General features: G+C 66.7%; 51 protein-coding genes and 3 tRNA genes (2 of these 54 running past the window's edge). 39 read left to right on the top strand and 15 right to left on the bottom strand.

The window, feature by feature from the left end:
- The 5 genes from B843_RS06055 to B843_RS06075 all read left to right on the top strand — a co-directional run.
- Positions 1 to 293 carry the 3' end of an ABC transporter permease gene (locus tag B843_RS06055; protein ID WP_025252624.1) on the top strand. Its footprint begins 655 nt before the window's first position, so only the last 293 of its 948 coding nucleotides appear in the window; its start codon lies off the left edge, out of view; the stop codon is at positions 291 to 293.
- Positions 293 to 1123, top strand: coding sequence for an ABC transporter permease (locus tag B843_RS06060; RefSeq protein WP_034650313.1), 831 nt, complete (start codon positions 293 to 295; stop codon positions 1121 to 1123). Before B843_RS06055 ends, B843_RS06060 begins: the two co-directional genes overlap by 1 nt.
- Positions 1123 to 1953, top strand: coding sequence for an ATP-binding cassette domain-containing protein (locus B843_RS06065; protein WP_051483463.1), 831 nt, complete (start codon positions 1123 to 1125; stop codon positions 1951 to 1953). Before B843_RS06060 ends, B843_RS06065 begins: the two co-directional genes overlap by 1 nt.
- Entirely contained in the window at positions 1943 to 2707 is a 765-nt protein-coding gene (locus tag B843_RS06070; protein WP_025252627.1) for an ABC transporter ATP-binding protein, read from the top strand. Before B843_RS06065 ends, B843_RS06070 begins: the two co-directional genes overlap by 11 nt.
- A 125-nt stretch (positions 2708 to 2832) precedes the next feature.
- On the top strand, positions 2833 to 3936 hold the full coding sequence (locus B843_RS06075; RefSeq protein ID WP_025252628.1) for an aldo/keto reductase: 1104 nt from the start codon (positions 2833 to 2835) through the stop codon (positions 3934 to 3936).
- A 93-nt stretch (positions 3937 to 4029) separates the two neighbouring features.
- On the opposite strand, the gene B843_RS06080 is transcribed toward B843_RS06075, so the two are convergent.
- Complete coding sequence (locus tag B843_RS06080) at positions 4030 to 4707, bottom strand: LysE/ArgO family amino acid transporter (RefSeq protein WP_025252629.1); 678 nt, start codon at positions 4705 to 4707, stop codon at positions 4030 to 4032.
- A 69-nt stretch (positions 4708 to 4776) separates the two neighbouring features.
- Between B843_RS06080 and B843_RS06085 the strand changes: the two genes are divergently transcribed.
- Positions 4777 to 5646: a LysR family transcriptional regulator ArgP gene (locus B843_RS06085; RefSeq protein WP_025252630.1), complete on the top strand. Its 870-nt coding sequence runs from the start codon at positions 4777 to 4779 to the stop codon at positions 5644 to 5646.
- Positions 5647 to 5724: 78 nt separating this feature from the next.
- Entirely contained in the window at positions 5725 to 6396 is a 672-nt protein-coding gene (locus B843_RS06090) for a hypothetical protein (protein ID WP_025252631.1), read from the top strand.
- A gap of 61 nt (positions 6397 to 6457) precedes the next feature.
- Here the strand turns inward: B843_RS06090 and B843_RS06095 are convergent, their stop codons facing one another.
- A complete protein-coding gene (locus B843_RS06095) occupies positions 6458 to 7537 on the bottom strand; it encodes a glutathione S-transferase family protein (protein ID WP_025252632.1) in 1080 nt (359 codons plus the stop codon).
- Between the two features lie 116 nt (positions 7538 to 7653).
- Between B843_RS06095 and B843_RS06100 the strand changes: the two genes are divergently transcribed.
- Positions 7654 to 8367 (top strand): HNH endonuclease family protein, encoded by a 714-nt coding sequence (locus B843_RS06100; RefSeq protein ID WP_025252633.1) that lies wholly within the window; start codon positions 7654 to 7656, stop codon positions 8365 to 8367.
- Positions 8368 to 8462: 95 nt separating this feature from the next.
- Positions 8463 to 9551, top strand: coding sequence for a DoxX family protein (locus B843_RS14185; RefSeq protein WP_025252634.1), 1089 nt, complete (start codon positions 8463 to 8465; stop codon positions 9549 to 9551).
- A gap of 360 nt (positions 9552 to 9911) precedes the next feature.
- On the opposite strand, the gene ilvD is transcribed toward B843_RS14185, so the two are convergent.
- From ilvD to B843_RS06120, 3 genes are all read right to left on the bottom strand, one after another.
- Positions 9912 to 11750, bottom strand: a complete 1839-nt coding sequence (ilvD, locus tag B843_RS06110) for a dihydroxy-acid dehydratase (protein ID WP_025252635.1) — start codon at positions 11748 to 11750, stop codon at positions 9912 to 9914.
- 200 nt (positions 11751 to 11950) lie between these two features.
- Positions 11951 to 12526 carry a PH domain-containing protein gene (locus B843_RS06115; RefSeq protein ID WP_025252636.1) on the bottom strand — a complete coding sequence of 192 codons (576 nt, stop codon included), beginning with the start codon at positions 12524 to 12526 and terminating at the stop codon, positions 11951 to 11953.
- 56 nt (positions 12527 to 12582) lie between these two features.
- The gene (locus B843_RS06120) at positions 12583 to 14175 is read right to left on the bottom strand and encodes a mechanosensitive ion channel domain-containing protein (protein ID WP_034650295.1); all 1593 of its coding nucleotides are present in this window, start codon (positions 14173 to 14175) and stop codon (positions 12583 to 12585) included.
- Positions 14176 to 14624: 449 nt separating this feature from the next.
- Between B843_RS06120 and B843_RS06125 the strand changes: the two genes are divergently transcribed.
- From B843_RS06125 to serA, 7 genes are all read left to right on the top strand, one after another.
- The gene (locus B843_RS06125; RefSeq protein ID WP_025252638.1) at positions 14625 to 16517 is read left to right on the top strand and encodes an acetolactate synthase large subunit; all 1893 of its coding nucleotides are present in this window, start codon (positions 14625 to 14627) and stop codon (positions 16515 to 16517) included.
- A 16-nt stretch (positions 16518 to 16533) separates the two neighbouring features.
- Positions 16534 to 17052 carry an acetolactate synthase small subunit gene (ilvN, locus tag B843_RS06130; protein ID WP_025252639.1) on the top strand — a complete coding sequence of 173 codons (519 nt, stop codon included), beginning with the start codon at positions 16534 to 16536 and terminating at the stop codon, positions 17050 to 17052.
- Between the two features lie 91 nt (positions 17053 to 17143).
- On the top strand, positions 17144 to 18157 hold the full coding sequence (gene ilvC / locus B843_RS06135) for a ketol-acid reductoisomerase (RefSeq protein ID WP_025252640.1): 1014 nt from the start codon (positions 17144 to 17146) through the stop codon (positions 18155 to 18157).
- A 260-nt stretch (positions 18158 to 18417) separates the two neighbouring features.
- The gene (locus tag B843_RS06140; RefSeq protein WP_025252641.1) at positions 18418 to 19395 is read left to right on the top strand and encodes a cation diffusion facilitator family transporter; all 978 of its coding nucleotides are present in this window, start codon (positions 18418 to 18420) and stop codon (positions 19393 to 19395) included.
- Positions 19396 to 19422: 27 nt separating this feature from the next.
- Positions 19423 to 21240 carry a GmrSD restriction endonuclease domain-containing protein gene (locus B843_RS06145; protein WP_025252642.1) on the top strand — a complete coding sequence of 606 codons (1818 nt, stop codon included), beginning with the start codon at positions 19423 to 19425 and terminating at the stop codon, positions 21238 to 21240.
- A 38-nt stretch (positions 21241 to 21278) separates the two neighbouring features.
- Complete coding sequence (locus B843_RS13240; protein WP_025252643.1) at positions 21279 to 22946, top strand: hypothetical protein; 1668 nt, start codon at positions 21279 to 21281, stop codon at positions 22944 to 22946.
- Positions 22947 to 23116: 170 nt separating this feature from the next.
- Positions 23117 to 24709, top strand: coding sequence for a phosphoglycerate dehydrogenase (gene serA, locus B843_RS06155; RefSeq protein WP_025252644.1), 1593 nt, complete (start codon positions 23117 to 23119; stop codon positions 24707 to 24709).
- 67 nt (positions 24710 to 24776) lie between these two features.
- Here the strand turns inward: serA and B843_RS06160 are convergent, their stop codons facing one another.
- On the bottom strand, positions 24777 to 26690 hold the full coding sequence (locus tag B843_RS06160) for a 6-carboxyhexanoate--CoA ligase (RefSeq protein WP_038595347.1): 1914 nt from the start codon (positions 26688 to 26690) through the stop codon (positions 24777 to 24779).
- Positions 26691 to 26945: 255 nt separating this feature from the next.
- On the opposite strand from B843_RS06160, the gene B843_RS06165 reads away from it, so the two are divergent.
- From B843_RS06165 to B843_RS06190, 6 genes are all read left to right on the top strand, one after another.
- On the top strand, positions 26946 to 27965 hold the full coding sequence (locus B843_RS06165) for a 3-isopropylmalate dehydrogenase (protein WP_025252646.1): 1020 nt from the start codon (positions 26946 to 26948) through the stop codon (positions 27963 to 27965).
- A gap of 178 nt (positions 27966 to 28143) precedes the next feature.
- Entirely contained in the window at positions 28144 to 29358 is a 1215-nt protein-coding gene (locus tag B843_RS06170) for an MFS transporter (protein ID WP_210766200.1), read from the top strand.
- A gap of 56 nt (positions 29359 to 29414) precedes the next feature.
- A complete protein-coding gene (locus B843_RS06175) occupies positions 29415 to 31271 on the top strand; it encodes a putative nucleotidyltransferase substrate binding domain-containing protein (protein ID WP_025252648.1) in 1857 nt (618 codons plus the stop codon).
- Complete coding sequence (locus B843_RS06180) at positions 31271 to 31921, top strand: exonuclease domain-containing protein (protein ID WP_025252649.1); 651 nt, start codon at positions 31271 to 31273, stop codon at positions 31919 to 31921. Before B843_RS06175 ends, B843_RS06180 begins: the two co-directional genes overlap by 1 nt.
- A gap of 134 nt (positions 31922 to 32055) precedes the next feature.
- Entirely contained in the window at positions 32056 to 32853 is a 798-nt protein-coding gene (locus tag B843_RS06185; RefSeq protein WP_025252650.1) for a fumarylacetoacetate hydrolase family protein, read from the top strand.
- A gap of 212 nt (positions 32854 to 33065) precedes the next feature.
- Positions 33066 to 33659 (top strand): class I SAM-dependent methyltransferase, encoded by a 594-nt coding sequence (locus B843_RS06190; RefSeq protein ID WP_025252651.1) that lies wholly within the window; start codon positions 33066 to 33068, stop codon positions 33657 to 33659.
- 9 nt (positions 33660 to 33668) lie between these two features.
- On the opposite strand, the gene B843_RS06195 is transcribed toward B843_RS06190, so the two are convergent.
- Entirely contained in the window at positions 33669 to 34790 is a 1122-nt protein-coding gene (locus tag B843_RS06195; protein WP_025252652.1) for an isochorismate synthase, read from the bottom strand.
- A 120-nt stretch (positions 34791 to 34910) separates the two neighbouring features.
- On the opposite strand from B843_RS06195, the gene gltX reads away from it, so the two are divergent.
- From gltX to B843_RS06220, 5 genes are all read left to right on the top strand, one after another.
- On the top strand, positions 34911 to 36401 hold the full coding sequence (gene gltX, locus B843_RS06200) for a glutamate--tRNA ligase (RefSeq protein WP_038595350.1): 1491 nt from the start codon (positions 34911 to 34913) through the stop codon (positions 36399 to 36401).
- A 156-nt stretch (positions 36402 to 36557) separates the two neighbouring features.
- On the top strand, positions 36558 to 37643 hold the full coding sequence (locus B843_RS06205) for a GTP-binding protein (RefSeq protein WP_025252654.1): 1086 nt from the start codon (positions 36558 to 36560) through the stop codon (positions 37641 to 37643).
- Between the two features lie 162 nt (positions 37644 to 37805).
- A tRNA-Gln gene (locus B843_RS06210) sits at positions 37806 to 37877 on the top strand.
- Positions 37878 to 37907: 30 nt separating this feature from the next.
- Positions 37908 to 37980: transfer RNA gene (locus B843_RS06215), tRNA-Glu, on the top strand.
- 794 nt (positions 37981 to 38774) lie between these two features.
- Positions 38775 to 38847, top strand: a tRNA-Glu gene (locus B843_RS06220).
- A 174-nt stretch (positions 38848 to 39021) separates the two neighbouring features.
- On the opposite strand, the gene B843_RS06225 is transcribed toward B843_RS06220, so the two are convergent.
- Positions 39022 to 39567: a hypothetical protein gene (locus B843_RS06225; protein WP_025252655.1), complete on the bottom strand. Its 546-nt coding sequence runs from the start codon at positions 39565 to 39567 to the stop codon at positions 39022 to 39024.
- 124 nt (positions 39568 to 39691) lie between these two features.
- On the opposite strand from B843_RS06225, the gene B843_RS06230 reads away from it, so the two are divergent.
- Complete coding sequence (locus tag B843_RS06230) at positions 39692 to 40651, top strand: SGNH/GDSL hydrolase family protein (protein ID WP_025252656.1); 960 nt, start codon at positions 39692 to 39694, stop codon at positions 40649 to 40651.
- A gap of 53 nt (positions 40652 to 40704) precedes the next feature.
- Here the strand turns inward: B843_RS06230 and B843_RS06235 are convergent, their stop codons facing one another.
- The 4 genes from B843_RS06235 to sqr all read right to left on the bottom strand — a co-directional run bounded on the left by B843_RS06235 (position 40705) and on the right by sqr (position 44249).
- Entirely contained in the window at positions 40705 to 41730 is a 1026-nt protein-coding gene (locus B843_RS06235) for a PTS transporter subunit IIC (RefSeq protein WP_025252657.1), read from the bottom strand.
- Positions 41731 to 42064: 334 nt separating this feature from the next.
- Complete coding sequence (locus B843_RS06240; protein ID WP_025252658.1) at positions 42065 to 42679, bottom strand: DsrE/DsrF/DrsH-like family protein; 615 nt, start codon at positions 42677 to 42679, stop codon at positions 42065 to 42067.
- Positions 42680 to 42695: 16 nt separating this feature from the next.
- Positions 42696 to 43013: a TusE/DsrC/DsvC family sulfur relay protein gene (locus B843_RS14015; RefSeq protein ID WP_025252659.1), complete on the bottom strand. Its 318-nt coding sequence runs from the start codon at positions 43011 to 43013 to the stop codon at positions 42696 to 42698.
- A 3-nt stretch (positions 43014 to 43016) separates the two neighbouring features.
- Positions 43017 to 44249 carry a type III sulfide quinone reductase, selenoprotein subtype gene (sqr, locus tag B843_RS06250; RefSeq protein ID WP_025252660.1) on the bottom strand — a complete coding sequence of 411 codons (1233 nt, stop codon included), beginning with the start codon at positions 44247 to 44249 and terminating at the stop codon, positions 43017 to 43019.
- A gap of 342 nt (positions 44250 to 44591) precedes the next feature.
- Between sqr and B843_RS06255 the strand changes: the two genes are divergently transcribed.
- From B843_RS06255 to B843_RS13795, 7 genes are all read left to right on the top strand, one after another.
- Positions 44592 to 45371: an NUDIX hydrolase gene (locus B843_RS06255; RefSeq protein WP_038595352.1), complete on the top strand. Its 780-nt coding sequence runs from the start codon at positions 44592 to 44594 to the stop codon at positions 45369 to 45371.
- A gap of 57 nt (positions 45372 to 45428) precedes the next feature.
- On the top strand, positions 45429 to 46775 hold the full coding sequence (nadA, locus tag B843_RS06260; protein ID WP_025253945.1) for a quinolinate synthase NadA: 1347 nt from the start codon (positions 45429 to 45431) through the stop codon (positions 46773 to 46775).
- Between the two features lie 36 nt (positions 46776 to 46811).
- On the top strand, positions 46812 to 48416 hold the full coding sequence (locus B843_RS06265; protein WP_025252661.1) for an L-aspartate oxidase: 1605 nt from the start codon (positions 46812 to 46814) through the stop codon (positions 48414 to 48416).
- A gap of 4 nt (positions 48417 to 48420) precedes the next feature.
- Complete coding sequence (nadC, locus tag B843_RS06270; protein WP_025252662.1) at positions 48421 to 49293, top strand: carboxylating nicotinate-nucleotide diphosphorylase; 873 nt, start codon at positions 48421 to 48423, stop codon at positions 49291 to 49293.
- Positions 49294 to 49307: 14 nt separating this feature from the next.
- Positions 49308 to 50468, top strand: a complete 1161-nt coding sequence (locus B843_RS06275) for a cysteine desulfurase family protein (protein WP_038595354.1) — start codon at positions 49308 to 49310, stop codon at positions 50466 to 50468.
- A gap of 63 nt (positions 50469 to 50531) precedes the next feature.
- Positions 50532 to 51008, top strand: a complete 477-nt coding sequence (locus B843_RS06280) for a hypothetical protein (protein WP_034651397.1) — start codon at positions 50532 to 50534, stop codon at positions 51006 to 51008.
- Entirely contained in the window at positions 51005 to 51178 is a 174-nt protein-coding gene (locus B843_RS13795) for an RNA helicase (RefSeq protein ID WP_231494046.1), read from the top strand. The genes B843_RS06280 and B843_RS13795 overlap by 4 nt, the downstream gene beginning before the upstream one ends.
- Here B843_RS13795 and B843_RS06285 read toward each other — a convergent pair.
- Positions 51175 to 52482 carry a D-serine ammonia-lyase gene (locus tag B843_RS06285; RefSeq protein ID WP_025252665.1) on the bottom strand — a complete coding sequence of 436 codons (1308 nt, stop codon included), beginning with the start codon at positions 52480 to 52482 and terminating at the stop codon, positions 51175 to 51177. The genes B843_RS13795 and B843_RS06285 overlap by 4 nt on opposite strands.
- Positions 52483 to 52624: 142 nt before the next feature.
- Between B843_RS06285 and B843_RS06290 the strand changes: the two genes are divergently transcribed.
- Entirely contained in the window at positions 52625 to 53197 is a 573-nt protein-coding gene (locus B843_RS06290) for an HD domain-containing protein (RefSeq protein ID WP_025252666.1), read from the top strand.
- 144 nt (positions 53198 to 53341) lie between these two features.
- On the opposite strand, the gene B843_RS06295 is transcribed toward B843_RS06290, so the two are convergent.
- Positions 53342 to 54067 carry an IclR family transcriptional regulator gene (locus tag B843_RS06295; RefSeq protein ID WP_025252667.1) on the bottom strand — a complete coding sequence of 242 codons (726 nt, stop codon included), beginning with the start codon at positions 54065 to 54067 and terminating at the stop codon, positions 53342 to 53344.
- A 77-nt stretch (positions 54068 to 54144) separates the two neighbouring features.
- On the opposite strand from B843_RS06295, the gene leuC reads away from it, so the two are divergent.
- The 3 genes from leuC (at position 54145) to B843_RS06310 (ending at position 56607) form a co-directional block, all read left to right on the top strand.
- Positions 54145 to 55593 (top strand): 3-isopropylmalate dehydratase large subunit, encoded by a 1449-nt coding sequence (gene leuC / locus B843_RS06300; protein ID WP_025252668.1) that lies wholly within the window; start codon positions 54145 to 54147, stop codon positions 55591 to 55593.
- A 37-nt stretch (positions 55594 to 55630) separates the two neighbouring features.
- Positions 55631 to 56221 carry a 3-isopropylmalate dehydratase small subunit gene (gene leuD, locus B843_RS06305; protein WP_025252669.1) on the top strand — a complete coding sequence of 197 codons (591 nt, stop codon included), beginning with the start codon at positions 55631 to 55633 and terminating at the stop codon, positions 56219 to 56221.
- Between the two features lie 173 nt (positions 56222 to 56394).
- Positions 56395 to 56607 carry a hypothetical protein gene (locus B843_RS06310; protein ID WP_025252670.1) on the top strand — a complete coding sequence of 71 codons (213 nt, stop codon included), beginning with the start codon at positions 56395 to 56397 and terminating at the stop codon, positions 56605 to 56607.
- 21 nt (positions 56608 to 56628) lie between these two features.
- On the opposite strand, the gene B843_RS06315 is transcribed toward B843_RS06310, so the two are convergent.
- A protein-coding gene (locus tag B843_RS06315; protein ID WP_025252671.1) for an NUDIX hydrolase crosses the window boundary here: on the bottom strand, positions 56629 to 56990 show its 3' end. The gene runs 637 nt beyond the window's last position; 362 of the gene's 999 nt are visible here — the last part of the coding sequence; the start codon falls outside the window, past its right edge; it ends in the stop codon at positions 56629 to 56631.

Genomic DNA, 56990 nt, shown 5'->3' on the forward strand with positions numbered 1-56990 from the left:
TGAAGACCTCCACCATCGAGCGGCGCCACGTGCTGCGCGGCACGCTGGTCCCGATCGTGACCATGCTGGGCGTGAGCCTAACCAGCCTGCTGTCGGGTTCGGTCGTGGTCGAGGTCGTCTTCGGCCTGCCCGGCCTGGGAAGCATGGTGATGGAGGCGATCGGCCGCCGCGACTGGCCGGTCGTGCAGGGTTTCGTTTTCGTCATCGGCGTGGTCGTCATCGCAGTCATGCAGCTTGTCGACGTCGCCTGTCGGCTCATCGACCCCTCCCTGAAGGCGGGTGAAAGGGCGTGATGAAGCTTCTACAATCCTCTCGCTCGCTGGGATGGCAGGTGGCCCTCGTCCTCGCGCTGGTCGCCCTCGTCCTGCTCGGGCCGTGGATCGCGCCGTACGACCCGGTCGCCGTCGACCTGGGGAACGTGCTGGCCGCGCCGAGTGGGCAGCACTGGCTGGGCACCGATCAGCTCGGCCGCGACCTGTTCTCCCGGGTGTTGGCCGGTGGCCAGCGCACGGTGGGGATCTCGCTCGCCGCGATCGTCCTGTGCATCCTCGTCGGGGCAACCCTGGGCCTGCTCTCCGGAATTAAAGGAAAGTGGCTTGACTGGGGCGTCATGCGCGTCTCTGACGCCTTTCTTTCCTTCCCGGAATACGTGGTGGCCATCGTCATCACCGGCATCCTCGGCGCGGGCTACGTCAACCTGCTGCTGGCCATCGTGGCAGTGAAGTGGGTGGGCTACGCCAAGCTCGTCCGCGCCATCGTCCGCGAGCAGCGCGGGGCGACCTATCTCACCGCGGCGCGGATCTCCGGCGCGGGCACTGGGCGCATCGTCGTGGGACACCTGGTCCCGCACGCCTGGGGACCTGTGCTGTCGCTGGCCACGGTCGACCTGGGCAAGATCGTGCTGCTGGTGGCCTCGCTGTCCTTCCTCGGGCTCGGCGTGCCACAGCCCGTCCCGGAGTGGGGCTTCATGCTCAACGAGGGGCGCCTTTACTTCGGCCAGACCCAGCTGCTCATGCTGGCGCCTGGCCTCGCGATCTTCCTCTTCGTTCTCGCCACCAGCCTGGTGGGGGACCGGCTCGCCTTGCGGCTGGGCCGGACCACGTCTGGGGAGGAGGAGAAGTAGTGTCGCACAACGAAAAGACCCACAGCCTGCTCGAGGTCCGCGGATTGCGGATCGGCGCGGGGGATAGGGAGCTCGTCCACGGCGTGGACCTCTTCGTCGCGCCCGGCGAGTGGCTGTCGATCATCGGCGAGTCGGGCAGCGGCAAGACGCTGAGCACGCTCGCGATCGCCGACCTCCTCCCGCGGGGCCTGCGCCGCGAGTGCGGGCGCCTCGACTTCGCGGGGACGGATCTCCTGTCCGCCTCCGGCGAGGAGCTGCGCCGGATCCGGGGTGCCGACATCGCCTACGTCTTCCAGGACTACGCGAGCGCGCTCAGCCCGTTCTACCGGGTCGGGGCCCAGATGCGGGAGGCGATGGCCGCCCACTTTAGCGTCGACAAGCGACGTGCAAACGCGCAGATCGCCGACGCGCTGAGCAAGGTCAACCTCGACCCGACGCTGGCGGGGAGGTACCCGTTCGAGCTCTCCGGCGGGCAGCTGCAGCGCGTGGTGCTGGCGATGGCGCTGCTCGCGCGGCCGCGGCTTGTCATCGCCGACGAGCCGACGACGGCACTGGATTCGGTAACCCAAAACGCCATCCTCGAGCTGCTCGACTCCCTGCGCGGCGAGCTCGGGTGCGCGATCACCTTCGTCACTCACGACCTGCGGTGCGTGCGCAACCGCGCGGACACGGTGGTCGTGATGCGTGAGGGGGAGATCGTCGAGGCGGGGCCGGCCGCGCGCGTCATCTCCGCGCCCCAGCACCCGTATACCCGGCGCCTGTTCGCCGCCGTACCCAGCATCGCCGGCGGGCAGGCACGACTCCCCGAGGAGGTCAACAGTGAAGGCTAACGCGCTCGACGTCCGCGGCCTGTCCGTGAGCTATCGCGGGCACGAGGTCCTCCAGGAGGTCGGCCTCACGCTGCCGACGGGAAAGTGCCTCGGGCTGGTGGGCGAGTCCGGCAGCGGCAAGAGCACCCTGGCCCGCGCGGTACTTGGCCTGCAACCCGCGGACGCCGGCGAGGTCTCGCTCTTCGGCGAGCCCTTCTTCTCCCTGCGGCCCGCCGCGCGGGCCCGCGTGCTGCGCAGGGTGCAGATGGTGTTCCAGAGCCCCTCTAGCTCATTTAACCCCCGCCGCGACCTGCGCTGGAGCGTGTCCGAGCCGCTGCGCTGCAACCCGGAGGCCCGCCTGCGACTGTGCCCCGGCGGCCAGCTCGACGAGTACCTCGAGGAGCTCATGCGCACCGTCCGCCTCGACCCCGCGCTGCTCGACAGCTACCCGCGGGAGCTGTCCGGCGGGCAGCTGCAGCGCATGGCGATCGCCCGTGCGCTGTCCACACGTCCTGGGCTGATCATCCTCGACGAGCCCACCTCCAGCCTGGACGTCTCGGTGCAGGCGAGCGTGCTCAACCTGCTCAAGGACCTCCAGGAGGCGCACCAGATGAGCTACCTGTTCATCACCCACGACCTCGGCGTGGTCCGGTTCATGGCCGACGACATCGCGGTGCTGCGGGAGGGGCGGATCGTGGACGCCTTCCCCGCGGGCGAGCTGCTCTCCCCGGCGCGCGACGAGTACACGAAGAACCTCGTGGCGGCGTTCATGTAGCCGCGCGGGTGCGGGCAGGGCGCGGGTAGGGTGCGGGCAGGTGCCCGCGCGGCGGTGAGGTGCCGCGGAAGAGGGCCCGCCAAAAAGTGCTGGCAACTTCCGCGAATTCGGCGCACACTGGGAGTATGAGTTACTCACGCAGCGCCCAGCCTATCTACACGCCCAGCCCCGCCCGCTACGAGTCGATGCCGTACCGCAGCGTCGGGCACTCTGGCCTCTACCTGCCAGCCATCTCGCTCGGGTTCTGGCACAACTTCGGCGACGACAAGCCGATGCAGACCCAGCGGGAGATCGTCCGCTACGCCTTTGACCACGGCATCACCCACTTCGATCTGGCCAACAACTACGGCCCGCCCGAGGGCGCCGCGGAAAAGAACTTCGGCCGCATCTTCGCCGAGGACCTCTCCCGCCACCGCGACGAGATCGTCATCTCGTCCAAGGCGGGCTGGAACATGGGTGCCGGCCCCTACAGCTTCGGCGGCAGCCGCAAGTACCTCTTCGACTCCCTCGACGCCTCGCTAAAGCGCATGGGGCTCGATCACGTGGACATCTTCTACCACCACCGCCCGGACCCGGACACCCCGCTGCAGGAGACCATGCTGGCCTTGCGCGACATCGTCGCCTCCGGCCGCGCCCGCTACGTGGGCGTGTCCTCCTACGGCCCCGACCTCACCGCCGAGGCCGCCGACTTCATGGAGGAGGAGGGCTGCCCGCTGCTCATCCACCAGCCAAGCTACTCCATCCTCAACCGCTGGGTCGAGGAGCCGGGCGACGAGGGCGAGTCCCTGCTGCAGTCCTGCGCGAACAACGGCCTCGGCGTCATCGCGTTCTCGCCGCTGGCGCAGGGCCTGCTCACCGACCGCTACCTCGACGGCGTGCCGGAGGATTCCCGCGCCGCGGCGGGGAAGTCCTTCTCCCAGTCCATGCTGAGCGAGAAGAACCTCTCCATGGTCCGCGCGCTCAACGACGTGGCGGCCCGGCGCGGGCAGTCGCTCGCGCAGATGGCCATCGCCTGGGTCCTGCGCGAGCAGGGCGCCTACGGCGCGGAGACGGTCAGCTCGGCGCTCATCGGCGCCTCGTCGGTGGAGCAGCTGGCGCACAACCTCGGCGCGCTCGACAACCTGCAGTTCTCCACCGAGGAGCTCAACGAGATCGACCGCCTAGCCAGCGACGGCGGCATCAACCTCTGGGCCGGTGCCACCGAGTCGAAGAAGCACGACGAGGGCTAGCTTCCCTTAGGATGGGAAAACCCCGCGTACCGGCCGAAGTGCCTGTTCGCGGGGTATTTTTCGGGGCGTCACTAAGGATAAGTTTTTGGGTGGTTACTGGAAGATGAGCCGTAGGCACATGGAAACCATGATGCAGCCGATCGCGAAGTTGATCACCTTCCACACCTTCGGCCGCGAGAGCACGCCGGACAGCGCGGCCGCGCCGTAGCCGACCGACGGGAACCACATCATGGACGCCACGAGCGCCCCGCCCACGAAGTACCAGCGCCCGACCTCGCCGTGCTGGTTGGCCAGGCCACCGACCATAACGAGCGTGTCGATCCACGCCGCGGGGTTGAGCCACGTGAACGCCAGGGCCATCATGACCGGCTTCACCCAGGCCCTTTGCTGGACCGTGGTTGCTTTTCGCGTATCGACGGCCACGGCCGAGGTCCCGCCGGAAAGGGGTTGGCCCACGGGTTCTTGCTCGTCGATGACGAGCGCCTTGGTGTCCTTGGCGAAGGAATCGCGGAAGCACTGGAAGCCGAACCAGGCGAGGTAGGCGGCGCCGAGCCAGCGCATGATGACGAGCACCATCGGCGCCTGGCTGACGATCGCGCCGACACCCGCGGTGCCGCCGATCATGAGGACGATGTCGGAGAGCATGCACACCGTGATGATCGGGCCGATCCCTTGGCGCTTGATGCCTTGCTTAATGATCAGCGCGTTCTGCGGGCCGATCGCGAGGATGAGGGACAAGCCGAGGAGGAATCCGGAGAGTGCGATGTTCATACGAAAAGTGTGCACCCGCCGAATGATTAAGTAAAATGAAAGTTTTTCAAGGTGGTTTAGAATAGCTTCATGAACCCCGTTCACCTGCAGACTCTCCTCGCCATCGCCGACGAGGGAAGCTTCGAAATGGCCGCCTACGCCCTCGGCGTCTCGCCCTCCGCCGTGAGCCAGCGCATCAAGGCGCTGGAGAAATCCGCCGGGCGCGTGCTGCTTCGGCGCGAGACCCCGGTGACCGTCACCGAGGCTGGCGAGGTCCTCGTCCAGGCGGCCCGGCGCATGGCGCTCGTCGAGGCCGAGACCGAGAATCAGCTCCGCAAGGGGCTCGGCCACATCCCGCTGAGCGTCGGCGTCAACGCCGACTCCCTGTCCACCTGGTTCAAGGAGGTGCTGGCCACCGCGGCGGGCTGGGGTGACGCCACCCTGACGCTGCGAATCGAGGACGAGGCCCACACGCTCGATCTTTTGCGCAAGGGCGACGTCCTCGGCGCCGTCACCCGCGAGCAGGATCCCGTCAGCGGCTGCGAGGTCGTGCCGCTGGGATCCATGAACTACTATCCCGTGGCCGCCCCCTGGCTGCTCGACCGGTTTACCCGAAACGGCGAGGTCGACTGGGTTAACCTCCCCGTGCTCCGCTTCGGCCCTCGCGACGGCCTGCAGGACCAGGACCTCATCAGCCGCGTCGGGCACCAGATCCGGCAGCGACGGGTCTCCCAGGTCCCGTCCGCCGAGGCCTTCATGGAGGCCGCCCGCGTGGGGCTCGGCTGGGCGCTGTTGCCCGAGGCGCAGGCCAGCGCGCTGCTCGGGAGGGGAGAGGTCGTGCTTGTCGACGACCAGGTCCTCGAGGTACCGCTCTTCTGGCAGCGCTGGCGGCTGGAGTCCCCGGCGCTGGAGCGGCTCACCGAGGCCGTCGTGGGGGCGGCGCGGGTGCTACACCCGTAGATTGTTTGTTTGCGCTGGTCAGGTTGTACTATCAAGTCGTTTTGCTGCCCTTCCCTCACACGCAAGGATTCATCCCCCATGCCCGATCTTCGCCACGCCGCCAAAGTTGTCGGTGGCTCAGCCCAAAAGACTGCCAAGTCGGTGACAAAAACGTGGCGTTGGGTGATGCGTGTGACCATGGCATTGCTTCTCGGACTCGTGGTGGGAGCAGCGACCGTCATGTTTGGAGTAGTCCCCAAGGCGACGCTGTTCCAGACGGCTGAAACCACGAGCGACACGAAGGTTATTCAAGCAGTCGAACGCGAGGAGCAGGTTGTCCTCCTGAGCCTAGGTATTCAAGGTCTCAAGTCCGACCGAAAGCAATTGGAATCCCTGGGATTCTCCTTCCCATTTACAGATCGAACCGTGTACCTGCAGTATTCCTACCGGGCAAAGCTGGGGATCAATGGAAAAGACGTCAAGGTGGAGCAGGCAGGGGACAATAAGTACAAGGTAACCATCCCCAAGTTCATTTTTATCGGCCATTTGGACGAGCACTTCGAGCCAGCCATCGAAAACAACTCCGCTCTTAGCTGGCTCACGTCCAAAAAAGATCCCAGCGAAATGATCAACGAAATTCTCAACGAGGATGAAATCAATGCCCGGCTAGATGAAAACAACCAGGCGCTAAAAGACCAAGCGAATTCCTTCTACTCAGGCATTATTCATGGAGTGGAGCCTTCTGCAGAGATTGAGTTCGCCTACCGCTAGGCGTCGACAAGCAAAAGCAAACCCGCGCTTTTTCTGGCAGCTGCCAGGGCGCGGGTTTTCGCTATTGCTGCTGGGGGAGCGGGTTCTTCAAGCGCTCGGAGGCGGGCAGCGGCTCAGGGAGTGTGACTCCGTCGGCGAAGGGGGAGCCGCCGAGGCGCTCGCGGCCGTGCTCGGTGAATAGACCGGAGAGATCGGGGCCGAGCGGGACGATCTGCGTGGGGTTGATGTCGGTGTGGACCTTGTAATAGTGCTGCTTGATCTCGGTGAAGTCGCAGGTCTCGCCGAAGCCGGGGGTCTGGAACAGGTCGCGCAGGTAGCCCCACAGCGCGGGCATGTCCTGGATTCGGTTGCGGTTGCACTTGAAGTGGCCGTGGTAGACCGCGTCGAAGCGCACGAGCGTGGTGAACAGGTAGATGTCGGCCAGCGTGATGTGCTCGCCCACGAGGTAGCGGCGGGTAGCAAGGCGCTCCTCGAGGGTGTCGAGGGCGTTAAAAAGGCGATGGTAGGCGGCCTCGTAGGCCTCCTGCGTGCCCGCAAACCCGCAGCGGTAGACGCCGTTGTTGACCTCGGTGAAGATGTACTTGATCAGCGGGTCCATCTCCTCGCGCAGCTCAGCGGGGTAGAGGTCGGGCGCGCCGGGGCGCTCGTAGGCCTTCCACTGGTCGTTGAAGTCCTTGACGATGGTGGGGTAATCGTTGGTGACCACCTTGCCGGTTGCCTCCTCGACCAGCGCGGGCACGGTGATCCCGCGCGGGTAGTCGGGGAAGCGGGCGAAGTAGGCGTCCTGGAGGCGCGGGATCTTCAGCACCGGGTCGATGCCGCCCGGATCCAGATCGAAGGTCCACGAGCGCACGTCGTGGGTGGGGCCCGCCAGGCCAAGGGAGATAACCCCCTCGAGGCCTTTGAGGCGGCGGACGATAACGGCGCGGTGTGCCCAGGGGCAGGCGCGCGCGGCGACGAGGCGGTAGGCGTTCGGCGTCGCCGACCAGTGCCAGGTCCCGTCCGGTTGCTGCGTTGGCTTGTCGATATCCGCCACTATTCGATCGCCGATGTAGTTGGTGTCGCGGACGAATTCGCCGTCGGGGGAGGCATTCCTGGCGTCCCCGGCCCAGTCGGTGGTTTGCTTACTTGATTGATTCATGGGGCCCACCCTAGCAGAGAATTGTTGACGTTTCACATAAATTGGGTGGGTGCTGATCTTTCGCCTCGAAGGAATGTTCGAGGCGTGGGTAGTGTGCGGGCTACAATGAGCGCATTATGGCACGCAGGAAGAAGTCGTTGGGCGCGAGGGTGGCAACCGCCGTCATCATCGCGCTCGTGGTGGTGGGGGCGGCGCTCGGAGCCGCCGAGTGGAGCGCGAGGCACGAAAGCCCTGTGGTCATCTCGCCCACCGCCAGCGAGGACGCCGCACGCCTCGACCGGCTTGCCGTGCAAGCCTACGATCCGGCGGCGCCCGCCTACGATCGCTCCCAGTTCGGGCAGGCCTGGAGCGACGACGTGTCGGTCGAGGGCGGACACAACGGCTGCGACACCCGCAACGACATCCTGGCCCGCGACCTCACCGGCGTGACCTTCAAGCCCGGCACCCGGAACTGCGTGGTGCTCTCCGGGCACCTGTCGGATCCCTACACCGGCCAGGAGCTCGACTTCCAGCGCGGCCAGGGCACGAGCGAGCTGGTCCAGATCGACCACGTCGTCCCGCTGGCGGATGCCTGGTATGCGGGCGCCAGCCAGTGGAGCGTCGACAAGCGGCAAGACTTCGCCAACGACCCCAGCAACCTGCAAGCGACCACGAAGGAAGCCAACCAGGCAAAGAAGGCCAAGACCGCCGACGAGTGGCTGCCGAGCAACCAGGCGTACGAGTGCACCTACGCGCGGCGCATCATCGCCGTCAAGGACGGCTACGGGCTGGCTGTGACGCAGGGCGAAAAGCAGGCGCTGCGTGACGCGCTCGCGACCTGCGGGGAGTAGGAACGCAGGAAAACAGGTGTGAAACCCGTATTTTTGTGGGGCGCGCCGACGCGTGCAACCGGCAACTCCCCGCTCAGTGACCTACCCTTGGAATCATGAGCGAGAAGAACATGCCCGATCGCGCAAGCGACTTCGACGACATCCCCACCTATGCGCCAGGCGAGGAGAAAAAGGCCTCCGGCTCGGCGCAGGGCAACGCCACGGCCAACGCCTACTCCCGCGCAGGTCGCGTGGCGCCGCAGTCGATCACGCCCGACGCTGGCAAGAAGTCCGCGGACGCCGCAGCGGCCGCGAGCGGCGCCGCCGATGCCAAAAACGAGACCGAGGTGCTGCCCAAGCAGGCCGCCGAAAGCGAGGAGACCACCGTGCTGAGCAAGCAGGGCGGCTACTCCAACGACCACAACGCGCGCCTGGCCTCGGACGCGCCGACCTCCAACTACGACGACGATGACTTCGCCCCCCGCGGCGGATCCTCCGAGCCGACCACGGTCTTCACGGCCGAGCCCGCTCCGGCTCCGGCTTCGGTCCCTGCTTCCTCGCCGGAGCCGACCCGGGTGATCGACACCGGCGCGCCGGTGTACGCCTCCGCGCCGGAGCCCGCCCCGGCGGCAGCACCCGCCCCGCTCCCGGCCGAGCCGTTGAGCGCCGACGCGGCGCCGGTGGTGCAGGCCAAGCGCGGCACGATGGACTTCGGCCTGCTCATCCTGCGCGTGGCCGTCTCGGCGTACCTGCTGCTCGACTCGATCCGCGTGTTCTTCAACATGGGCGCTAACGGAGGCCTCAACCAGCTGGAGGAGGAGTTCTCCTCCTACGCCGCGCCGAACCTGCTGGCCATCGGCGTGCCCGCCATGGAGCTGGCCGCGGGCGTCTTCCTGCTGTTCGGCCTGCTCACGCCGGTCGCGGCGGCCGTGGGCACCGCCGCCACGACCTTCCTGCTGGGGCACTTCGTCTACACCGCCGACTCGCTGGCGATCTTCGACATGCCCGACAAGGTGTGGCTGGGCCTCTTGCTGTCCGTCGCCACGCTGACCCTGCAGTTCACCGGCCCGGGCTGGATCTCCTTCGACGTCAGCCGCAGCTGGGCCAAGCGCCCGCTGTACAGCTCGTGGATCTTCGCGCTGCTCTCCGTCGCGGGCGCCGTCGCCCTGTGGTGGTTCGGCGCCGGGCTCAACCCCTTGGCATAGGCTCCGCTCGCTTGCTGCAGCCCTGCTTTCCCGTTTCGGGAGGCAGGGCTTTTGCTTTGCTTGTCGACGGCTAAAGCCCCGCGCGCCCCGATGCCTACTTGGTTACGTGGCGCCTTGCTCACACCGCAGTGTCACGCGTGCGCAGGTGCGCGGATTCGGGCGCGACCATGACCGGACACCGCGCGTCTGTGGGGCTGCAGATCTGACCACCTGTACGTTCGCGGCGGCTCGGGGTATAGATGCGCGGATTCTGGCGGGGCCATAACCGGATACCGCGCGTCTGCGGGAGGATGGGGAAAGGCGAAAGCCCCGCCGCCGGCAGGGTAACCGGAAGCGGGGCTTGGGACGCTGAGACTATAACTAGTCGACCTGGCGCACGGCGCCCTTGTCGGCCGAGGTGGCCATCTTTGCGTAAGCGCGCAGTGCCTTGGACACCACGCGGTTGCGATTCGGGGTCCACGGGTGCTCGCTGGCCTCCATGGCGGCGCGGCGAGCCTCGATCTCCTCGTCCGGCAGGTCGAGGGTCAGGGTGCGCTTGGACACGGAGATGCTGATCGGGTCACCGTTGCGGATGAGCCCGATGAGACCGCCGTGCGCGGCCTCCGGCGAGATGTGGCCGATCGACAGGCCCGAGGTGCCGCCGGAGAAGCGGCCGTCGGTGATGAGCGCGCAGACCTTGCCCAGGCCAGCGCCCTTGAGGAAGGAGGTCGGGTGCAGCATCTCCTGCATGCCCGGGCCGCCAGCGGGGCCCTCGTAGCGGATGACCACGACCTCGCCGGGCTGCACCTCGTGCTTGAGGATGATGGACACTGCCTCTTCCTGGGAGTCGACCACGCGGGCCGGGCCGGTGAACTCCCACAGCTCCTCGTCCACGCCCGCGGTCTTGAGCACGGAGCCGTCGGGGGAGAGGTTGCCGCGCAGGACCACGAGGCCGCCGTCGGAGGAGTAGGCGTGCTCGGTGTCGTGGATGCAGCCGTTGATGGCGTCGGTGTCGAGGAAGTCCCAGCAGGTGGACTGGGAGAACGCCTCGGTGGTGCGCACGCCGCCCGGGGCGGCGTGGAACAGCTCGTCGGCCTTGTCGATGGCCTTGCCGCCGCGGATGTCCCAGTCGTTGAGCCAGCCGTCGAGGGTGTCGTAGGCGACGGTGTGGACGGACTCGTCGAGAAGCCCGGCGCGGCGCAGCTCGCCGAGGATGGCGGGGATACCGCCAGCGCGGTGGACGTCCTCGACGTGGTAGGTGCCGTTCGGGGCGACCTTGGAGATGCACGGGATCTTGTGCGAAAGCTCGTCGATGTCGGCCAGGGTGAAGTCGACCTCGCCCTCCTGGGCGGCGGCCAAGGTATGGAGGATCGTGTTGGTGGAACCACCCATGGCCATGTCGAGCGCCATGGCGTTGAGGAAGGCCTCCTTGGTAGCCACGCTGCGCGGCAGGACGGACTCGTCCTCCTCGCCGTAGTAGCGCTGGCACAGGTCGACGATGAGCTCGCCAGCCTGCTCGAACAGCGCCTTGCGGGCGGTGTGCGTGGCCAAGGTGGTGCCGTTGCCCGGCAGCGACAGGCCGAGCGCCTCGGTGAGGCAGTTCATGGAGTTGGCGGTGAACATGCCGGAGCAGGAACCGCAGGTCGGGCACGCGGACTGCTCGACCTTGAGCAGGTCGGAGTCGGAGACGGCCTCGTTGGCGGAGGCGGTGATGGCGGTGATGAGGTCAGTCGGGGCGTGGGCGACGCCGTCGACGGCGACGACCTTTCCGGCCTCCATCGGGCCGCCGGAGACGAACACCGTGGGGATGTTCAGGCGCATGGCCGCGTTGAGCATGCCGGGGGTGATCTTGTCACAGTTGGAGATGCACACCATGGCGTCGGCGGTGTGGGCGTTGACCATGTACTCGACCGAGTCGGCGATGATCTCGCGGGACGGCAGCGAGTAGAGCATGCCTGAGTGTCCCATGGCGATGCCGTCGTCGACGGCGATGGTGTTGAACTCCTTGGGGACGCCGCCCGCCTTGCGCACGGCATCGGCGACGATATCACCGACGTTCTTCAGGTGAACGTGGCCCGGAACGAACTGGGTGTAGGAGTTGACGATGGCGACGATCGGCTTGCCAAACTCGTTTTCCTTGGTGCCGGTGGCGCGCCACAGGGCGCGGGCACCGGAGGCGTTGCGGCCGACGGTGGTGACTTTGGAACGGAGCGGGAACATGGACTGGTCCGTCTTTCTTTGTGGAATAGCTAGAAAGTAAACGCCGCGGGGAGCGTCGAGGCTCCCCGCAGAAGGGCGCTTATACAAATAAATAGTACGCAGGTGTGGCGTACGCGTGAGGCCGCACGGTCGTCATCGCATGGGTGGGCGATTAAAGCCACGGGCCCCGAGCAGGAAAGCAAGGCTTCGTGCTTACCAGACTAGGCGCCCGGGTTCTCGCCCGTGGACTCGCCCTTCTCCGCCTGCATGGCCTCGTACTTCTCCTTGCTGATGAGCACCTCGTGGCCGTCCTTGTACACGATGCGCACCTTGTCGTCGGCCGCGGCAAGTCCCTGGCCTAGTGCGTCGGGGATCCGTCCCGCGGACGCGGCTTCGAGCCGGGGGAGCGAGTTGAACGTGACGCCGGGCAGGGAGAAGGTCTCCTTGGCCTTCGTCTGCGCGAACGCCCGCGAGCCGCGGAAGCCCACGCCGGCCAGATCCTCCCAGGCCGCATTCTTCGGCGAGGAGAAGGCGTAGGTGGTGTGGATGCCCGCGTCGTCGACGACGGTGCGCGAGCGTAGGACCCAGACGACGAAGAGGATCGGGAAGATGAGCAGCCAGAAGAGGTACTGCGGGGCCGCGCCGATGCCGATGAGGATGAACACCGTCATCACCGCCGCGCCGAGCAAGTGAGTGCGGTCGGGCTTGAACTCTTCTGTCACCGGCCCGACTGCTGCGGGTCGGGCATCGCCCTTTGTGGGATTAGTCGTACTCTCGGAGGCCTTGTTTTCGCTCATGAAGCTTCATAGTAGTTCAGGCACCGGCACGCGACGCGAACCCGCGCCCGCGAGGGCTACCCGGCGTTGGCCGAGGAGGTGGGCGCCCCGCTGCGCGACTGCCCCTGGGTGCTGGTGTTGCTGGGGGTAGGCTCCTGGCTGCTTTGGCGGTTCGCGCTCGCAGGCGCGGAGCTTGCGGGCGCCTGCTCGGAGTAGGTCTCCGACGGCGTGGACTCGGGCGTTTGCTCCGAGGTGGTCAGGGTCGGGGTCTCCTCCATCTGCGTCTCAGGGGCGGGCGGAAGCGTCGGAGAGGTGGCGGTCGGCTGCGTGGTGGCGGTCTTTGCCGGGGCGAGCCAGCCGTCCTGGCCGTTGTAGGAGTCGGCGGTCTGCAGGGTGAGCCCCTTGAACACGAGGAGCACGAAGAAGAGCAGCAGCAACACCGCCGTGGACACGCGTGTGCGCCCGCCCACGGTGAGAAGTCGCTTGAAGCCGTGGGGCTTCTCGTCCTCTTGTGCGAGGCCGTCTGCCTCGGGGTCGCTCACCGGCTCCAGCACGGTCGTTTGCGGGGCACCCGAGCTCGGGGAGTCGTTCTCGTCCTGGGGGCGAATGAAGTCGGTGGCGGAGTTCGTGCCGGCGTCGCTGGCGGCGGGGTCCTTGAGCTCCTCGGCCGCACCAGCGGGGGCGTCCTCGCCGCTTCCGGTGGCCGCCAATGACGTCGTTGCGGGCCACGCGCCCGTCGGCGTGGGATCCGCAGAAGGAGTACGAAGCCCCAACATCTGGTTGGCGTCTTGCATGTTGGTGAGCGTGCTCGCCACCGCGCCGGAAAGGGTCGGTGCGGATCCGTACTCCGCCCAGAATTCGTCGATAAGCGACGTGCGAATAGCACGTTCGACCTTCCACTGGCTGCCTGGCTTGACCTGGCACAAGAAGCGCATGCTCACGGTCCACGGCGAGCCGACGGTCGCGGGCGCGTCCACGTCCACGGACTCGTGCACGGTGAGCTCGCCGAGGACCTCCTGGGCCACGCCGTCGCGACGCAGCGCGCGCCGGGCCGCGTTTGTGGAGCGCTGGATCGCCTCCTGGATGGAGGAGGATCCCAGCAGCGGGATCGGCATGGTGACCACGGCGCGCGACCAATAGTTGGAGTTGTTGATCGACACGCCAGCCTTGGAGTTCGGGATGATCACCGTCTCCTCGGCGAGGGTGCGGATGCGCGTGGAGCGCATCGTGATCTGGATGACCGTGCCCTCGGCCGTCGTGGCGCCGCCCTCGAAGCGCACCCAGTCGCCCACGCCGTACTGCTTCTCGCTGAGAATAAAGAAGCCCGCGAGGAAGTCGGCGATGATGGATTGCGCGCCGAGGCCGATGGCGGCGGAGGCGGCGGTTGCCGGGATCGCCGCGCCCGCCAGCGAGAAGCCGAGTTTCTGGAGGATGAAGACGAAGATGATGAAGTACGCGATTACCTGCGCGATGTAGACGGCCACGCCCGCGAACGCGAGGTGGGTCTTCGACTCGTCGACGTGCTCGTCCGCGACCTGGCGCTCGACGATCCGCATGGCGATGCGGCCGAAGCGCGGCACGAGGAAGGCGAGCACGATGAGCAGCGCCAGAGAGAAGCCGGTGTTGATGAACCACGTCCACAGGCTCTGCAAGATATACGGCAATGGCATGTGCCCAAGGGTAGTAAGTTTGCCCCTTTGCCGGTTTTGCTTTGCTTTCCGACGGCCATGGCCCGCGCCTTCGGGCAACTCCCCGCGCGAGGGCGAAGTGGGCATTTCGGGCACCGAATCCCCGAAAGAAACACAATCCGGGGGTAATTGTGTATTCGCCCACAGCAGCGTGTACGATAATGACCCATGAACATTATTCGACTTGTGGTACTACCCGCGCGGCGCCTGCCGTAACGGCTCACCTCAAGTCGTGTCGTCAAGCGCCCTCGTCAGCACCACAAGTGCCTGAGCGGGGGTTTTTGTCGTCATGGATCATCCAGGTTTGTGAATCGATTGCCTCTCGCCCAGTAATCCTGGGGCGCGGGGCGGCCGATACAACTACAACTTCCTCGCCGCCGTCTCAGCGGCGAGGGGCCGACAACTCTTTTCAACCAAGGAGCACTGAAGTCGTGGCAGCTTCTCACCAGCCCACCCCCGCGACGGTTGCACAGCGCGCTCGTCAGGCGCAGCCAGAACGCATCACCGGCGCGCAGGCTATTGTCCGTTCACTTGAGGAACTGGGAACCGATCTCGTATTCGGCCTTCCCGGCGGCGCCGTCCTTCCGCTTTACGACGCCATCTACGCCTCCACCAAACTTCGCCACGTACTCGTCCGCCACGAGCAGGGCGCTGGACACGCCGCCACCGGTTACGCGCAGGCCACCGGCCGGGTCGGCGTGTGCATGGCCACCTCCGGCCCCGGCGCCACCAACCTGGTGACCCCGATCGCCGACGCATACCTGGACTCCGTCCCGATGGTGGCCATCACCGGCCAGGTCGGCCGCTCCCTGCTGGGCACCGACGCCTTCCAGGAGGCCGACATCCGCGGCATCACCATGCCGGTGACCAAGCACAACTTCATGGTCACCAGCCCGGAGCAGGTCCCGCAGGCGATCGCCGAGGCCTTCCACTTGGCCTCCACCGGCCGCCCCGGACCGGTCCTCGTGGACATCCCGAAGGACATCCAGAACGCGACGCTGGACTTCGTCTGGCCGCCGAAGATCGAGCTGCCGGGCTACCGTCCGGTCTCGACCCCGCACAACCGCCCGATCGAGCAGGCCATCAAGCTCATCGGCGAGTCCAAGCGCCCGGTCCTCTACATCGGCGGCGGCGTCATCAAGGCCAACGCCTCCGAGCAGCTGCTTCGCTTCGCCGAGGCCGCGGGCATCCCGGTCGTGACCACGCTCATGGCCCTAGGCACCTTCCCGGACTCCCACCCGCTCCACATGGGCATGCCGGGCATGCACGGCACCGTCCCCGCCGTCGGCGCGCTCCAGAAGTCCGACCTGCTCATCACCATCGGCGCCCGCTTCGATGACCGCGTCACCGGCGACACCGACAGCTTCGCTCCGAACGCAAAGGTGATCCACGCCGACATCGACCCGGCCGAGATCGGCAAGATCCGCGCCGTCGACGTCCCGATCGTGGGCGACGCCGCCGAGGTCCTCGCAGCCCTCTACGAGGTGTTTACCCAGAAGATCCCGGGCGGCATCGACATCAGCGCGTGGAAGGACTACCTGCGCGACCTCCAGGAGCGCTTCCCGCGCGGCTGGGAGGAGACCGACGACGGCATGCTGGAGCCGCAGCACGTCATCCGCGAGCTGGCCAAGGAGGTCGGCTCCGACGCGATCTACTGCGCGGGCGTGGGCCAGCACCAGATGTGGGCAGCGCAGTTCCTCGACTTCGAGAAGCCCCGCACCTGGCTGAACTCCGGCGGTGCCGGCACCATGGGCTACGCCATCCCGGCGGCCATGGGCGCCAAGGCTGGCTGCCCGGACAAAGAGGTCTGGGCGATCGACGGCGACGGCTGCTTCCAGATGACCAACCAGGAGCTGACCACCGCCGCGGTGGAGGGCTTCCCGATCAAGGTCGCGCTCATCAACAACGGCAACCTGGGCATGGTGCGCCAGTGGCAGACCCTGTTCTACGAGGGTCACTACTCCAACACCAAGCTGCGCGAGCACGGCGAGTACATGCCCGACTTCCTCAAGCTCTCCGAGGCTCAGGGCTGCGTGGCCATCCGCGTGACCAAGGAAGAGGAGATCGTCCCGGCCATCCGGAAGGCCCGCGAGATCAACGACCGCCCGGTGGTCATCGACTTCATCGTCGGCGAGGATGCCCAGGTGTGGCCGATGGTCGCTGCCGGCAACTCCAACTCCGAGATCCAGTACGCGCGCGGCCTGCGCCCGTTCTTCGAGTCCGAGCAGTCGGCGGGCGAGGAGCCAGACACGATCGACACCGTCATCGAGAAGGCCACCGAGACCTCCCTGGAAAACAACGCCTCCGCTCAGGGCAAGAAGTAGGAAAGGACGAGCAACAATGACTCAGCAAGAAATTTCCCGCCACATCTTGAGCGTGCTCGTCGAGGACATCGACGGCATCATCTCTCGCGTGTCCGCGATGTTCACCCGCCGCAGCTTCAACCTCGTCTCGCTGGTCTCCGGCAAGACCGAGACCAATGGCATCAACCGCATCACCATCGTGGTCGACGCCGACGAGGTCAACATCGAGCAGATCACCAAGCAGCTCAACAAGCTCATCCCGGTGCTCAAGGTCGTGCGTTTGGAGGAGGACACCACCATCGCGCGTGCGCTCATGCTGGTGAAGGTCTCCGCGGATGCCTCCAACCGCCCGCAGGTGGTCGACGCCGCGAACATCTTCCGCGCCCGCGTCGTGGACGTCGCCCCGGACTCCGTGGTCATCGAGGCTACCGGCACCAAGGGCAAGCTCACCGCGCTGCTCGAGGTGCTCGAGCCCTTCGGCATCCGCGAGCTCATTTCCTCTGGTCAGATCGCGCTCAACCGAGGTCCGAAGACCATGGCTCCCAGCAACCGTTAACAAATCTCACAAAATGAGATGATTTGTCTCATTTCTGTAATTTCTGTGCTAGAAATGTAATTGCACAGTTTTCTAGGAAAGGCTTTAATTCATGGCTATTGACGTCTACTACGACGCAGATGCAGACCTGTCCATCATCCAGGGCCGCAAGGTTGCCATCATCGGCTACGGCTCCCAGGGCCACGCTCACGCTATGAACCTGCGTGACTCCGGTGTCGAGGTCGTCATCGGCCTGCGCGAGGGCTCCAAGTCCGCCGAGAAGGCCAAGGAGGCCGGCTTCGAGGTCAAGAGCAACGCCGACGCCGCAGCGTGGGCGGATCTCATCATGATCCTGGCTCCCGATACCTCCCAGGCAAAGATCTTCTCCGAGGAGATCGAGCCGAACCTGAACCCGGGCGATGCACTGTTCTTCTCCCACGGCCTGAACATCCACTTCGACCTGATCAAGCCCGCCGCCGACATCACCGTCGCCATGGTTGCTCCTAAGGGCCCGGGCCACCTGGTCCGCCGCCAGTTCGTCGATGGCAAGGGCGTTCCGGCGCTCATCGCCGTCGAGCAGGACCCGCAGGGCAACGGCAAGGAGCTGGCTTTGTCCTACGCAGCCGCCATCGGTGGCGCTCGCGCAGGCGTCATCGCCACCACCTTCCGCGAGGAGACCGAGACCGACCTCTTCGGCGAGCAGGTCGTCCTGTGCGGTGGCCTCGAGTACCTGATGATGAACGGTTTTGAGACCCTGACCGAGGCTGGCTACGCTCCCGAGATGGCCTACTTCGAGGTTCTCCACGAGATGAAGCTGATCGTCGACCTCATCTGGGAGGGCGGCATCTCCAACATGAACTACTCCATCTCCGAGACCGCCGAGCTGGGTGGCTACCTCTCCGGCCCGCGCATCATCACCCCTGAGGTGAAGGAGAACATGAAGGCTGTCCTCGCCGACATCCAGAACGGCAACTTCGTCAAGGCCATGGTCGCCGACGTGGAGGCTGGCCAGCCTGAGCTCAAGCGCCTGCGCGCTGAGGTTGCTTCTCACCCGATCGAGGAGACCGGCGCCAAGCTTCGCGACATGATGAGCTGGGTCAAGCACGAAATCACCGAGACCGCCTAAGCTCTCGAACCTCGCGCGATAGCGCATTTTCAATTAGGCCCTCCGGCTGCACCTTCCGAGGTGATCCGGGGGCCCTTTTTTGCGCGCCCCGGCACGAAGCCGCGCGTCTGCGGGGCTGTAGATCTGACCACCTGCGCGTTTGCCCGTCGCTTGGTATCAAACGCGCGGATGGTGGCAGGATGCCGCCCGCCCTACTTGAAAAGGGCTTTCTTTATTTTCAATAAGGTTGACTTAGTGAAAACGTGAGCTATGCTTAGCCTATGAACAACGAGCACGGGGGACGCGGCCACGACCATGCCCATGGTCACAGTCACGGCCATGATCACCATCACGACCACGCGCCCAGCAGCCTCAAGGCGCTGCTCACGGTGCTCATCTTCACCACGGTCATCTTCTTCGTGGAGGTCGTGGGAGGCTTGTGGTCGGGCTCGCTGGCGCTGCTGTCGGACGCCATGCACATGCTCGGCGACTCGACCGGCCTCATCGTCGCCGCGGTGGCGGTGGCACTCGGTCGGAGGGGGCGCACGCTCACGGCCACCTATGGCTACAAGCGCTTCGAGATCCTTGCCACCGTGGTCAACGCGGCGGCCGTCAGCGCCATTTCCGTGTGGATCGTCGTGGAGGCCATCGCCCGCCTGCGCTCGGGGGAGCAGGTGGATACGCTCATGATGCTCGTCGTGGGCGCGATCGGCCTCGTGGCCAACGTCTTCGGCGCCGTCGTCCTCCACGGGCACCGCGAGGAGGGCATGAACATCGAGGGCGCGTTCCTCCACGTGCTGGTCGACCTCTTCGGCTCCGTCGCGGTCATCGCCGCGGCGCTGATTATGCGCTGGACCCTGATCACCTGGGCGGATACCGCGGCCTCGCTGGTCATCGCTGCGCTCATCCTGCCGCGCGCCGTTAAGTTGCTCGTCCAGTCGGTCAACGTGCTGCTCGAGCGGGCCCCCGGGGGCATCGACGTGGAGACGATAGAAAAGGAGCTCAGCACGATCCCGGGCGTCGTTTCCGTCCACGACCTGCACGTCTGGTCGCTCGACGGCATGCAGCTGCTGGCAACCTGCCACGTGGTCGTCGACCAGCGCAATTGCGACATCTACGAGTGCGGGGTCCTGGACGTCGCCCAGCAGGTCCTGCGCGACAACGGCATCGAGCACTCGACCATACAGCTGGAATCCGCCGCCCACCACTCGCACGAGACCCACTGCGGGGCCGTGACCGAGGCTGGCGAAGTTGCTTAGTGCCTAAGACGGGTTAGGATCTAGGACATGGCTTTTTCGACCCCCAGCTATGACCTCATTGACCTGTTCAATCGCATCGATCGCGGCGATCTTCAGCTCCCCGATTTCCAGCGTTCCTTCCGCTGGGACGTCGACCGCATCCGCTCTCTGCTGGTCACCGTGCTGCGGGGCTACCCGATGGGATCGTTTATGGCGCTCGACGTGCGCAACGAGGTCCCGCGCTTCAAGTCCCGGCCGGTCGAGGGTGCGCCCGACACGGGGGAGAATCCGGGGCTTTTGCTTCTCGACGGTCAACAGCGGCTGACCACCCTGTACCAGTGCCTGCGCGGGGACGGCATCGTGGAGAGCACCGACTTCCGCAATAAGAAGGTGCGCCGCAAGTTCTACGTGGACGTCAACAAGGCGGTCTCCGCCGACGTGCTGCCGGACGAGGCCGTGATCGCCACCGACCCCGAGGGCAACATCAAGACCCACTTCGCCCCGGAGATCCCGGGCGGGCTCGTCAACCGCGCGGCGGAGCTGGCCGCGGGCCTGCTGCCCATCTCCGAGCTGCTCTCGGACGCCGGCACCGACCTGCTCTTCGACCTCGCCGACGGCGCGGAGGAGGGCGCCCGCGAGCGCACCAAGCGCTTCAACAACGCCGTGCTCAAGCCGCTCGTTCGCTACTCGGTTCCCATGATCCGCCTCGACCGCGGCACCGCCCGCGAGGGGATCGGCTCCATCTTTGCCCAGGCCAACAGCCACGGGTTGCAGATGGACGTCTTCGAGCTGCTCACCGCAGTGTTCAAGCTGGAGGACGAGGGGTTCTCCCTCCGGGAGGACTGGAAGAAGACCGAGGCCGAGCTGCGCCAGTTCCCGGCGCTCGACGGCATCGGCCGCACCGAGTTCCTCACCGCCGTGGCGCTGTATGTCACCGCGAAGAAGGGCCACCCCGACGCCCACCGCGAGGCCATCGTCAACCTGACGCTGGCCGAGTTCGTCGAGGCCTCCGCCGTCATGCGCGCCGCGTTCAACGAGACCGCGGAGTTCATGATCGCTCGCTGCATGCACACCACCAGCCAGGTACCGTACGCCGCGCAGCTCATCCCGCTGTCGGTCATCATCGCGCTGCTCACGGAGGATCCGCGGGTGTTCGCCCAGCAGCAGGCCTGGGACCGGCTTAACTGCTGGTTCTGGTGCGGGGTGTTCGGCGAGCTCTACGGCGCGCCCACCGCGGTCGTGCGCGCGGCCACCGACGTCGCCGAGGTCACCGCCTGGATCCGCTCCGTCGTGGACAACGGCGGCAACGCCCCGCTGCCGCGCTCGGTGCGCGACGCCACCTTCATCGAGTCCCGGCTGCTGAGCGCCGGCCCCAACTCGGGCCTGTACAAGGGCATCTACGCGCTGCTCATGGGGCGCGGCGCCCGCGACTGGCGCACGGGATCCGTCTTCGATCGCACCACTTTCTCCTCCATGGGCGTGCATTTCCGCCAGATCTTCCCGGCCCGCTGGTGCGAGGACAACGGCATCGACCCGGTGCTCGCGGAGTCGGTGCTCAACCGCACCCCGATGGGCCGTCGCACGCACGTGATGGTGGAGGACTCCTCGCCCGCGCGCTACCTCATCCGGCTGCAGTCGAAGTCGCTCATGGACGATGCGGAGTTCGACTCGGTCTTGGCCTCTCACCTCATCGACCCGCACCTGTTGTTGTCGGCGCAGGCCGAGGAGTTCTTCCGCGATCGCCGCCGCCGCTTCGTCGAGATGATCGAGCAGGCCATGGACGCCACCGCGGTGCGCGACGTCAACGAGTCCGACCTGCGCGCGGGCGAGGAGGGCCCGGCCGCCTTCGCCGAGGATCAGGCTTAGGCCGCCGAAGGCCGTCGACAAGCGAAAAAGGGGAAGGAATGCGGTATCGCGCGCTGCTTGCGGCGCTGTGCTTGTCGACGGCTACGCTGGCCAGCTGCACGGCGCAGGCGGAGCTGACCGACGCCGACGTGCTCGCGCGCGCCAAGGCCGACAATCTCAACCGGCACGTCTCCTCGGCGTTCGAGCCCACCGCGCAGGTGCTCGCGGACGCCGACGGCAGCGGGGTGGACGCCGTCAATCGCTTCTTCGATTCGAGCGACACGCTCGTCATCGCGGGCCCTCGGGTCGCCGACCAGCTGCGCGCGGCCTCGATCGCGGTGGTGGCGCACGCGCCGATGTTGACGATGTACAGCTCCAACCGCTCGGCGGTGGTGGAGGAGATCTCCAGGCTGGGGGCCCGCGTGGTGCTCGCCGTGGGGGAGGTGGACCTCGCCGATGCCCGCGGGCAGCTGACGGTGATCAAGGATCCGGGCACCTTCGTGGCCTTAGGCGAGATGACCGCCTTCCAGTTCGAGGGCACCCCGGTGGCCTCGGCCGAAGGCGCGGTCGCGGCGGTGGCGGCGCTCGACCCCGCGCGCCCCAGCTACCTTTACCCGGGATGGGTAACCGGCGGCGAGCCCACTGACGACTGGACCTCAGCGCAGGGGAGGGGCCACGAGAAGGCGCCGGCGTTTCCCGTCCAGTCCAAGCGCGACGCCGACATGGCGCCCGTGGTGATCGCGAGCAACGACTCCTCGATCGCGTCGGTGGCCACGGCCCGCTCCTTCGGGGCCTCCGTGCGGGTCATGCCGGTGGCGGACCCGCGGTACAGCACCGACACCTTGGCCATGGTGGCGGGCCTTGCCGACTCCCCGCTCATCGCGCTCGGGCAGCAGTTCGGCACCGCCGACGGGCTGCGGGAGAAAATCAGGCTGGGGGAGGCCACCACGTCCGAGCTGCCCGGCGGCGGGGGCGTCGTCTTCCCCGATCGGACCGTCGTGGGCGTGCAGGTAGGCGAGGAGGCGCTCGGGGACTGGCGCGCCGCCGACGAGTCTCGCCTGATCGAGGGCATCGATCAGGTACTCGACGAGGCGGCCGCGCAGCAGTCCGCGGTCGAGCGCATCCTCGGCGGGCGAACGACCTCCGCTCTCGTGGTTCCGGTGGACGCGGACACCCCGCAGGGCCTGGTCGACGCTCTGGTGCGGGAGACCGGCGCCCGGGGAGCCTTCCTGTTCCTGCAGGTGGCGCCCGGTTACCAGGCGAGCGATCTGGTGCGGCAGGCGCTCGGCTCCACGCACGTCTCAGTTTCCCTCGATTCAGGCTCCCTGCCGATCGCCAGCGAGGACGTGACCCGGTGGGCCAGCGTCCTCGACGAGGTGGCGCGGGCGAGGTCGCTGCCCCAGAAGGCGCTCGTCGTGCGCCAGCGGGCCTCCGGCCAGGTGAGCGATCCGCAGGCTCTTGGCTTCGGCTCGCCGATGGTGCAGCTCGTCATCGCCGCCGACGGTTCGGCCACTGCCACCGCCACTGCCGCGGGGTCGGCGCAGGACGCCGCGCGCGCCGTGTTCGGCGAGGTGACCAGCGATTACACGCAGGCGGGTGGCCAGACCTTCTTCGGCTGGGTCAGCCCCGCCACCCCCGGCGGAGGGGAGTCGGCGGGGGTGGCGTCGGCCGACGACGATGGCTTCGCGCAACTTTCCCCCCGTCCGTGGTTAATTATTCGCGGGTAGGGGAATTTAATTCACACTTTGGGCGCGATATTCCCCTCCGCCGCATCGCGTGGGAAGTTGTTGGTCTACACTAATTGCAGTCGCACGCCGAAGAGCTGGTGTGGACCCCTTAATGTCGACGCGGTCGTGCCGGCATTTTGCGGACATCACGAATTCCCAGGAGACAAAACGTGAGCCAGAATGGCCTTCCTGTCGTTCTCATTGCCGATAAGCTAGCGCAGTCCACCGTCGACGCGCTCGGGGATAAGGTGGAGGTGCGCTGGGTCGATGGCCCGAACCGCCCCGAACTCCTCGCGGCTGTTCCCGAAGCAGACGCACTGCTCGTCCGCTCCGCCACCACTGTTGACGAGGAAGTCCTCGCCGCAGCCACCAACCTGAAGATCGTCGGCCGTGCAGGCGTCGGTCTGGACAACGTTGACATCCCGGCCGCCACCTCCCGCGGCGTCATGGTCGTCAACGCTCCTACCTCCAACATCCACTCCGCGTGCGAGCACGCCATCTCGCTGCTTCTGGCCACCGCGCGCCAGATCCCGGCCGCAGACAAGACCCTGCGCGACGGCGAGTGGAAGCGCTCCGCCTTCAAGGGTGTTGAGATCCTGGGCAAGACCGTCGGCATCGTCGGCTTCGGCCACATCGGCCAGCTGTTCGCGCAGCGCCTCGCCGCCTTCGAGACCAACATCATTGCGTACGATCCTTACGCAAACCCGGCCCGCGCCGCTCAGCTCGGCGTCGAGCTGGTCGAGCTCGAGGACCTGGTGGCCAAGGCAGACTTCGTCACCATCCACCTGCCCAAGACCAACGAGACCGCCGGCATGTTCAATGCCGAGCTGCTCGCCAAGGCTAAGAAGGGCCAGATCATCATCAACGCCGCCCGCGGCGGCCTGGTTGACGAGCAGGCGCTCGCCGACGCCATCAAGGCTGGCCACATTCGCGGCGCTGGCTTCGACGTGTTCTCCACCGAGCCGTGCACCGACTCCCCGCTGTTCGAGCTGCCCGAGGTCGTCGTCACCCCGCACCTGGGCGCTTCCACCGTGGAGGCCCAGGACCGCGCCGGCACCGACGTTGCTGACTCCGTGCTCAAGGCTCTGGCCGGCGAGTTCGTCGCCGACGCCGTCAACGTCTCCGGCGGCCGCGTCGGCGAGGAGGTCGCTGGCTGGCTGGACCTGTCCCGCAAGCTGGGCCTCGTCGCAGGCCACCTGCTCGACGGCGTCCCGGTTGCCCTCGAGGTCGAGGCTCGCGGCGAGCTGTCCACCGAGCAGGTAGACGTCCTGGGTCTGTCCGCTCTGCGCGGCCTGTTCTCCGGCATCATCGAGGAGTCCGTCACCTTCGTTAACGCACCGCGCATCGCTGAGGAGCGCGGCGTGGAGGTCAAGGTCACCACCGCCTCCGAGTCCGCCACCCACCGCAGCGTCCTCGAGGTCAAAGCCATCGCGGCCGACGGCAAGACCGCGTCCGTCATCGGCGCTCTGACCAACATGGGTCAGGTCGAGAAGATCGTCCGCATCAACGGCCGTGGCGTCGACATGCGTGCCGAGGGCCGCAACCTGTTCCTGTCCTACACCGACGCCCCGGGCGCACTGGGCAAGGTCGGCACCCGCCTGGGCGCCGCCAACATCAACATCGAGGCTGCAGCCTTGACCCAGGAGGCAGACGGCGACGGCGCCATCCTTATCCTGCGCGTCGACCAAGAGGTCCCGGAGGCTGTCGTCGAGGCAGTCGCCACCGAGCTGGGCGCCAAGGCGCTGCAGATCGACCTCTCCTAGTTTTCCGGTTCTACCAGGACCACGAAGGCCTCGCCCCTCTCTGCGGAGGTGGCGGGGCCTTCGTCATTTACATGGCGGTCGCGAGTGCCTCGACGAAGCGCGCCAGCTGGTCCCCGGTGATCGTGGACATGAGGGTGACCCGCAGGATCGCCTTCCCGCGGGGCACCGTGGGGTAGCGGATCGCGGGCACGTGGAACCCGGCGTCCTGCAGCCGCTCCGACACCCGCAGGGCGTGGGCCTCGTCGCCGATGGGGATCGGTACGATCGGCGTTTCCCACCCGCCGTCCGGCACCGGGATTCCCGCCTCCTGCAGCAGCCGCGAAAGCCGTTCGATGTTGGCATGCAGCTTGTCGACGACCACAGGCTCGCGATCAATGACCCCTAAAGCGGCGCACACGGCCGCGCAGTTCGCCGCCGAGGTCGCGGTGGAAAAGACGTAGGAGCGGGCCTGATTCCGCAGCAGGTGAGCGAACTCGGCGTTGGTGCACACCGCGCCGCCCTCCGCGCCGAGGGCCTTGCTGGCTGTGGCCATGAGGATGTCGGGGCGCACGCCGAAGCGCTCGATGGTTCCCCGCCCGCGCGCGCCGAGTGTGCCCACCCCGTGGGCGTCGTCGATGTAGAGCCAGGCGCCGTAGGCGTCGGCAAGCCTGCGAAGCGAGGGCAGGGGAGCGACGGTGCCGTCCATGGAGAACACGCCGTCGCTGATGATGAGCTTGTGCTCGCTGCGGCTTACGCTGAGGAGCTTGTCGAGTACGGCCATGTCGCGGTGCGGGTAGACGCGCGCGTGGAGGCCCGCGATGCGGCAGCCGTCGATGAGGCTGGCGTGATTGAGCTGGTCGGAGAACACTTCTAGGTTGCCACCCGCGAGCCTGTTGAGCGCCTGGATTGTCGAGAGATTGGCCTGGTAGCCGGTGGCGAAGAAGACCGCGTCCTCATAGCCGGTGAATGAGGCGAAGGCCTCCTCTACGCGGGCGTGCCAGGTCGTGGTGCCGGTTGTGAGCCGCGAGCCGCCCGAGCCGGTGCCGAACTGCCGAAGCGCCCCGGTCGCGGCCGCAACCACCTCGGGGTGCTGGGAAAGCCCCAGGTAGTTGGAGCTCGACAGCAGGACCCGCTCCGCGCCGTCGACGGTGGCGGTGGCCTCCTGCGCGGTGCCGAAGACCCGTTGCGTGCGCTCGAGGTCGGCCTCGCGCCAGCGGCGGTTTTCCTGCGCGCACAACTCGTCGAAGCCGGGAGCGGCAACTCCGGGCGCGGGAGCGTCGTCCACCACGATGACCCGGTTCTCCAGGTAGGAGATGAGCTCCTTCTTTTCCTCCGCCGTCATCGGGGCGCAGACAAACACGCGGGTGCCCACGTCCTCGCCGGGCCGCTTGATCTTCGGGATGCGGTAATAGGTGCCGCGGGCCGCGAGGTAGCCGGTGGTGTAGTCCGGGTCGTCGGAGATGCACACCTCCGCGAGGATCTTCGGATGGTGGCAGACCTTGCTGGCCAAGACCAGGGCCTCGTGGTGGTGGTTCTTGGTGGGGCCGGTCACCTGCGAGCGGGCATCGAGGTTGGTCACGCGCACCCCGCGCTCGCGGTCGGGCTCGATGCGCTCGCCGGTGCGTGCGTCGACGAGCATGGCGCCGCGCAGCCCGCTGACGGTGTGCATGAGCTCGTCGACGCGCCGCGCGACGGGGGCGGCGACGCCGAGCTCCTTCAGCCGCGTAGAAATGAAGTCGCGCGCCTGCTCCGGGGACTGGCAGGGAACCTCCTCGACCTCGAGCGCAGGTACGTAGCCGATCGAAACGGGATCCACGCCGCGGACGGTGAGGTGGATCTCGTCGGGCGTGCCCTTGGGGTGTCCGAGCGCGCGTTCGTTGAGACTGGCCGCGATGGGGCCGACGTGCTCGCTTGTGCAGATCCGCTCGGCGCCGGAGATGTGCTCGCCTCCTCGGCTGGCGCGCATCTTGACGGAGTACAGGCTGGTGGTGGCGTTCGGCATGGTGGACAGGATAGCCCATCGGGCGGTTTTATGGGTCGAGAACAGGCTATACGTCGTTCAATTCTTGGTCCTGGAATGGGGTTGGGGGTAGTGGAGAAAGGATAACCTCCGTAAGGGGGCCGCGCGGAGCGGCGAACGCGGCCCCTCAGGTGGGAGTGCCTATCGGCGTCCGTTGCCGAATTTCGCGCGTGCGCGGCGGCGCCGCGTGCTATTCTGAGGCAAATAGTTCACATCGTGGGAAAGAGGTTCCATATAATGAAACTTGCAGTGATCGGCGGCGACGGCATCGGCCCCGAGGTGACCGCCGAGGCGCTCAAGGTGCTGGGCGCCGTGCGCGACGACATCGAGACCACCGAGTACGACCTGGGGGCCCGCCGCTACCTTCGAAACGGTGAGCTGCTCACCGACGATGACCTCGCCTCCCTGCGCGAGCACGACGCCATCCTGCTGGGCGCGATCGGTGCCCCCGGCTCCGTGCCGCCCGGAATCCTCGAGCGCGGCCTGCTGCTGAAGATGCGCTTCGCCCTCGACCACCACGTGAACCTGCGCCCGTCCAAGCTGTACCCGACCTCCAAGTCCCCGCTGGCCAACCCCGGCGAGATCGACTTCGTCGTGGTCCGCGAGGGCACCGAGGGGCTCTACTGTGGCAACGGCGGCGTCCTGCGCGAGGGGACCCCGCACGAGGTGGCCTCCGAGGTCTCCCAGAACACCCGCTACGGCGTCGAGCGCGTCGTGCGCGACGCCTTCAACCGCGCGATGGGACGCCGCAAGCACGTCACCTTGGTCCACAAGACCAACGTCCTCGTCAACGCCGGCGGCCTGTGGGAGCGCACCGTCAATGAGGTGGCCGCCGAGTTCCCCGAGGTCACCGTGGACTACTGCCACATCGACGCCGCGACCATCTACATGGTCACCAACCCGTCCCGCTTCGACGTAATCGTCACCGACAACCTCTTCGGCGACATCCTCACCGACCTGGCAGGCGCCGTGACCGGCGGCATCGGCCTGGCAGCCTCCGGCAACATCGACGCGACCGGCACCAACCCGTCCATGTTCGAGCCGGTCCACGGCTCCGCGCCGGACATCGCGGGCAAGGGCATCGCGGACCCGACCGCCGCGATCCTCTCCGCCGCGATGCTGCTTCGCCACCTCGGCGACGAGGACAACGCCGCCCGCATCGAGGCCGCCGTGGCCGACGACGTCGCTTCCCGGGGTGATGCGCCGATCAAGACCACCGAGGTCGGCGACCGCATTGCCGCCGCGCTAAAGGCATAAGCCGCTCGCACCGCAAAAGCATACCCCTTTCCCGTCGAAGGTAGACCCCATCGACTAGGGAAAGGGTTCTTTTTATTCACGCTCTGAGCTGGGAAAGTCTATAAACAGTAGACTTCTTAGTCTATTTAGTGGTGGGATATCGGGCATGCCTGAATACAACGCTGCCTACAGACGAAAAGTGATCTTTACCCTCATGTGCGTGCAGGTCATGGCCGGGCTCGGCCACGGCGTCACGTTTACCATGGGCTCCCTCCTTGCCACGAAGCTTCAGGGTCCGGCCTGGGGCGGCACGGCGCTCGCACTCACCATGGGAGGGGCTGCGCTGTGGGCGATCCCTCTGGCTAAGGTGGTCGCACTCCGCGGCCGCCGCGCCTCGCTGACCACGGGTCTGGTCATGGGCATGCTGGGCGCGGCCTCCGCGCTCACCGGTGCGCAGCTGTCCTTCTTCCCGCTCGTGCTCCTGGGCTTCCTCTTCCTAGGCGCCGAGGTTGCAGTCAACCTGCAGGCCAGGTTTGCGGCCGTCGACGTAGCCGTCGGAAAGCACCGCGGACGAGACCTCTCGCTGGTCATGTGGTGCACGACGGTTGGCGCCGTGATTGGCCCCAACCTGTTCGGTCTCACGGAGAAGCTCGGTTCTAGCCTCGGGCTCGCCGAGTACGCGGGCGCCTACCTCGTGTGCATGTGCGCGCAGGCCACCGGCATTCTGGCGCTGCAGTCCTCCCTGCGACCGGAGCTGCGCCCGCAGGCGATCTCCAAGATCAAGCAGGTCGTGCCGCGCATGGGCAACTACCCGCTGGTCATCGTCGCCATCGCGACCGTCGCGGCCTCCCACTTCGCGATGGTCGGTGTCATGAGCATGACCGGCGTGCACCTCAAGACCCACGGTGTGGGGCTCGGCTTCATCGGCATTGTCATTTCGTCCCACGTCGGCGCGATGTACGCGCTGGCCCCTCTGTTTGGTTCCCTCTCTGACCGCCTGGGCCCGTGGTACTCCATCGCCGTCGGCACGGGATTGAATATCTTGTCCTGCGCCATTGTTGCCGCCGGGTCGGGCAGCCACACTATCGTCCTAGTCGGCCTCTTGCTGCTGGGTATCGGCTGGTCCGCGACGCTCGTGGGCACCACGGCGTTGCTGGTCACCTCCTCGCCCTCGCAGGGGCGCACGGTCTTCCAAGGGCGCAGCGACTTGGTCATGAACATCTGCGGCGCGGCCGGCGGCATCCTTGCCGGCCCGATCGTCAGCGCGACGAGCCTCTCCTTCTTCGCAGGCCTCATGATCGTGGTCATCGCCGCCCAGATCGGGCTCAGCGTGGCGTACCTCCGCATCCGCGGCACGGGTGCACCCGTCGACCCGGATTCCGTCACTAACATTGTGGCGCGGGAGACAGTTTAGACGTTCTGTGAGCAAAACCATGTTCAAAGCCGTGGCCATTGGCTAGGCTTCTGGACATGTCTGTAGAGCTCGAAGAGATCCAGGGCTTCCTCGCAGCCCACGCGCCCTTTGCCTCCCTTCCTGCGGAAGAACTCGCGGCGTTGCCCGCGACCATGACCATGCGCTACGTGCGCCGCGGCGAGACCATCGTCGAGTATGGTCAACCCAACGACTTCTGCTACTGCATCCGCAGCGGCGCCGTCGACGTCACCGACGAGAATGACACCCTCCTCGATAGGCGCGACGCCGGCCGCTGCTTCGGCTATTCCACGCTCATGGGCGATAACTCCTCCCGCTACCGCATGGTGGCGGTGGAGGACAGCCTGCTCATGCTTATCCCGCGCGAGCCCTTCCTCGAGCTCGCCGGTAAGTACCCGGATCTGGCCCGGTTCTTTTCCTCCCAATCCAAGCGCATGCGCGCGGCCGCGGAGGAGCTGCGCACCGATTCCTCCTCGGACATCCTGCGCATGAAGCTGGGGGAGTTCATGATCACCACTCCCGTGACCGTGCCCGCGACCTCCACCATCCAGCAGGCCGCGCGGTTCATGCAGGAAAACAACGTCTCCTCGCTGCTCATCATGGAAGGCACCCGCGTCAGCGGCATCGTCACCGACCGCGACCTGCGCAAGAAGGTCGTGGCTATCGCTCGCGACGTGACCGAGCCGATCAGCGAGATCATGACCCCGGACCCGCGCACGCTGCCGTCGGACGCGCAGGCCTTCGAGGCCATGATGATCATGACGGAGCTTGGCATCCACCACCTGCCGGTGGTGGATAGGGAGCGCCTGGTCGGCATCGTCTCCACGCCGGACATCATGCGCCTTCTGCGCAACGACCCCATCTACGTCACCGCCGACCTCGGGCGCGCCACCACCACGGAGGAGATGCACAAGACCTACTCGTCGGTCTCCGACGTCGCCGCCCGCTTCATCGACCGCGGTGCCTCCAGCGAGGACGTGGCATCGCTGGTCACGGTCTCAGCGGACTCCCTGGCCCGCCGCCTGCTCGCGCTGGGCGAGGAGAAGTTTGGCCCGGCGCCCGTGGAGTACGCCTTCGTGGTGCTCGGCTCGCAGGGCCGCCGCGAGATGGGGCTGGCCTCCGACCAAGACAACGCGCTCGTGCTGTCCAATGATTACAACGAATCCGAGCACGGCGAGTACTTCGCGAATCTTTCTGAGTACGTATGCCGCGGGCTCGACGCCGCGGGCCAGGTGCTCTGCCCGGGCGACATGATGGCGATGAACCCGCAGTGGCGCATGACCCAGGACCAGTGGCTCGACACCTTCCGCCTGTGGATCACCGCCCCGGAGCCGGACGCGCTGCTGCACGCGCAGACCTTCTTCGACATGCGCGGCATCCACGGCGCCACCCACCTGGCCAGCGCCATGCACACCGCCGCCGTCGATTCCTCCAAGGACGCTGGCCGCATGCACGCACACCTGGCCACCCTCGCCGCCCGCCGCGAGCCACCGCTGGGCTTCTTCCGCGGCTTCGTCGTCGACCGCTCCGGCGAGTACGCCAACACCCTCGACATCAAGAAGGGCGGCACCGCGGCGATCGTGCAGATGGCGCGCCTTTTTGCTCTGTCCTCCGGCGTGGCCGCCGTTGGCACCCGCCAGCGCCTGAAGGAGTCCGCGGGCGCGGGCAAGGTTTCGGAGAAGGGCGCCCAGGACCTCATCGACGCCTTCGACTTCCTCAACTCCACCGCGCTCAAGCAGCAGGCGGTGAGCATCCACAAGAAGGAGAAGCCCACCTACCACATCGACCCCTCGACGCTGGGCAAGCTCGACCGCGAGCACCTGCGCGACGCCTTCCAGATCATCAAGAGCATGCAGAACGCGCTGGCCACCAAGTACCCGATCAGGAACATCTGATGTTCGGCGGACTCTTCGGCTCCAAGAAGTCAGGTACCGGCGCGCTGGCCAGCTATAACGCCGCACCCAGACCAAATAAGAACACCCCGCTCGCCGAGCTTGAGCTCCTCGCGGTGGACATGGAGACCACCAGCCTGAAGGCGGAATCCGGCCGCATCCTCTCCATCGGCTGGGTTCCGGTGCGCGGCGGCGAGATCGACCTCTCGGGCGCGGGCTACGTCATCGTCCGCCAGGACGGCACGGGGGTGGGGGAGTCCGCCACCATCCACCACCTCACCGACGACGAGGTGGCCACCGGCATCGACGAGGAAGAGGCCGTGTCCCGCCTGCTGGAGGCGCTGGCGGGCAAGGCGCTGCTCGCGCACTTCGCGGTGCTGGAGACGAGCTTCCTCGACGCCGCGTGCAGGCGGCACTTCGGCGGGGCGTTCTCGGCGCCGGTGGTGGACACCTTCGCCCTCGAGCGCCGCCACATGGAGCGCATGGGCACCTACCCGCGCGGCGAGGACCTGCGGCTCGCGCGGGTGCGCACGCGCTACGGGCTGCCCAGCTACCGCAATCACAACGCGCTCACCGACGCGCTCGCCTGCGCGGAGCTCTACCTCGCCCTTCTGGGCAACATCAAGGGCGACACGATGAAGGCGTTGGGCTAGTTTTTCGCTTGTCGACGCCCACCTTCGGCGTCGGAACGCAAAAAGGGGTACTGGCTCATTATTTTTGACACAAAACAGTGTCCAATTTGTTGGTCGTTCCTATGTTTGGAAACGGGCATAGTAGTATGACCGTTATGCGTTTTGGACGAATTGCTACCCCAGAGGGAATGTGCTTCTGCGTTGTTGAGGGCGCAGAAGGCGCCGAGGTCTGCCGCGAGATCGCCGGCACGCCCTTCACCGAGCCCGAGCTGACCGGCCGCGAGTGGAAGCTGGCCGACGTGCGCCTGCTCGCTCCGATGCTCCCGAGCAAGATCGTGGCCATCGGCCGCAACTACGCGGACCACGTCAAGGAGGTCTTCCAGAAGTCCGCCGAGCACCTGCCGCCGACCCTGTTCCTCAAGCCCCCGACGGCCGTCGTCGGCCCGGGTGCCGCCATCAAGATCCCCGAGTTCGCCACCAAGGTCGAGTTCGAGGGCGAGCTGGCCCTCGTCATCGGCCAGGCCTGCAAGAACGTGAAGGCGGAGAACTGGAAGGACGTCGTCCTCGGCTTCACCATCATCAACGACGTCTCCTCCCGCGACCTGCAGTTCGCCGACGGCCAGTGGGCGCGCGCCAAGGGCATCGACACCTTCGCGCCGCTGGGCCCGTGGATCGAGACCGACCTCGACTCCATCGACACTACCAACCTGCCGATCAAGGCCCACCTCACCCACGAGGGCGTCACGGAGACCAAGCAGGACTCCAACTCCAACCAGATGATCATGAACATCGGCGAGATCATCGAGTTCATCACCGCCTCCTTCACCCTGCTCCCGGGCGACGTCATCTGCACCGGCTCCCCGGCCGGCACCGCGGCCATGTTCCCTGGCGACTTCATCGAGATCGAGATCCCGGGCGTGGGCAAGCTGGGCAACCCGGTCGAGCGCGCCTAAGAAATCCACCCCTAGCGCCGGTTGCATCCAGCACCGGCGGCTTACTCCCCGCACGCAGCCTCAGTGCTTGTTGTGCGGGGCTTTACTATTCCTAGCCGACGCACCCTGCTGGCAAGCCCTCCCGGCGGGACTCCATTGGCGCCGCCGTGGCGGTAGATTGGGTACTTATGCACGAACACGATCACCATCACGCGCACGAACACTCAACCCCCATGCACCCCGAGTCCGACATGTACGTCGAGGGCGAGACCCGCTGGTCGGGCGAGCCGAACGGCGCGCTCATCGACCTCGTCGGCCAGCTGGGGCTTGCCAACAATCCCGGCACCGCGGTCGACTTCGGCTGCGGGGAGGGCGCTGACGCGGTCTGGCTCGCGCAGCAGGGCATCGCCGTCACCGGCGTGGATCCCTCGCCGATCGCCCTGGCCCAGGCGAAAAGCGCCGCGGACGCCGCGGGCGTCGAGGTGAGCCTGGTCGAGGGCTACGCGCCGGAGGCGCTCACAGGTACCTGGGACCTCGTCGTGGGGATGTACGCGCCGGTGCACTCCGACCCCGTGAAGCTGGGCGCGCTGCTCGGCGCCGTGGCCCCGGGCGGGCACCTGCTTTTCGTCCACCACGAGATGCCGGAAGACTTCTTCGAGGGCGTCGACTGGCGCGGCGACTTCCTCTTCCCGAGGGAGCTGGCCAAGCGCCTTCCCGAGTCGGAGTGGGAGATCCTCGTCGACGAGGTGCGCGCCCGGCGCGTCATCCCCGGTGCCTCCGCCCACCACGTCTCCGACGAGCTGCTCGTGGCGCGGAAGAAGAGCTAGAGAAACGAGTTAGGAGATACCCAGCGCGCGCATGATGGTGCGCAGCTTGGCGGTGGTCTCCGCGACCTCCTCCTCGGCGACGGAGTCGGCGATGAGCCCGCCGCCGGCCCACGCGCGGGCCGTGCGGCCGTCGCCCGCGACCTCAGCGCAGCGGATGGCCACCATGTACTCGCCGTCGCCGGTTGCATCGCACCAGCCCACAGCACCCGCGTAGAAGCGCCGGTCACTCTCGGCGAAGGAGATGAGCTCCTCCGCGGCATGGGTCGGGGTCCCGCAGATCGCGGGGGTGGGGTGGACGATGGTGGCCAGCTCCAGCGCACTCAGGCCCGGATCCTTGAGCGTGCCCACGATCGGCGTGGCCAGGTGCCACATCTCGTTGGTGGAGATGAGCTCCGGCTGGGCGGAGATCTCCAGCCGCTTGCACAGGGGAGCGAGCAGCCTGCGGAGGTGGTCGACGACGTAGGCGTGCTCCTCGTGGTCCTTCGCGCTCGCGCGCAGTGACTCGCCGTTGATCCGGTCCTGCACCTTGTCCGCGCTGCGCGGCGCGGAGCCCGCCAGCGGGAACGCGGACACGGTCGAGCCCTGCTTCTTGATGAGCACCTCGGGGGAGGAGCCCACCAGCATCGCGCCCACGAAGTCCTCGCCCGCGGGGGTGAGGTCGGCGATGAAGCCGTCGCGGGCGTAGGAGAGGTCGATGAGCCGGGCCGCGATGAGCCGCGGGTCGACCGGCTCGTCGAACTCGACGTCGACCGCGCGCGCCAGAACCACCTTGTCCAGGGGCTGGTTCCTGATGGTCTCGATCGCCGCCTGCACCCGGTGCCGGTGCTGCTCGAGGCTGGGATCCAGCGCCTTCAGCCGCGCGGTCAGCCGCGAGCCCTCGCCCTGGCGGTAGTAGGCGTGGGGCTCGAGCGGGCCCTCCTCGCGGATCACCGAGCGCGGCACCGTGAGTGCGGCCTTGTGGTCGCGCCGGAAGGGGAGCGCGCCCACGACCAGCTCCGCCTTCTTGCTCTTCAGCGCCCGGATGGCGTCCTCGGGGTTGTCGAAGACCTCGACCGCACCCTGGGTGCGGATGGAACCGTGCGCGCGGGACAAGAGGAAGTCCGGCGCGGTGACTGGGCGTTGGGCAGACATAAGGGACTATCTTAGCGCGGCGGTGAGCCCCGCCAGCGCCGCGGCCACCCGCCCGCCGCCGCGGGTCCCGGAAACAGGCCGAGGGAGCCATGTCTGCCGCGCCGGGACCGGTGGTTTACGATGGAGACCATGTCTGATGTACGCGTTCGTTTCTGCCCGTCGCCCACCGGCACCCCGCATGTCGGCATGGTGCGCACCGCACTGTTCAACTGGGCCCAGGCCCGCCACACCGGCGGCAAGCTCATCTTCCGCATCGAGGACACCGATGCCGCCCGCGACTCCGAGGAGTCCTACCAGGCGATCATCGACTCCCTGCAGTGGCTCGGCATGGATTGGGACGAGGGCGTGGTCAAGGGCGGTCCGCATGAGCCGTACCGCCAGAGCCAGCGCATGGACATCTACGCCGACGTCCTGGAGAAGCTGAAGGCCGCAGGCTACGTCTACCCGGCCTACTCCACCGCCGAGGAGGTCGAGGAGCGCCACAAGGCCAAGGGCGAGGACCCGAAGCTCGGCTACGACAACTACGACCGCACCCTCACCGAGGAGCAGATCGCGGCCTTCGAGGCCGAGGGCCGCAAGCCGGTCTGGCGCCTGCGCATGCCGGACAAGGACTGGAAGTGGAACGACCTAGTCCGCGGCGAGATCGAGTTCAAGGCCGCGACCCAGCCCGACTACGTGGTCGCCCGCTCCAACGGCGCGCCCCTGTACACGCTGGTCAACCCGGTCGACGACGCGCTCATGGGCATCACCCACGTCCTGCGCGGCGAGGACCTGCTTCCCTCCACCCCGCGCCAGCTGGCCCTCTACGAGGCGCTGGTCGCCATCGGCGTCGCGAAGCAGACGCCGGAGTTCGGCCACCTTCCCTTCGTCATGGGCGAGGGCAACAAGAAGCTGTCCAAGCGCGACCCGCAGTCGAACCTGTTCAACCACCGCGACAACGGCATCATCCCCGAGGGCATGCTCAACTACCTGGCGCTCCTGGGCTGGTCGCTGTCGGCGGACAAGGACATCTTTACCGTCGAGGAGCTGATCGAGAACTTCGACGTCAAGGACGTGCTCGCCAACCCGGCCCGCTTCGACCAGAAGAAGCTGGAGGCGATCAACGCCGACCACATCCGCCTGCTGCCTGCCGGCGAGTTTGAAGAGCGCCTGCGCGCCTATCTGACCGAGTACACCGACTTCCCGGAGGATTACCCTGCGGACAAGTTCCAGGTGGCGTCGGACCTTGTTCAGACTCGAATCAAGACGCTGAAAGACGCCTACGGTCTGCTCAAGTTCCTGGCAGTCGCTGATGAGGACCTTGTTATCGACGAGAAGTCTGCGAAGAAGAACCTCAAGGAAGCTGCCATCGCCCCGCTGGAGGCGGGTATTGCGGCGCTTGAAGGGGTAAGCGAATGGACCGCGCCGGATATTGAGGCCGCGCTTTCGAAGGCCCTCGTCGAGGACTTGGGCCTCAAGCCGCGCGTCGCCTACGGTGCGCTCCGCGTGGGCATCTCCGGCCAGCAGGTCTCCCCGCCGCTGTTCGAGTCGATGGAGCTGCTCGGCAGGAAGTCGACCCTCGCTCGCCTGCGTGCGGCGCGTGCGGTCACCCCGTTCGTGCCCGCCCAGTAGCGCTTTTCGCTTATCGACGCCCAACCAGCGCACGTCTTAACTCCCGAAAGGGGATAAGGCGTGCGTTGTGGCTTGTCAGGGATGGGTTTTTCGTCGGCAAGCAAAAAGAACGACCCCGTGCGACGCTACTTAATGAAAATAGTTATCATATGGGGCATGTCTATTGAACCGATTCCCGTAACGGTGCTGTCCGGCTTCCTCGGCACGGGCAAGACCACCCTGCTCAATCAGCTGCTGGCCAACCGCGAGGGGCGCAAGCTCGCCATCATCGTCAACGACTTCTCCGAGGTCAACATCGACGCCGCGCTCATCGAGGGGGAGGGCGACCTCGTGCGCGGCGAGGACCGCTTCGTCGAGCTGTCCAACGGCTGCATCTGCTGCACCCTGCGCGAGGACCTCGTCGACTCCGTCTCCAACCTGGCAAAGTCCGGCAAGTTCGACCAGATCGTCATCGAATCCACCGGTATCTCCGAGCCGATGCCCGTGGCCGCCACCTTCGAGTGGGAATTCGAGGACGGCTTCAAGCTTCAGGACCTGGCGAAGATCGACACGATGGTCACCCTTGTCGACGCCTCCACCTTCCTGTCCTACCTGCGCAAGAACCGCAAGCTCGCCGACGTGGACATGCAGGCCACCGCCGAGGACGATCGCACGGTCGCCGACCTGCTCGTCGACCAGGTCGAGTTCGCCGATCTCATCCTCGTGACCAAGGGGGACATCGCAGGGCCCGAGCTGACCGACAAGGTCATCAAGACGGTCGCCGCGATGAACCCCCGCGCCCGCATCGTGCCCGTCGAGCACGGCAAGATCGCCAACGAGCTCGTCCTCGACGCCCACCTCTACGACCTGGCCACCGCCGCCACCTATCACGGCTACGCGGAAGAGCTGGCCAACCCGCATACCCCGGAGACCGAGGAATACAGCATCTCCTCGGTCGTCTTCCGTTCCGACCGCCCCTTTAGCAAGGAGCGGCTCCTTGCGGCCCTGCGCACCTCCACGGGGCTCGTGCGCTCCAAGGGGTACTGCTGGCTGGACAACGACCTCACCGTCGTCCACAGCTGGCAGCAGGCGGGACCCAACCTGCAGATCGTGCCGGCCAACTACTGGGCGCGCGTGGACGTGGCCCCCGGCAACGAAATCGTGCTCATCGGCGTGGACTTCAACGCCCGCGAGGTCCTCGACAAACTGGAAGCCGCGGTCCTCAGTGACGTGGAGGCCAGCGCGCTTTTGGGCTCCCGCTAGGGGCGAGCGAATCGCAACCTTGTAAGTAGAAATCCACAATGCGTCGCCTCCTGGCGGCGCATTTTTTCCTCTCTACCTGCAGATTTGTAATGAACCGGCCATCATGGTTATAGTTATCCCCGTTGCACAGCGAGCTTTCACAAGAAGTGAGCAGTAAAACATTGGCCTATGGTGTAATTGGCAACACTACGGTTTCTGGTACCGTCATTCTAGGTTCGAGTCCTGGTAGGCCAGCAGCGGATGCTTTAAATCCGCAGTCCTAATGCCCCGTTCGTCTAGCGGCCTAGGACGTCGGCCTCTCACGCCGGTAACACGGGTTCAAATCCCGTACGGGGTACAAAGAAAAGAGCTTCTCATCGCTTTTGTGGTGGGAAGCTCTTTTTTGCTACCCCCATCTGTTCGAACGGCACCGCCTGTGACCTAGCATGTTCGAGTTTCCGCGGGGGAGGTGTGATCTTAACTTCCTATGAATGTTGGTCAAACCCTAGCGAAAGTTAGGGGCGCCTCCTATGCTCAGGGTCAACGACAAAAAAGGTTCCATCCGGAGGGAACCCCACCTGATCAGGGTCGTTACCGTCCAAGCTAGTCGAGTTGGAAAAGGAGGTTGTGTGGCAACGAGTGAACTAACAGAACATCACCACAACCGCACGGCCACGTCGAAGGCAGCCGGGATGACCATAATCCGAGCTTCCAAGCGCCAAGGATGCGCGAACTCGGAGCTCACCTTCGAACTCCCTGTGGATGTACAGCCACTGTCGCAGTCGAAGTAACACTTGGGAACCGACACCCAACCTATGAACAGGAAAGCGGACGCAGGGGCGAGATGCCACCTGACGATACTTCCGATACGACGTCGAGAGTTTCAAGAAAACATCGACTGGCGACGTGGTGGTGAGACATCGCATCAAAGCAAGAGGCCCCTTCGGCGCGAAGCTGAGGGGGTCACTTCACGTCCACAGGTCCCTCCCTTTCCGCTTGCCGACGCTATGCGCACAAACAGACGGAAATGGAACCTGACCTGCTGATTTGTTAAACCTTCGACGCGTCGTTTAGTATTCTTCAAGACCGCTTCGGAGGGCACGGCCCACCGAAACGAACCAGAAGCAAAAGGCAACTCGCCTTTTCTTTCAAGCCCCGTTCGTCTAGCGGCCTAGGACGTCGGCCTCTCACGCCGGTAACACGGGTTCAAATCCCGTACGGGGTACAAAAGAAAAAAGGGAAGCTAGTGAAAATCACTAGCTTCCCTTTTTCATTCGCGTCGAAGACTTCGTCATCGCGATGAACCAATCCTCACTGGGCGTTGACAGTTACCACCTCTTCGTTCACAGGAAGCAACATAACCTCGGGCATCGAACGGCAGTACATCTAGCCGCAAAAATTAGTACATGAACACGCTCGCGTTGTCCCCGCCGGTGCAGGTGATCAGGTTGTCGGCGTCGTTGCTGCAGCTCATGGTGTAGGCCTTGCCGGTGACGGGGCTGGTGACCTCGATGGAAGGCTGCAGGCTGTCGCGGATGTTGTCGCCGGTGGCGTTGAGGCCCTGGGTCTGCGCGTTGACCACGGCCTTGGCGAAGTCGCAGCTGGTGTTAGGTCCCGCGGCGACGAGGTGGAGGGCATAACCGTCGCCGGAGATGCAGACGGTGGCGGCGGTGCCCTTCATGTCGATGCTGTCGCCGGGGTTGGGGTTTTTCAGCAGCTGCTCGTACATGTACTGCTGGAAGTTGGTCACCGAGCCGGAAACCGCGCTGGTGGTGCTGGTGTGCACCGCGGACGTCGTGGTGGGTGCCTGCGCGGAGGTGGTCACCGGCGCGGGTGCCTTGGTGGTGACGGTGGTGGTCACCGGCGCGGGCGCGTTCGACGAGGAACCGCAGGCGGCGAGCGGGGCCGCGAGCAGGAGGGCGGAGGCGGCGGCGAGTTTCTTCATGCCCCGAGCCTAACGCAAAAGGGAGTCGCTACGCAGGGGCGCAAACGATTGAACCCGGCGCCCTGCGCCGAAAGGGGAGCGGGGGTTGGTCATTTGTCGGGGTGGGGGCCTACGATTTACAACCATGAAACGTTTCCTCAGCGCGCTGGTCGCCCTTCCGCTGGCGGTGTCGCTGGTGGCGTGCGACTCGCAGTCGGGCCCGTACGGCGCCGAGCCGTCGGCGCAGCGCAGCCACCTCAAGCGCGCCGCCAACGCGGTGAAGTACGTCGCGCTCGGGGACTCGTTTGCCTCCATGTCGGGCGCGGACTCGCTCGATGATTCGACCCCGCGGGCGGAGTTCTGCATGCGCAGCGCGGACAGCTACCCGCATATCGTTGCGGCGCAGATCGGCGCGTCGCTGAACGACGCCACCTGCCAGGGGGCGACCACCGCGGACGTGCTCGAGTCCTACGACACCGACGAGGGCAGGGTTTTCAGTCAGATCGAGTCGCTCACCCCGGACACGACCCTGGTCACCCTCACCATCGGCGGCAACGACGTCAGCTTCGGCGCGCCGTCGGGCTGCGATCCGCGCGACCTCATCGCGGGCGACCCCGAGGTCAACGAGGCGTTCCCCGGCATTCTTCAGACGGACGCCGAGCGCGAGGCCGCCTGCATCGCCGACGCCCAGGCGGCCAACGACGAGGCAGTCGCGGAGCTGCCGGACAAGCTCGACGAGATCTACCAGGCGATCGAGCAGCGCTCGCCGAAGGCAATGGTCATTGCCACGGGGTACCTCCCGGTGATCCTCGAGGGGGACACCTGCGACTACGCCAACGCTCTCTCCCCGAGCGATCTGCAGTGGTTCCAGGACACGACCGACCAGCTCAACTCCACGGTCGAGCAGTCCGCGAGCGAGCACGGGGCGATCTACGTCATGCCGAACGACGCCGCGCAGCACACGGCGTGCACCTCCGCGGACGACCGCTGGACCAGCATCGATGGCTCGGACACGAATTCCTTCCCCATGCACCCCACCCCGGCGGGGCAGAAGACGATGGCGGACGCGGTGGTTCAGGCATACGAGTCGCACGTGGGTGCATAACGCTTATCGACGCCCAAGGTCAGTGACCATTGGGCGTCGATAAGCGAAAAATGCTACTTGAAGTCCAGCTTGAAGTACTCGGCCTTGGTCCAGCCGAGGACCTTCTCAAACAGGAAGGTGAACGCGATGCTGAGCGCGAGCGGGAGGACGACGAAAACCACGAGGACCGTGAGCACGTTTCCGGCGCTCCAGCCCCAGCCGTCGTAGTTGAGCGCGGCGAGCGGGCCGACGAGGCCGGAGATGCCGAAGCCCGCGGAGATCGAGGTGCCCGCGATGCCGAGCGCGCCGCCCACGCCGCCGAGGATCGCGGCGGAGCAGATGATCGGCAGGAAGGTGACGGGGCGGGAGAACATGTTGGCCATCTGCACCTTCGGCGAGCCCAGCACGTGGAGGATGGAGGTGGCGAACCCGTTGACGCGCCAACCAGCGACAAGCAGGCCGAAGCCCGCAGCGACGACGCCCAGGTTCGCGGTGCCGGACGACACGCCCTCCATGAAGATGGCGGTGGCAAGCCCCACGGTGGACACGGGCGAGACGATCATGATGGCGAACAGGACGGCCAAGATGACGCCCATGACGATGGGCTGGAGGTCGGTCGCGCCGTTGACGACCTGACCCAGCCAGACGGTGAAGCGCTTGACCACGGGGTAGGTGACCACCCAGCCGATGCCGCCGGCGATGAGGGTGACCAGCGTGGACAGCAGCAGGATGGTGTAGTTCTTCAGCTTGTTGCCGATGAGCAGGATGAGCCCCACGGCGAGCGCCGCGGTGATGCCGGTGTTGATGACGAGCCCGGTGCCCTGCAGGTGAAAGCCGCCCTCCTGCAAGGGCTGGGCGACGCCCGAGCCGCAGACGGCGGCGATGCCCACGGCCGCGGTCTGGATCGGGGTGAGCTTGAACTGCATGGCCACGAGCACGCCGATCATGACCGGCAGCAGCGAGGAGGCCAGCCCGGTGAGCTGGATGATGGTCAGCGCCCCGTGCCAGTGCGGCATGATCGCCTTGGCGAGCTCGCCGAGCAGCGCCTGGGGGACCAGCGCCACGACCACGGCGATGGAGATGCCGTTGAGCACCTTCATGATGAACGAGCCGACCGTCATCGCCTTAGGCGCCTCCGCGGCGCTGGAGTCCGGGTCGGCCTCTGCCTCGACGATGGGGTTCCCCTCGAGGGCTTCCGTCTCAAGGGATGAGACATCCGTGCTGTTTCTTCCTTCACTCATGCTTAGAGAATATGCATTCCTGTTAATCGACTAAAAACTGCCAGCCCCTTTTGTCGCCTTTGTCTCACACAGTGAAACGGAGTGAAAGCGGACGAGGGAACGATTCGGATGGGGGAGGATGCCGTAGGTGAGCGTCAATAAGCGAATGCATAAGTGCCGGGGTCCACGAGGGACCCCGGCACGAGGAGAAAGGCTAAACAAAGACGATCTGCGCGCCCTCGGAGAGCTCGATGAAGTCGGTGGCGGAGATGACCCCGTCGATCTCCGGGATCATGTTCGCCTCCTTGATCTTCATCATCTCGACCGTGAGCTTGCAGCCCCAGAGCTTGCCGCCCATCTCGTGGATCTGGTTGAGCATTTCGCGCACCGGCGGGATCTCGAGGTCGGCCATCTGCTTCTTCATCATCTTGGTGGCGAAGCCGGTCACTCCCGGCAGTGCGGCCATGGCCTGCGGGAAGGAGGCCGTGCCGAGCCCGCCCTTGAGTCGCTCGAGCTCCGGCATGTGCATGGCGGTGTTGCCGTTGAAGGTGAACTTCAGGTTGTCGGTGGTGCGCACGTCGATCATGTCGAGGCCCCAGAACGTGAAGAAGATGTCCACGTGGATGCCCTCGGATAGGGCCGCGTTGGCCATGATGAGGGCCGGGTAGGCCATGTCGAGGTTGCCCTTGGAGCAGATGAACGCCATCTTGCGCGGGCCGGAATAGCCCGTTCCTCCCGCGGCACCCTGGGCCGCACCCGCGGCGCCCGAGGCGGCGGGCACGTTATCGCCGAAGTCCGGAATGATGTTGCCGTTGGCATCGATTGGCATGATGATCGTCCTTTCCTTAGACGCACGCCACGGGCTTGGTGGCCCCGGCGATGTAGGCGAGCTTCTTGGCGGGCTTGCCGGGGAAGAGCTCGAAGATGCGGGGGATGTTGAAGCCGCCGACCTTGCTCATCCGCCGCAGCGTGGGTGCGGCGCCCTGGTCGAGGAAGTCCTGGCGGACGAAGCGGACGAGCTTCCACTGCTCCTCGGACAGTTTTTCGATGCCCGCGATGCGCGCGAGCTCGACGGCGAGCTCCGCGTCCCACTCGGAGGCGACGGTGAGGAAGCCCTCCTCGTTGACGGTGATGGGGCGGCCTAGAAATGTGTTGGTGGGCATGTCTTACTCCTCGATGTCCTTGCCGGCGGTGGTCATGTGCGCGCTGAACGGCAGCGGCAGGCCGCGGATGAGCATGTTCCAGTAGACGTGCTCGAAGGCCAGCTTGGATAGGTGATTGATGGCGGACGGCGCGAGCAGCGTGAGCGGGCCGACCTTGGGCAGCGGGAACGTGCCGGTGACCGGCTCCTGCTCGTAGTTGAAGTCGAGCAGCATCGCCTGGCCGCGGCCGGACTCGATGAAGCAGTTGGCGTGGCCGTCGAAGTACTCCGGCACGGGCTTGCCCTCGATGTGGGCGAGCAGGTTGGGGACCAACGCGTCGGCCTGGAAGTGGACCACCGAGCCCGCCTTGGAGGTGGGCACGTCGGTGGCGTCGCCGATCGCCCAGATGTCGGGGGAGACCGTCGACTGGAGGGTGTGCTTGTCCACGGGCAGGAAGCCCGCGTCGTCGCCGAGGCCGGAGTCGGCGATGAGCTGCGCGCCGCGGTTCGGCGGGATGGTGACCAAGAGGTCGAAGTCGACCGCGCGGTTGTCGTAGGACTTCAACTGCTTGTTCTCGCCGTCGACCTCGGCGACCTGGAAGTCGGTGACCACCTTGATGCCGCGCTGGGCGAGGAAGTTGCCCAGCTTCTTGGATGCGACCGGCTTGGTGAACGCCCCGTCGAGCGGGGTGACGAAGGTGATGTCCACATCGAACATCCGGCCCTTCCTGCGCATGTAGTCCTGCGCGAGCAGGGCGAACTCCATGGGCGCCACCGGGCACTTGATGGGCATCTCGGAGATGTGGACCACGAGATTGCCCTTCTTGAAGCCCCTGAGCGCGGGCGCGAGCGCCGTGGATCCGGTAAGCGAGTAGAACTCGTGCACCACGTTCCCGGCGGCGAGCGCCTCCGCCATGCCGGGCACCTCCTCGGGCGCGGTGTGGGTGCCGGTGGCCACGATGAGCTGGTCGTAGTGGAGCACGTCGCCGGAGGCGCAGGTCACCGTCTTGGCGTCCTTGTCGATTGCCGTGGCGGGGTCGGTCCGGTAGTCGACCCCCTTGAGGTAGCGGTCGCGGGGCTTGACCACCTGTTTCGGCGTGTACTTCCCGAACGGGATGAAGAGGTATCCGGGCTGGTAGTGGTGGTCGTTGTCGCGGTCGAGGATCGTGATCGACCAGCCGGCGGGCAGTTTCTCCCGCAGCTTGTTGGCGAGCAGCGTGCCGCCGGTGCCAGCGCCGATGATGATGAGGTTGGACATGGGTCACCTTCTCTAGCGTGGTTGTGCTGTCACCCTCAACGATACCCGGAGGGGTATCAATCCACGGCTTTCGTGGCGCTTCTCACGCGCCGGGAACTTATTCGAGAATCGCCAGCCAGGAGGCGCTTTTCGACGTTCATAAAGCGGGTGAATGAAATCCCGAAGCGCGCCGGAAAGGACTCGACGGGTCCGGCCTGAGCGGTGGCCAAGGTAGCAGCCGCCACCCAGAATTTTTGTTCAGTTTTCCGCGCGGGTCATTGACATCGGTGCTATGGGAGGTCTAGCGTCTACTTAAAGTCAAACTGACCATAAGTAACGAAGAGCTTGTGAAGGAGGTCAGCCGTGGCGAACTGGACCCGGCTCAACGTCGCCGAGCGGCGCATGAAGCCGCCGACGGTGGCGGTGAGCACCATCGCCTTCTCCCTGGAGGTCCCGGACTACGCGCTCGCGGGAACCCGGGAGGGCGTAACACTCCCCGCGGGCGAGGACCCGCGCTGCGGCACCCGCGCGCCGTCGGCCCTGTGGATCCCGCTCGTGCGCCGCATCCGGGCGCCGTTCGTCGGCGCGTGGGCGCTGCCCGGCGGGCCGACCCGCTGGGACCAGACGCTCACCGAGACCGCCATGGACACCCTCGTCGCGGCCACCGGCGCCACCCCGAACTACCTGGAACAGCTCTACTCTTTCGGCTCGGTGGAGCGCTCCGCGGAGGCCGAGCGGCTGGTCACCATCGCCTATTGGGCGCAGTTCAACCACGCCGATCTCGTCTCGGCCGCGGGCCGTGAGGCGTCGACAAGCGAAAATGCCGACGGCAACGTGGCCTGGTTCAGCGTGGACGAGCTGCCGGAGCTGGCCTTTGACCACGGCGAGATCATCCGCGTGGGGCTAGATCGCCTGCGGGCGAAGACCACCTATTCGGTGGTCGCGCACCGCTTCCTCGGTGAGGAGTTCACGCTCGCGCAGCTGCGCACAGTCCACGAGGTCATCCTCGAACACCGTCTTGACCCCGCCAACTTCCGAAGACAGATCCTTTCTAGCGAGTCCGTCGAAGAGACCGGCAACGTGCTCACCGGGACAAAGCACAGACCGGCGAAGCTCTACCGCTTCACCTGCGGGCGCGACTAAGCGGCCCGCCAACCACCCAAGAAAACACAGCCACACACCGCCCCAAAGGAGACTGCCATGACCAGTGTGCAGGAATTGATCAACGCCGCTGCAGCGCGCGAGAAGGCAGCGACCACCGCCGCGAACGACGCGACAGGCCTTGCTGGCGCCAAGCTGCCGCTTTTTACCACCAGCTACCCGGCGGAGCTGTCCACCTGCGACACCGAGCTGGTCAAAGATCCGTGGCAGGTTGACCAGGACACCTCCTACGGCCCCGGCGCCTCCATCGCCGACCCGTTCCCGGCCAAGGCGCCGCACCAGGGCAGCCTGCCCGGGCGCTACACGCAGGCGAGCATCAAGGAGCTGGAGGAGATGATCGCCGCCGCCAAGGATGAGCTCGGCGACCGGGTGAAGATCCTCGGCCACTTCTACCAGCGCGACGAGATCGTGAAGTTCGCCGACTTCGTGGGCGACTCCTTCAACCTGGCGCAGGCCGCCAAGCAGCACCCGGAGGCCGAGGCCTTCGTCTTCTGCGGCGTGCACTTCATGGCCGAGACCGCCGACATCCTCTCCACGCCCGAGCAGGCGGTCATCCTCCCGAACCTCGCCGCGGGCTGCTCCATGGCCGACATGGCCACCATCGACCAGGTCGAGCGCTGCTGGAGCGAGCTGCAGGCGGCGCTTGCCGACGCTACGCCGGCGGCCGCCAAGGCCCCGCTCGTGCCCGTCACCTACATGAACTCCTCGGCCGACATCAAGGCATTCTGCGGCCGCAACGGCGGCATCGTGTGCACCTCCTCGAACGCCCGCACCGTCCTCGAGTGGGTCTTCGAGCGCGGCGAGCGCGTCGTCTTCCTGCCCGACCAGCACCTAGGCCGCAATACGGCCAAGGCGATGGGGATCCCCGAGGAGCAGATCATCATGTGGAACCCGCGCCTCGAGCTGGGCGGCAACACGCCCGAGCAGGTGCGCGATGCCAAGGTGATCCTGTGGAACGGCTTCTGCTCCGTGCACAAGCGCTTCACGGTGGCCCAGATCGAGCACGCCCGCGCCGAGTTCCCCGGCGTGCGCGTCATCGTCCACCCGGAGTGCCCCGCACCCGTGGTCGACGCCGCCGACGCCTCCGGCTCCACCGAGCTCATCCGCCGCGAGGTCGAGGCCAGCAAGCCCGGCGACGTGCTCGCCATCGGCACCGAGATCAACCTGGTCAATCGGCTTGCCTCGCAGTACCCGGACCGCACCATCTTCTGCCTGGATCCGGTCGTCTGCCCGTGCTCCACGATGTATCGCATCCACCCGGCCTACCTCGCCTGGACTTTGGAATCGCTGTGTGCGGGGGAGACCCCCAACCGCATCACCGTCGAAGAGGGCGTAGCCGCCGACGCCCGCGTCGCCCTCGAGCGCATGCTCGCGGCGCGCCCCTAACCTCATCCCCACGTTTCAAGAATCGAAGTACCACCAATGACCAGCATCATCGTCGTCGGCTCCGGCGTCGCCGGGATGACGGCCGCGCTGACCGCGGCCGGCCAGGGCGCCGAGGTCGCGCTCGTCTACCCGGGCCCTAGCATCGCCGAGTCCGAGGGCAGCACGCAGCTTGCCCAGGGCGGCATCGCCGCGGCTATCGACCGCGCCGACGACGTCGACGACCACTACCGCGACACGCTTGCCGCAGGCGCCGGGACCGTCGACGCCCTCGCCGCCCACCAGCTCACCTTCCTCGGGCAGAAGGAGGTCCGCCGCCTCATCGGAGCGGGCTTCCCCGTGGACAAGCGCCCCGACGGCTCCATCGACCAGGGGCTCGAGGCCGCCCACAGCTTCGCCCGCATTGTCCATGCGGCGGGCGACCAGACCGGCCTCATGCTGCACCGCTTCCTCACCTCGGAGGTGGCCAAACAGCCTCGCATCGTGCACTACCCGAACCGCCAGCTCATCGAGCTCATCGTGAGCGACGGCCAGGTTCGCGGGGTTACCGTGCGCAGCGGCGGCGAGGAGCTGCCCATGCTCGCCGACGCCGTTATCCTCGCCACCGGCGGCTACTGCGGGGTGTACTCCCGCTCGACGGGCGCCCCGCAGGCCACCGGCTGCGGCATCCTCGTCGCGGCGCGTGCGGGCGCGATCGTCTCCGACATGGAGTTCGTGCAGTTCCACCCGACGGTGCTGGCTGGCACCCGCAACCTCATCACCGAGGCCGTGCGCGGCGCGGGAGGAGTGCTGCGCGACGATTCCGGCCGCCGCTTCATGTTCGACTTCGACGAGCGCGGCGAGCTCGCGCCCCGCGACGTCGTCTCTAACGGCGTGTTCCACACCTTGGCGTCGACAGGCGGAAGCGTGTGGCTGGACGCAACCGGCATCGTGAAGGAGAAGGGCGCGGAGGCCCTGAACAAGGAGTTCCCGGGGATCTCCGCGATGCTGCGCGCGGAGGGGATCGACTGGACCCGAGAGCTGGTCCCGATCACCCCGGCCGCCCACTACTCGATGGGCGGGGTCGCCACCGATACCAAGGGCCGCACCACGCTGCCGGGGCTGTTCGCCGCGGGCGAGGTGGCCAACACCGGCGTCCACGGCGCCAACCGCCTGGCCTCTAACTCGCTGCTCGAGGGCCTCGTCTTCGGCCGCCGCGCGGGCGAGGAGGCGGTGAGCTTTGGCTCGGGCGCCCACAGCGAGTGGTTGCACGGCCGCACCCGACTGCGGATCGACGACCTCGAGGTCGCCGTGCCCGCCCCCACCCGGCTCGTCCTTGCCGACAACGCCCTTTCCGCCGCCCACGCGGCCATCGACGCGGGTCTTGGCATCGAGCGTGACGCGGCAGGGATCACCGCCTGCCAGCAGTCGCTGCGCCAGCTGGCCTGCGACGCCGAGGCCGGACATATCGCCGAGTTGGGGCTGCTTATCGCCGCGGGCGCGCTCGCACGCGAGGAGTCCCGCGGTGCCCACCGCCGCAGCGACTTTCCCGGAACGAGCGAGGGCTTCGCCCGTCCGCAGGGCGTGCGGCTCGTGGAAAGTCCAGCTCTGAAACCTGACACTGTGTGCGCTTCCACACCACTGACTACATCGACGAAAGCTTAAGACTTTGCTCACCCACGACACCATCACCACCGCGGTCTCGGCCGCCCTGCGCGAGGATGCCCCCTGGGGCGACATCACGGTTCAGGCCGCGATTCCCGAGGACGCCCGCATCCGCACCGCGCTGACTGCCCGCGAGCCGGGCGTGTTCTCCGGCGGGGAGGTCGTGCGCGCGGCGTTCACTCTGACCGACCCGCGTATCACGGTCAGCGAGCTGGTCGCCGACGGGACGCGTTTCCAGGCTGGCGACCAGCTCGCCGTCATCGAGGGCCCGGCGCGCGGCGTCCTCACCGCCGAGCGCATCGCGCTCAACTTCTCCCAGCGCATGTCGGCGGTGGCCACCCTCACCGCGGCCTACGTCGATGCCGTGGCGGGCACGGGCGCGCGCATCGTGGACACCCGCAAGACCACCCCTGGGCTGCGCGCGTTTGAGAAGCACTCCGTCCGTGTCGGCGGCGGCCACAACCACCGCTATAGCCTCTCCGACGCGGTCATGGTCAAGGACAACCACCTGGCGGCGCTCGGCGTCTCCGACCCGACCAGCGACGGTCCGGCCGTGACCGCCGCCCTGCGCACCATCCGCGAGCGGGTCGGCCACACCACCTGCATCATCGTCGAGGTCGACCGCCTCGAGCAGATCCAGCCGGTCCTCGACGCGGGTGTCAACAGCATCCTGCTGGACAACTTCTCCCTCGAGGACCTGCGCGCAGCCGTGAGACTCATCGATCACCGCGTCGTCGTGGAGGCCTCCGGCAACGTCAGCCTCGAGACCGTCGCCGACATCGCGGCCACCGGCGTCGACGTTATCTCGGTGGGCAAGCTCACCCACAGCTACTGCTCTCTCGATCTGGGCCTCGACGAGCTGACGCTGGACGCATAGGAAAGCGCGAACCCATGACCTTGGCCTACCGCTATCTCGACGCCTCCGCCACCGCGCCGCTTCGCCCCGAGGCCCAGGCCGCCATGCTGCGGGTGTGGCAGCAGGGCCAGGCCAACGCCTCGAGCGTGCACCAGGCAGGTCACCGCGCCGCCCGAGAGCTCGAGCGGTCCCGCGCCACGATCGCCAGCGCCTTCGGGGTGCGCCCCGGCGGGGTGGTGTTCACCTCCGGGGGCACGGAGGCCAACAACCTGGCGATCATCGGCCGGGCGTTGGCCGCGCCCCGCGGCCGCCACCTAGTAACCACGGAGATCGAGCACTCCTCGGTGCTAGAAAGCTGCCGCTACCTTGAGCGCACGCACGGCTTCGAGCTGAGCTACCTGCCCGTCGACGGACGCGGACGCCTCGTGGACGCAGCCATCCCCGAGGTGTTGCGCGCGGATACGACGCTCGTCGCCGTGGGACTGGCCAACGCGGAGGTCGGAACGGTCCAGGACCTTTCCCTGCTTGCCGACGCCACGCGGAAAGCCCGTATCCACCTGCATGTCGATGCCGTGCAGGCCGCGCCCTCGCTGCCGGTGAGCCTCGCCGCCGGTTCTTGGCCGGGGGAGGGCGTGGACTCCCTGGCGCTCGCCTCGCATAAGTTCGGCGGCCCGCAGGGCATGGGGGCGCTCCTCCTGCCGCGCGACGTGCCGCTCGAGCCGCTCATCCACGGCGGCCACCACGAGGGCGACCGGCGCGCCGGGACGGAGAATGTGGCCGGTGCCGCGGGCTTCGCCGCGGCAGGCGAGGCCTCCCGCCAGCACCTGGGGCGCGATGCGGTGGCGCTCATGTCGAGCCGCGACGCGCTCATCGCCGCGGTGTTCGGCGGCGTGCCCGGCGCGCGGCTGACCGGCCACGCGACCGAGCGCCTGCCGGGGCACGCCAGCTTCGTCGTCGAGGGCACCAGCGGCGAGGCGATCCTCGTCGCGCTGGACACCGCCGGCTTCGCGGTCTCGTCTGGCTCGGCCTGCAAGGCGGGCAGCGACGAGCCCTCGCCCGCGCTGCTAGCGATGGGGATCCCGTCCGAGCTCGCGCGCTCGGCGATTCGCTTTACCCTGCCGGCGCCGATCGACGAGGCAACTATTACTCGCATCGTCGAGGTGATGCGCGGGGAGGTTGTAGGCTCGCGGCCGTAGGCGTCGACAAGCGAAAACCGCAGGCAGAGGCCATGTCGCGTGGGCTTTGTAGGGTGGCAGCCGATGGCTACTGAAATCGAAACCTTAAAGCAACGCGTCGCCCGCTCGCGGCCGAGCGTGGGGTTTTTCTACTCGGTGTTCGTGACGTTGACCGCGGCGCTGTTTCTCGCGGCGTTGTTCCTCGACGATCCCGCAACGCGCGCGGCGCTGCTCGATCTCGGCGCGAAAGTGCTGGGGCCGATTGCCGCCGCGTGTGTTGCGTGGCTGGGCGTGGCGCACACCGTGCGGAACAACCGGCGCCAGGAGGTGTTGAAGGAGTGGCACGCTAACGTGCGCTGGGCCGCCGAGCTGTGCCTTGACGGGAGCGAGCAGAGGCTGCTGCTCGGCGTCGGGCTGCTTGACGCCCTCGATAACCACCCTGACCTCGAGGAACCGGAGCAGGCCTTCATCGACGCGGCGCTCGACGGCATTGCGGAGGCCTATCTTGAAAGCGGTTTTGTGGGCTACGATGAGGGCCAAGAAAGGAGTGATACCCCATGACCCAGGACATTCGTGAGACCTCGCGCGATCGCGACAGGCTGCCGCGCTACCCGGAGCGGCCGTCGAAGGGCCAGATCGCCGCGGCCAAGCTCATCATCAAGCGCGCCGAGGAGGGCAAGGGAAAGCTGCCCGTCACTCCCGGGGTGCGGTACATGGCTAGCTTCGGCTAGGCGCCCTCGAGGGGAAAGGCGTCGAAGGCCGTGGCGGGTGCTCCTGCCGCGGCCTTGAGCGCCTCAGCTGCCTTTCGGGCGCCACGGAGCAGCTGCTCGCGCTCGCTCGCGGGCACCAGGCTTCCGCCGGTCAGCCACACGAGGTGCGTGGCGCTGGGCGGGGAGTCCACGCGCCAGGCGGCGGTCAGCCCAGCGGTGGCGGACGGCTCGACGAACACCCCCTCGGACTCGCGCAGCCAGGACACCGCCGCCAGCAGCGCCTCGTCGGTGACGGTGTGGAAGGAGCCGACCATGGGGGAAACGTGGTCGACGATGAGCTGGGAGGGGCGCTGCACCGCCAGCCCGTCGGCGAGCGTGTGCCCGGAAAGGCCCAGGTCGTAGCAGGAGGCGCCGCGCCCCAGTCCGGTGGCCACCCCGATGAGCATGCACGGGCTGTCGACCGGCTCCACGAAGTGGCAGCGAACGTGGTCGCCGAAGACGTGCTTGAGCCCGAAGGTCACCCCGCCGGGCCCGCCGCCGACCCCGCACGGCAGGTAGACGTGCAGCGGGTGCGAGGCGTCGACCGCGATGTTGGCTGCCTCAAGCTGCGCGCGCAGCCGGTGCGCGGCCACCGCGTATCCCGCAAGCAGCCCGAAGGAGTATTCGTCGTCGACGAAGTAGGCGTTTGCCTCCCGCGATGTTTCCGCCCGCGCGGCGGCGATCGCCTCGGAGAATAGCCCCTCGTGCTCGATGACCGTCGAGCCCCTGCGCCGCAGCAGCTCCTTCTTCCACTGCTTCGCGTCCACAGACATGTGCACCCGGGTGGGGAAGCCCAGCGTGGGGCCGATCGTGCCGATGGACAGACCCAGGTTGCCGGTCGATCCGACCGCCACCTTTATCCGGGCGGCGCGTGCGCGGAACTCCGGGCTGTCGAAGACCTCCTTTAGGGGCGCGCCGGGGGAGAGCTCCTCGGCGATCGAACACGCCAGCTGGAGCACCTCGTGAATCCCGCCCCGGGCCTTAATCGAGCCGGAGATGGGCAGCGAGTCGTCGCGCTTGAGAAACAGGCGCCCGCGAAGCTCGCCGCCGAGCTGCTGATTCAGGAGCCGTTGCAGCGCGGGCGCTTCCTGGATGGGGGACTCGATGAGCCCGCCCGCGGCCGCCGTCTCGGGGAAGCGGGCGGCGATCCACGGCGCGCAGCGGTCTAGCCGTTCGGCGGCCTCCTCGATAAGTCGCGCGTCGAGCGGCCGATCGAGCGGGCGTTCGCCGCGCAGCCACGCGACCGGGCGCCTAGCGGCAACCGCCCGCAGTAGCTCCTCGTTCACGCGCGTCCTCCCTCCACTTGGAATGCACCGATTGTAGCTTTTGCTTGCCGACGCCCACCTTCGGCGGGGAGGTTTGTATCATGAGGGAAACCCGGCACCGTGACACGCCCGGGAGAGGAACCAATGAGGAATAGGGGATCCCGTGCCTTCGAACCAAGCCCTGAGCCCGCGCCTGCTTCGCGCCATCAACTTCGCCGCCGTCGCGCACGATGGGCACTACCGCAAGCGCACCCACATCCCGTACGTCACCCACCTGTTCGGCGTCATGCACCTGCTCGCGAGCGTCACCGACGACGAGGATATCCTCATCGCCGCCCTGTGCCACGACACGTTGGAGGACGTCCCCGACAAGGTCACCGAGGACATGCTGCGCAAGAACTTCGGCGAGCGGGTGCTGGGCATCATCAAGGGCGTAACCAAGGACGGGAGCCTGAAGAGCTGGCAGGCGCGCTCCGACGCCTACCTCGAGCACCTGGAAAACACGGCCAGCGAGGAGTCCGTGCTGCTCAGCGTTGCCGACAAGCTCTACAACCTCACCAGCATCCTCGTCGACCACGAGGAGATCGGGGAGGAGATCTGGACGCGCTTCAACTCCGGGAAGGATCGCCAGAAGTGGTGGTACCGCCGGGTGTATGAGGTGGCGGCGTCGCGGCTGGAGCCGAACCCGCTGCTCGAGCAGCTACGAGCCGGGGTGGAAGAGCTCGAGGCGCTGTAGGTGGGGTGCCTACGCTATCGCTTCTTCGACTTCACGTGCTCGACTTCGCGGAGAAAATTACCCCAGCGGGGTATGGAAAACCGGTGAAGTCTAGTGAGTGAAGTCGACCTTGGCTTGTAAGCCGAAGGCGTCGACAAGCAAAAGCTACAAGGCCTCGCTGAGGATGGCCGCGGACTTGGTGAGCGCGTCGGCCCACAACGCGCCGGGGCTCGGCTTGAGGCGCTCGGTCGGGCCGGAGATCGAGAGCACGGCCGTGAACAGGCCCTCGGAGTTGAACACGGGCGCGGAGCAGGAGGCCAGTCCTACCTCGCGCTCGGAGACGGACTCGGCCCAGCCCTGCTCGCGGACCTGTTCGAGGTCGGCGAGCGTGATCTTGTCGGTCTTGGCGAGGATGGATTCGCGCAGCGACGGCGAGGCGTAGGCGAGGAAGACCTTGGCGGCGGAGCCCGCGGTGAGCGGGAGGCGCGTGCCCACGGGCACGGTGTTGTGCAGGCCGCTGCCGGGCTCGCGCGCGGCGATGCAGACGCGGGTGGCGCCGGCAAGCTGGTAGAGCTGCACCGACTCGCTAGACTCGTCCATGAGGGCGGTCATGATGGGGCCTGCGACGTCGATAAGTTTGGTGGAGCTGTTGGCCCCGAGGGACGTTAGCACCGCTCCGATGGTCCAGCGCCCGTCGGTTGTGCGGGTGAGGATGTGGTGCACCTCGAGGGCGGTGGCGAGCCGGTGCGCGGTGGCGCGGGGCAGGCCGGTGGCCTCGGAGAGCTCGGAGAGCGAGCGTGGGTGTTCGGCCACGGTGAGCATGATGAGCACGGCGCGGTCGAGAACCTTAATTCCGCTTGTTGTTGCAGAATCTGTGTTAATCTGTCCCATGACACGATATTATCATTCCAAAATGTGAGATGCACCCCGATCGGGGTTTCGCTAGGAAGTTAGAGGTGAATTGATCCATGACCAGCCCCGTGGATTCGGCCAACAAGAAGCTGACCCTCGCCGAGAAGGTATGGCGCGACCACGTCGTATCTAAAGGCGAGAACGGCGAGCCCGACCTGATCTTCATCGACCTGCAGCTGCTGCACGAGGTGACCTCCCCGCAGGCCTTCGACGGCCTGCGCATGAACGGCCGCAAGCTGCGCCACCCCGAGCTACACCTGGCCACCGAGGACCACAACGTGCCCACCGAGGGCATCGTCAAGGGCAGCCTGCTCGAGATCAAGGACCAGACCTCCCGCACGCAGGTGGAGACCCTGCGCAAGAACTGCGAGGAGTTCGGCGTGCGCCTGCACCCGATGGGCGACATCAACCAGGGCATCGTCCACCAGGTCGGCCCGCAGCTGGGTGCGACCCAGCCGGGCATGACCATCGTCTGCGGCGACTCCCACACCTCCACCCACGGCGCCTTCGGCGCGATGGCCTTCGGCATCGGCACCTCCGAGGTCGAGCACGTCATGGCCACCCAGACGCTCTCGCTCAAGCCATTTAAGACCATGGCCGTCAACGTCTCCGGCGAGCTGCAGCCGGGCGTGTCCGCCAAGGACCTGATCCTCGCGATCATCGCCAAGATCGGCACCGGCGGCGGCCAGGGCCACGTCATCGAGTACCGCGGCGAGGCCATCGAGAAGCTGTCGATGGAAGCCCGCATGACCATCTGCAACATGTCCATCGAGGCCGGCGCCCGCGCGGGCATGATCGCCCCCGATCAGACCACCTTCGACTACGTCGAGGGCCGCGAGCTGGCGCCGAAGGGCGCCGACTGGGACGCCGCCGTCGCCTACTGGAAGACCCTGCCCACCGACGAGGGCGCCGAGTTCGACAAGGTCGTCGACATCGACGGCTCCGCACTGACCCCGTTCGTCACCTGGGGCACCAACCCCGGCCAGGGCCTGCCGCTGTCCGCCAACGTGCCCAGCCCCGAGGACTTCACCAACGACAACGACAAGGCCGCTTGCGAGAAGGCCCTGAAGTACATGGACCTCACCCCGGGCACCCCGCTGCGCGAGGTCAAGGTCGACACCGTCTTCCTGGGCTCCTGCACCAACGGCCGCCTCGAGGACCTGCGCAAGGCCGCCGCCGTGGTCAAGGGCCGCAAGGTCGCCGACTCCGTGCGCTTCATGGTCGTTCCCTCCACCACCCTGGTCAAGGAGCAGGCGGAGGAAGAAGGCCTAGACAAGATCTTCATCGAGGCCGGTGCCGACTGGCGCACCGCGGGCTGCTCGATGTGCCTGGGCATGAACCCGGACCAGCTCAAGCCGGGCGAGCGCTCCGCATCCACCTCGAACCGCAACTTCGAGGGCCGCCAGGGCCCCGGCGGCCGCACCCACCTAGTCTCCCCGGAGGTCGCCGCCGCCACCGCCATCAAGGGCACCCTGGCCTCTCCCGCTGACCTTCCCGCGCTCTAAAGCACCGTCACCACCGAACTAGTTAAGGAAGAAACTGATGGAAAAGTTTGAAACCCACACCGGTGTAGGCGTGCCGCTGACCCGCTCCAACGTGGACACCGACCAGATCATCCCCGCTGTGTTCCTCAAGCGCGTGACCCGCACCGGCTTTGAGGACGGCCTGTTTAACAACTGGCGCACCAACGAGCCTGACTTCGTGCTCAACCAGGACGCCTACAAGAACGGCTCCGTGCTCATCGCCGGCCCCGACTTCGGCACCGGCTCCTCCCGTGAGCACGCCGTCTGGGCGCTCATGGACTACGGCTTCAAGGCCGTGTTCTCCTCCCGCTTCGCCGACATCTTCCGCGGCAACTCCGGCAAGGCGGGCCTGCTCACCGGCCTCATGGAGCAGTCCGACATCGAGCTTCTGTGGAAGCAGCTCGAGCAGGAGCCGGGCAAGGAGGTCACCGTCAGCCTCGAGGACCGCACCGTCACCTGCGGCGAGAACGTCTACTCCTTCGACGTCGACGACTACACCCGCTGGCGCCTGCTGGAGGGCCTCGACGACATCGGCCTGACCCTGCGCAAGGAGGACGAGATCGCCGCCTTCGAGGCAAAGCGCCCCTCCTTCAAGCCAAAGACGCAGTAACTTCGCAGCACAAGTGGAAAGCCCAGCTAGAGCAGTTTAGCTGGGCTTTTCGACGTCTATAGCAGGACGCTCTGCATCCCAGCTTCGCAGGCGTCGTGCGGCGAACCGCCTGTGGAATCAATTGTCGGCCCAATCAGCTGAGGTCGAAGCCGTCCGCGGGAGGAGGCGTAGAAATGAACATCGAAATAAGGAGAACCAACAACCGCGAGCTCGAAATGCGTCGAGACACACTCACAAAACGACTGTTTTCTGCAATCGCCGACGATGGCGCACCCGATTTCTCCCTCGAAGACGTGAGGGAGATGTCGGCGTCAGGAATGATGAGCGTGGAGGAGCGAAAGCTGTATGACGAGCTGCGCCGCGTGGAACTGCTCCTGGGTGAGTAGCTAGGGCGGCGCTCGACCAACTCACTTCACCGGCAGCGGGCTCTCCAGGTAGTCAGCGCCGGTGAGGTCGCCGTGGTTGAAGGAGAGCACCCACACGCTGGCCTTCTTCGCCGAGGTGTCCACGAGCGGGAGGCGGCCCTTGGCGGACAGCAGCGCGATCATGTCGGGGATGATGAGGCCCTGGCCGCAGACGACGGAGATGCCGCCCTTGGCGATGATGTCCTCGAACGCCTGCTGCGACTTGGCCATGTTCGTGATCCAGCCGTCGTCGCCGTAGAGCTCGTCGACTGCGACATCCACGCCGAGCGCCTCGGCGAGCGGGGCGACGGTGGACTGGCAGCGGTCGGGGACGGCCGAGTAGACGGCCGACGGGCGGAAGGGGA

It is taken from the genome of Corynebacterium vitaeruminis DSM 20294, from assembly GCF_000550805.1.
Taxonomy (GTDB): domain Bacteria; phylum Actinomycetota; class Actinomycetes; order Mycobacteriales; family Mycobacteriaceae; genus Corynebacterium; species Corynebacterium vitaeruminis.

What these genes read in the sequence shown, in the direction of transcription:
- B843_RS06060 (WP_034650313.1), top strand. Translation starts at nt 293, where the DNA reads ATGAAGCTTCTACAATCCTCTCGCTCGCTGGGATGGCAGGTGGCCCTC.
- B843_RS06075 (WP_025252628.1), top strand. Translation starts at nt 2,833, where the DNA reads ATGAGTTACTCACGCAGCGCCCAGCCTATCTACACGCCCAGCCCCGCC.
- B843_RS06080 (WP_025252629.1), bottom strand. Translation starts at nt 4,707, where the DNA reads ATGAACATCGCACTCTCCGGATTCCTCCTCGGCTTGTCCCTCATCCTC.
- B843_RS06085 (WP_025252630.1), top strand. Translation starts at nt 4,777, where the DNA reads ATGAACCCCGTTCACCTGCAGACTCTCCTCGCCATCGCCGACGAGGGA.
- B843_RS06090 (WP_025252631.1), top strand. Translation starts at nt 5,725, where the DNA reads ATGCCCGATCTTCGCCACGCCGCCAAAGTTGTCGGTGGCTCAGCCCAA.
- B843_RS06095 (WP_025252632.1), bottom strand. Translation starts at nt 7,537, where the DNA reads ATGAATCAATCAAGTAAGCAAACCACCGACTGGGCCGGGGACGCCAGG.
- B843_RS06100 (WP_025252633.1), top strand. Translation starts at nt 7,654, where the DNA reads ATGGCACGCAGGAAGAAGTCGTTGGGCGCGAGGGTGGCAACCGCCGTC.
- B843_RS14185 (WP_025252634.1), top strand. Translation starts at nt 8,463, where the DNA reads ATGAGCGAGAAGAACATGCCCGATCGCGCAAGCGACTTCGACGACATC.
- ilvD (WP_025252635.1), bottom strand. Translation starts at nt 11,750, where the DNA reads ATGTTCCCGCTCCGTTCCAAAGTCACCACCGTCGGCCGCAACGCCTCC.
- B843_RS06115 (WP_025252636.1), bottom strand. Translation starts at nt 12,526, where the DNA reads ATGAGCGAAAACAAGGCCTCCGAGAGTACGACTAATCCCACAAAGGGC.
- B843_RS06120 (WP_034650295.1), bottom strand. Translation starts at nt 14,175, where the DNA reads ATGCCATTGCCGTATATCTTGCAGAGCCTGTGGACGTGGTTCATCAAC.
- ilvN (WP_025252639.1), top strand. Translation starts at nt 16,534, where the DNA reads ATGACTCAGCAAGAAATTTCCCGCCACATCTTGAGCGTGCTCGTCGAG.
- ilvC (WP_025252640.1), top strand. Translation starts at nt 17,144, where the DNA reads ATGGCTATTGACGTCTACTACGACGCAGATGCAGACCTGTCCATCATC.
- B843_RS06140 (WP_025252641.1), top strand. Translation starts at nt 18,418, where the DNA reads ATGAACAACGAGCACGGGGGACGCGGCCACGACCATGCCCATGGTCAC.
- B843_RS06145 (WP_025252642.1), top strand. Translation starts at nt 19,423, where the DNA reads ATGGCTTTTTCGACCCCCAGCTATGACCTCATTGACCTGTTCAATCGC.
- B843_RS13240 (WP_025252643.1), top strand. Translation starts at nt 21,279, where the DNA reads ATGCGGTATCGCGCGCTGCTTGCGGCGCTGTGCTTGTCGACGGCTACG.
- B843_RS06160 (WP_038595347.1), bottom strand. Translation starts at nt 26,690, where the DNA reads ATGCCGAACGCCACCACCAGCCTGTACTCCGTCAAGATGCGCGCCAGC.
- B843_RS06165 (WP_025252646.1), top strand. Translation starts at nt 26,946, where the DNA reads ATGAAACTTGCAGTGATCGGCGGCGACGGCATCGGCCCCGAGGTGACC.
- B843_RS06175 (WP_025252648.1), top strand. Translation starts at nt 29,415, where the DNA reads ATGTCTGTAGAGCTCGAAGAGATCCAGGGCTTCCTCGCAGCCCACGCG.
- B843_RS06180 (WP_025252649.1), top strand. Translation starts at nt 31,271, where the DNA reads ATGTTCGGCGGACTCTTCGGCTCCAAGAAGTCAGGTACCGGCGCGCTG.
- B843_RS06185 (WP_025252650.1), top strand. Translation starts at nt 32,056, where the DNA reads ATGCGTTTTGGACGAATTGCTACCCCAGAGGGAATGTGCTTCTGCGTT.
- B843_RS06190 (WP_025252651.1), top strand. Translation starts at nt 33,066, where the DNA reads ATGCACCCCGAGTCCGACATGTACGTCGAGGGCGAGACCCGCTGGTCG.
- B843_RS06195 (WP_025252652.1), bottom strand. Translation starts at nt 34,790, where the DNA reads ATGTCTGCCCAACGCCCAGTCACCGCGCCGGACTTCCTCTTGTCCCGC.
- gltX (WP_038595350.1), top strand. Translation starts at nt 34,911, where the DNA reads ATGGAGACCATGTCTGATGTACGCGTTCGTTTCTGCCCGTCGCCCACC.
- B843_RS06205 (WP_025252654.1), top strand. Translation starts at nt 36,558, where the DNA reads ATGTCTATTGAACCGATTCCCGTAACGGTGCTGTCCGGCTTCCTCGGC.
- B843_RS06225 (WP_025252655.1), bottom strand. Translation starts at nt 39,567, where the DNA reads ATGAAGAAACTCGCCGCCGCCTCCGCCCTCCTGCTCGCGGCCCCGCTC.
- B843_RS06230 (WP_025252656.1), top strand. Translation starts at nt 39,692, where the DNA reads ATGAAACGTTTCCTCAGCGCGCTGGTCGCCCTTCCGCTGGCGGTGTCG.
- B843_RS06235 (WP_025252657.1), bottom strand. Translation starts at nt 41,730, where the DNA reads ATGAAGGTGCTCAACGGCATCTCCATCGCCGTGGTCGTGGCGCTGGTC.
- B843_RS06240 (WP_025252658.1), bottom strand. Translation starts at nt 42,679, where the DNA reads ATGCCAATCGATGCCAACGGCAACATCATTCCGGACTTCGGCGATAAC.
- B843_RS14015 (WP_025252659.1), bottom strand. Translation starts at nt 43,013, where the DNA reads ATGCCCACCAACACATTTCTAGGCCGCCCCATCACCGTCAACGAGGAG.
- sqr (WP_025252660.1), bottom strand. Translation starts at nt 44,249, where the DNA reads ATGTCCAACCTCATCATCATCGGCGCTGGCACCGGCGGCACGCTGCTC.
- nadA (WP_025253945.1), top strand. Translation starts at nt 45,429, where the DNA reads ATGACCAGTGTGCAGGAATTGATCAACGCCGCTGCAGCGCGCGAGAAG.
- B843_RS06265 (WP_025252661.1), top strand. Translation starts at nt 46,812, where the DNA reads ATGACCAGCATCATCGTCGTCGGCTCCGGCGTCGCCGGGATGACGGCC.
- B843_RS06275 (WP_038595354.1), top strand. Translation starts at nt 49,308, where the DNA reads ATGACCTTGGCCTACCGCTATCTCGACGCCTCCGCCACCGCGCCGCTT.
- B843_RS06280 (WP_034651397.1), top strand. Translation starts at nt 50,532, where the DNA reads ATGGCTACTGAAATCGAAACCTTAAAGCAACGCGTCGCCCGCTCGCGG.
- B843_RS13795 (WP_231494046.1), top strand. Translation starts at nt 51,005, where the DNA reads ATGACCCAGGACATTCGTGAGACCTCGCGCGATCGCGACAGGCTGCCG.
- B843_RS06295 (WP_025252667.1), bottom strand. Translation starts at nt 54,067, where the DNA reads ATGGGACAGATTAACACAGATTCTGCAACAACAAGCGGAATTAAGGTT.
- leuC (WP_025252668.1), top strand. Translation starts at nt 54,145, where the DNA reads ATGACCAGCCCCGTGGATTCGGCCAACAAGAAGCTGACCCTCGCCGAG.
- leuD (WP_025252669.1), top strand. Translation starts at nt 55,631, where the DNA reads ATGGAAAAGTTTGAAACCCACACCGGTGTAGGCGTGCCGCTGACCCGC.
- B843_RS06310 (WP_025252670.1), top strand. Translation starts at nt 56,395, where the DNA reads ATGAACATCGAAATAAGGAGAACCAACAACCGCGAGCTCGAAATGCGT.